At 41.9% G+C, this 57671-nt stretch carries 53 protein-coding genes, 1 tRNA gene and 3 pseudogenes (1 of these 57 running past the window's edge); 36 read left to right on the top strand and 21 right to left on the bottom strand.

Going from position 1 to position 57671, the window contains the following annotated elements:
• The 3 genes and pseudogenes from FTU17_RS08325 to FTU17_RS08315 form a co-directional block, all read right to left on the bottom strand.
• Positions 1-193: pseudogene (locus tag FTU17_RS08325) on the bottom strand (FAD-dependent oxidoreductase) (its annotated part extends 533 nt beyond the left edge of the window); the annotation flags it as partial.
• A gap of 102 nt (positions 194-295) precedes the next feature.
• Positions 296-1183 (bottom strand): SDR family NAD(P)-dependent oxidoreductase, encoded by an 888-nt coding sequence (locus FTU17_RS08320; protein WP_078189400.1) that lies wholly within the window; start codon positions 1181-1183, stop codon positions 296-298.
• 401 nt (positions 1184-1584) lie between these two features.
• Positions 1585-2862 carry an O-acetylhomoserine aminocarboxypropyltransferase/cysteine synthase family protein gene (locus tag FTU17_RS08315; protein WP_180135090.1) on the bottom strand — a complete coding sequence of 426 codons (1278 nt, stop codon included), beginning with the start codon at positions 2860-2862 and terminating at the stop codon, positions 1585-1587.
• Between the two features lie 319 nt (positions 2863-3181).
• Here FTU17_RS08315 and ettA point away from each other — a divergent pair, with 319 nt between their 5' ends.
• Complete coding sequence (ettA, locus tag FTU17_RS08310; RefSeq protein ID WP_180042172.1) at positions 3182-4843, top strand: energy-dependent translational throttle protein EttA; 1662 nt, start codon at positions 3182-3184, stop codon at positions 4841-4843.
• Positions 4844-4907: 64 nt separating this feature from the next.
• Here the strand turns inward: ettA and FTU17_RS08305 are convergent, their stop codons facing one another.
• Positions 4908-5318, bottom strand: coding sequence for an SEL1-like repeat protein (locus FTU17_RS08305; RefSeq protein ID WP_180135089.1), 411 nt, complete (start codon positions 5316-5318; stop codon positions 4908-4910).
• 353 nt (positions 5319-5671) lie between these two features.
• Between FTU17_RS08305 and FTU17_RS08300 the strand changes: the two genes are divergently transcribed.
• Positions 5672-6643: a cation diffusion facilitator family transporter gene (locus tag FTU17_RS08300; protein WP_180012416.1), complete on the top strand. Its 972-nt coding sequence runs from the start codon at positions 5672-5674 to the stop codon at positions 6641-6643.
• A 25-nt stretch (positions 6644-6668) separates the two neighbouring features.
• Here the strand turns inward: FTU17_RS08300 and FTU17_RS08295 are convergent, their stop codons facing one another.
• The 4 genes from FTU17_RS08295 to FTU17_RS08280 all read right to left on the bottom strand — a co-directional run bounded on the left by FTU17_RS08295 (position 6669) and on the right by FTU17_RS08280 (position 9302).
• On the bottom strand, positions 6669-7010 hold the full coding sequence (locus tag FTU17_RS08295) for a hypothetical protein (RefSeq protein WP_180129591.1): 342 nt from the start codon (positions 7008-7010) through the stop codon (positions 6669-6671).
• Positions 7011-7164: 154 nt separating this feature from the next.
• Positions 7165-7240 (bottom strand) — tRNA-Glu (locus FTU17_RS08290).
• Positions 7241-7331: 91 nt separating this feature from the next.
• A complete protein-coding gene (gltX, locus tag FTU17_RS08285; RefSeq protein WP_168378189.1) occupies positions 7332-8840 on the bottom strand; it encodes a glutamate--tRNA ligase in 1509 nt (502 codons plus the stop codon).
• Positions 8841-9008: 168 nt separating this feature from the next.
• On the bottom strand, positions 9009-9302 hold the full coding sequence (locus tag FTU17_RS08280; RefSeq protein ID WP_180135088.1) for a hypothetical protein: 294 nt from the start codon (positions 9300-9302) through the stop codon (positions 9009-9011).
• Positions 9303-9683: 381 nt separating this feature from the next.
• On the opposite strand from FTU17_RS08280, the gene FTU17_RS08275 reads away from it, so the two are divergent.
• From FTU17_RS08275 to FTU17_RS08235, 9 genes are all read left to right on the top strand, one after another.
• The gene (locus FTU17_RS08275; protein WP_180008671.1) at positions 9684-10691 is read left to right on the top strand and encodes a sulfate ABC transporter substrate-binding protein; all 1008 of its coding nucleotides are present in this window, start codon (positions 9684-9686) and stop codon (positions 10689-10691) included.
• A 248-nt stretch (positions 10692-10939) separates the two neighbouring features.
• Positions 10940-11956, top strand: coding sequence for a sulfate ABC transporter substrate-binding protein (locus tag FTU17_RS08270; protein ID WP_078189545.1), 1017 nt, complete (start codon positions 10940-10942; stop codon positions 11954-11956).
• Positions 11957-12141: 185 nt separating this feature from the next.
• Entirely contained in the window at positions 12142-13053 is a 912-nt protein-coding gene (rsmH, locus tag FTU17_RS08265) for a 16S rRNA (cytosine(1402)-N(4))-methyltransferase RsmH (protein WP_180008673.1), read from the top strand.
• 10 nt (positions 13054-13063) lie between these two features.
• Entirely contained in the window at positions 13064-13396 is a 333-nt protein-coding gene (ftsL, locus tag FTU17_RS08260) for a cell division protein FtsL (protein ID WP_078189390.1), read from the top strand.
• 12 nt (positions 13397-13408) lie between these two features.
• Positions 13409-15235 carry a penicillin-binding protein PBP3 gene (ftsI, locus tag FTU17_RS08255; protein WP_180124608.1) on the top strand — a complete coding sequence of 609 codons (1827 nt, stop codon included), beginning with the start codon at positions 13409-13411 and terminating at the stop codon, positions 15233-15235.
• 10 nt (positions 15236-15245) lie between these two features.
• Entirely contained in the window at positions 15246-16742 is a 1497-nt protein-coding gene (locus FTU17_RS08250; protein ID WP_180135087.1) for a UDP-N-acetylmuramoyl-L-alanyl-D-glutamate--2,6-diaminopimelate ligase, read from the top strand.
• Positions 16743-16751: 9 nt separating this feature from the next.
• Entirely contained in the window at positions 16752-18161 is a 1410-nt protein-coding gene (murF, locus tag FTU17_RS08245; RefSeq protein WP_180135086.1) for a UDP-N-acetylmuramoyl-tripeptide--D-alanyl-D-alanine ligase, read from the top strand.
• Positions 18161-19279 carry a phospho-N-acetylmuramoyl-pentapeptide-transferase gene (mraY, locus tag FTU17_RS08240; protein WP_078189386.1) on the top strand — a complete coding sequence of 373 codons (1119 nt, stop codon included), beginning with the start codon at positions 18161-18163 and terminating at the stop codon, positions 19277-19279. Before murF ends, mraY begins: the two co-directional genes overlap by 1 nt.
• A 76-nt stretch (positions 19280-19355) precedes the next feature.
• Complete coding sequence (locus FTU17_RS08235; RefSeq protein WP_180135094.1) at positions 19356-20159, top strand: putative RNA methyltransferase; 804 nt, start codon at positions 19356-19358, stop codon at positions 20157-20159.
• 56 nt (positions 20160-20215) lie between these two features.
• Here FTU17_RS08235 and ponA read toward each other — a convergent pair whose 3' ends face one another.
• On the bottom strand, positions 20216-22756 hold the full coding sequence (ponA, locus tag FTU17_RS08230) for a penicillin-binding protein PBP1a (protein ID WP_180135085.1): 2541 nt from the start codon (positions 22754-22756) through the stop codon (positions 20216-20218).
• A 165-nt stretch (positions 22757-22921) separates the two neighbouring features.
• Between ponA and FTU17_RS08225 the strand changes: the two genes are divergently transcribed.
• Genes FTU17_RS08225 through FTU17_RS08215 form a run of 3 tightly spaced genes read left to right on the top strand, consistent with a single transcriptional unit; the run spans position 22922 to position 25313 of the window.
• Positions 22922-23980: a pilus assembly protein PilM gene (locus FTU17_RS08225; protein WP_078189383.1), complete on the top strand. Its 1059-nt coding sequence runs from the start codon at positions 22922-22924 to the stop codon at positions 23978-23980.
• The gene (locus tag FTU17_RS08220) at positions 23980-24666 is read left to right on the top strand and encodes a PilN domain-containing protein (protein WP_078189382.1); all 687 of its coding nucleotides are present in this window, start codon (positions 23980-23982) and stop codon (positions 24664-24666) included. The genes FTU17_RS08225 and FTU17_RS08220 overlap by 1 nt, the downstream gene beginning before the upstream one ends.
• Positions 24663-25313 carry a type 4a pilus biogenesis protein PilO gene (locus FTU17_RS08215; protein WP_180135084.1) on the top strand — a complete coding sequence of 217 codons (651 nt, stop codon included), beginning with the start codon at positions 24663-24665 and terminating at the stop codon, positions 25311-25313. Before FTU17_RS08220 ends, FTU17_RS08215 begins: the two co-directional genes overlap by 4 nt.
• A 7-nt stretch (positions 25314-25320) precedes the next feature.
• On the opposite strand, the gene FTU17_RS08210 is transcribed toward FTU17_RS08215, so the two are convergent.
• The gene (locus FTU17_RS08210) at positions 25321-25860 is read right to left on the bottom strand and encodes an IS630 family transposase (protein WP_180135093.1); all 540 of its coding nucleotides are present in this window, start codon (positions 25858-25860) and stop codon (positions 25321-25323) included.
• Positions 25856-26332, bottom strand: a complete 477-nt coding sequence (locus FTU17_RS08205; protein WP_005262470.1) for a helix-turn-helix domain-containing protein — start codon at positions 26330-26332, stop codon at positions 25856-25858. The genes FTU17_RS08210 and FTU17_RS08205 overlap by 5 nt, the downstream gene beginning before the upstream one ends.
• Positions 26333-26461: 129 nt before the next feature.
• Between FTU17_RS08205 and FTU17_RS08200 the strand changes: the two genes are divergently transcribed.
• The 11 genes from FTU17_RS08200 to FTU17_RS08150 all read left to right on the top strand — a co-directional run bounded on the left by FTU17_RS08200 (position 26462) and on the right by FTU17_RS08150 (position 41634).
• Complete coding sequence (locus FTU17_RS08200) at positions 26462-26989, top strand: pilus assembly protein PilP (RefSeq protein WP_078192530.1); 528 nt, start codon at positions 26462-26464, stop codon at positions 26987-26989.
• 61 nt (positions 26990-27050) lie between these two features.
• Positions 27051-29165 carry a type IV pilus secretin PilQ gene (gene pilQ, locus FTU17_RS08195; RefSeq protein WP_180135092.1) on the top strand — a complete coding sequence of 705 codons (2115 nt, stop codon included), beginning with the start codon at positions 27051-27053 and terminating at the stop codon, positions 29163-29165.
• A 36-nt stretch (positions 29166-29201) separates the two neighbouring features.
• Entirely contained in the window at positions 29202-29747 is a 546-nt protein-coding gene (gene aroK / locus FTU17_RS17500) for a shikimate kinase AroK (protein ID WP_180135083.1), read from the top strand.
• A gap of 15 nt (positions 29748-29762) precedes the next feature.
• Complete coding sequence (gene aroB / locus FTU17_RS08185; protein WP_180135082.1) at positions 29763-30845, top strand: 3-dehydroquinate synthase; 1083 nt, start codon at positions 29763-29765, stop codon at positions 30843-30845.
• Positions 30846-30852: 7 nt separating this feature from the next.
• Positions 30853-31692, top strand: coding sequence for a hypothetical protein (locus tag FTU17_RS08180; protein ID WP_180039376.1), 840 nt, complete (start codon positions 30853-30855; stop codon positions 31690-31692).
• Positions 31693-32139: 447 nt separating this feature from the next.
• Positions 32140-36615 carry a glutamate synthase large subunit gene (gltB, locus tag FTU17_RS08175; protein ID WP_180135091.1) on the top strand — a complete coding sequence of 1492 codons (4476 nt, stop codon included), beginning with the start codon at positions 32140-32142 and terminating at the stop codon, positions 36613-36615.
• A 69-nt stretch (positions 36616-36684) separates the two neighbouring features.
• Positions 36685-38106, top strand: coding sequence for an FAD-dependent oxidoreductase (locus FTU17_RS08170; RefSeq protein ID WP_078189374.1), 1422 nt, complete (start codon positions 36685-36687; stop codon positions 38104-38106).
• A gap of 240 nt (positions 38107-38346) precedes the next feature.
• On the top strand, positions 38347-39231 hold the full coding sequence (locus FTU17_RS08165; protein ID WP_180135081.1) for a metal-dependent hydrolase: 885 nt from the start codon (positions 38347-38349) through the stop codon (positions 39229-39231).
• Between the two features lie 161 nt (positions 39232-39392).
• Positions 39393-39983, top strand: a complete 591-nt coding sequence (locus tag FTU17_RS08160; protein ID WP_180135080.1) for a LemA family protein — start codon at positions 39393-39395, stop codon at positions 39981-39983.
• 29 nt (positions 39984-40012) lie between these two features.
• Positions 40013-41080 (top strand): TPM domain-containing protein, encoded by a 1068-nt coding sequence (locus FTU17_RS08155; RefSeq protein ID WP_180135079.1) that lies wholly within the window; start codon positions 40013-40015, stop codon positions 41078-41080.
• Positions 41074-41634, top strand: coding sequence for a TPM domain-containing protein (locus FTU17_RS08150; RefSeq protein WP_180135078.1), 561 nt, complete (start codon positions 41074-41076; stop codon positions 41632-41634). The genes FTU17_RS08155 and FTU17_RS08150 overlap by 7 nt, the downstream gene beginning before the upstream one ends.
• 90 nt (positions 41635-41724) lie before the next feature.
• Here FTU17_RS08150 and FTU17_RS08145 read toward each other — a convergent pair.
• Positions 41725-42656 (bottom strand): annotated as a pseudogene (locus FTU17_RS08145) (IS5 family transposase).
• Positions 42657-42706: 50 nt separating this feature from the next.
• Here FTU17_RS08145 and FTU17_RS08140 point away from each other — a divergent pair.
• From FTU17_RS08140 to FTU17_RS17730, 3 genes and pseudogenes are all read left to right on the top strand, one after another.
• Positions 42707-43516 (top strand): annotated as a pseudogene (locus FTU17_RS08140) (IS30-like element ISAba125 family transposase); the annotation flags it as partial.
• A gap of 105 nt (positions 43517-43621) precedes the next feature.
• Positions 43622-43846: a hypothetical protein gene (locus tag FTU17_RS17660; RefSeq protein ID WP_306670314.1), complete on the top strand. Its 225-nt coding sequence runs from the start codon at positions 43622-43624 to the stop codon at positions 43844-43846.
• The gene (locus FTU17_RS17730; RefSeq protein ID WP_373684064.1) at positions 43816-43998 is read left to right on the top strand and encodes a pilin; all 183 of its coding nucleotides are present in this window, start codon (positions 43816-43818) and stop codon (positions 43996-43998) included. Before FTU17_RS17660 ends, FTU17_RS17730 begins: the two co-directional genes overlap by 31 nt.
• A gap of 57 nt (positions 43999-44055) precedes the next feature.
• On the opposite strand, the gene bfr is transcribed toward FTU17_RS17730, so the two are convergent.
• Positions 44056-44520, bottom strand: coding sequence for a bacterioferritin (gene bfr, locus FTU17_RS08130; RefSeq protein ID WP_180135077.1), 465 nt, complete (start codon positions 44518-44520; stop codon positions 44056-44058).
• Between the two features lie 108 nt (positions 44521-44628).
• Between bfr and FTU17_RS17495 the strand changes: the two genes are divergently transcribed.
• The gene (locus FTU17_RS17495; protein ID WP_257227378.1) at positions 44629-44751 is read left to right on the top strand and encodes a hypothetical protein; all 123 of its coding nucleotides are present in this window, start codon (positions 44629-44631) and stop codon (positions 44749-44751) included.
• A gap of 9 nt (positions 44752-44760) precedes the next feature.
• On the opposite strand, the gene FTU17_RS08125 is transcribed toward FTU17_RS17495, so the two are convergent.
• The 5 genes from FTU17_RS08125 to gmk form a co-directional block, all read right to left on the bottom strand.
• Positions 44761-44955 (bottom strand): bacterioferritin-associated ferredoxin, encoded by a 195-nt coding sequence (locus FTU17_RS08125; protein ID WP_078192519.1) that lies wholly within the window; start codon positions 44953-44955, stop codon positions 44761-44763.
• Positions 44956-45172: 217 nt separating this feature from the next.
• Positions 45173-45556, bottom strand: coding sequence for a RidA family protein (locus tag FTU17_RS08120; RefSeq protein WP_078189365.1), 384 nt, complete (start codon positions 45554-45556; stop codon positions 45173-45175).
• Positions 45557-45610: 54 nt separating this feature from the next.
• The gene (locus tag FTU17_RS08115) at positions 45611-47716 is read right to left on the bottom strand and encodes a bifunctional (p)ppGpp synthetase/guanosine-3',5'-bis(diphosphate) 3'-pyrophosphohydrolase (protein WP_180135076.1); all 2106 of its coding nucleotides are present in this window, start codon (positions 47714-47716) and stop codon (positions 45611-45613) included.
• 218 nt (positions 47717-47934) lie between these two features.
• Complete coding sequence (gene rpoZ / locus FTU17_RS08110; protein ID WP_067762989.1) at positions 47935-48216, bottom strand: DNA-directed RNA polymerase subunit omega; 282 nt, start codon at positions 48214-48216, stop codon at positions 47935-47937.
• A gap of 76 nt (positions 48217-48292) precedes the next feature.
• A complete protein-coding gene (gene gmk, locus FTU17_RS08105) occupies positions 48293-48916 on the bottom strand; it encodes a guanylate kinase (protein WP_078189363.1) in 624 nt (207 codons plus the stop codon).
• A 133-nt stretch (positions 48917-49049) separates the two neighbouring features.
• Here gmk and ispH point away from each other — a divergent pair, with 133 nt between their 5' ends.
• The 7 genes from ispH to rplS all read left to right on the top strand — a co-directional run bounded on the left by ispH (position 49050) and on the right by rplS (position 54035).
• Positions 49050-50000, top strand: a complete 951-nt coding sequence (gene ispH, locus FTU17_RS08100) for a 4-hydroxy-3-methylbut-2-enyl diphosphate reductase (protein ID WP_180135075.1) — start codon at positions 49050-49052, stop codon at positions 49998-50000.
• 163 nt (positions 50001-50163) lie between these two features.
• The gene (locus FTU17_RS08095; protein ID WP_180135074.1) at positions 50164-50682 is read left to right on the top strand and encodes a Tfp pilus assembly protein FimT/FimU; all 519 of its coding nucleotides are present in this window, start codon (positions 50164-50166) and stop codon (positions 50680-50682) included.
• The gene (locus FTU17_RS08090; RefSeq protein WP_053579251.1) at positions 50679-51611 is read left to right on the top strand and encodes an IS5-like element ISAba12 family transposase; all 933 of its coding nucleotides are present in this window, start codon (positions 50679-50681) and stop codon (positions 51609-51611) included. Before FTU17_RS08095 ends, FTU17_RS08090 begins: the two co-directional genes overlap by 4 nt.
• 306 nt (positions 51612-51917) lie before the next feature.
• Complete coding sequence (gene rpsP, locus FTU17_RS08085) at positions 51918-52175, top strand: 30S ribosomal protein S16 (protein WP_078189354.1); 258 nt, start codon at positions 51918-51920, stop codon at positions 52173-52175.
• 17 nt (positions 52176-52192) lie between these two features.
• Complete coding sequence (rimM, locus tag FTU17_RS08080; protein ID WP_078189353.1) at positions 52193-52741, top strand: ribosome maturation factor RimM; 549 nt, start codon at positions 52193-52195, stop codon at positions 52739-52741.
• A 42-nt stretch (positions 52742-52783) separates the two neighbouring features.
• Entirely contained in the window at positions 52784-53524 is a 741-nt protein-coding gene (gene trmD, locus FTU17_RS08075; protein ID WP_180135073.1) for a tRNA (guanosine(37)-N1)-methyltransferase TrmD, read from the top strand.
• Between the two features lie 139 nt (positions 53525-53663).
• Positions 53664-54035: a 50S ribosomal protein L19 gene (gene rplS, locus FTU17_RS08070; protein ID WP_078189351.1), complete on the top strand. Its 372-nt coding sequence runs from the start codon at positions 53664-53666 to the stop codon at positions 54033-54035.
• A 63-nt stretch (positions 54036-54098) separates the two neighbouring features.
• Here rplS and FTU17_RS08065 read toward each other — a convergent pair whose 3' ends face one another.
• The 3 genes from FTU17_RS08065 to FTU17_RS08055 all read right to left on the bottom strand — a co-directional run bounded on the left by FTU17_RS08065 (position 54099) and on the right by FTU17_RS08055 (position 57461).
• On the bottom strand, positions 54099-55058 hold the full coding sequence (locus FTU17_RS08065) for a triacylglycerol lipase (RefSeq protein ID WP_180135072.1): 960 nt from the start codon (positions 55056-55058) through the stop codon (positions 54099-54101).
• 224 nt (positions 55059-55282) lie between these two features.
• Positions 55283-56248, bottom strand: a complete 966-nt coding sequence (locus tag FTU17_RS08060) for a triacylglycerol lipase (protein ID WP_180135071.1) — start codon at positions 56246-56248, stop codon at positions 55283-55285.
• A gap of 202 nt (positions 56249-56450) precedes the next feature.
• A complete protein-coding gene (locus FTU17_RS08055) occupies positions 56451-57461 on the bottom strand; it encodes a triacylglycerol lipase (RefSeq protein WP_180135070.1) in 1011 nt (336 codons plus the stop codon).
• Between the last annotated feature and the right edge of the window lie 210 nt (positions 57462-57671).

Raw genomic sequence — 57671 nt, 5'->3', positions numbered from 1 at the left:
AGGCTTGTTCCAAAATGCCTAAATGTTCGAAAACTGCCAGTCCGGCAGGTTGTAATAATAATCCTGCGCCCACAGGTTCAAGTTGTGAGACTTTTTCATATAAGCAGATCTGATGGCCTTGAGCAGCAAGCATTGCTGCAGCAGCTAATCCTGCCGTACCTGCACCGATGATGGCAATATTTTGAGTTTTCATTGTTTTAAAAGTTGATTTTATCTCAGCCCAATGTATCAAAGATGCTGCATAAAACCCAATAAAAAAGCCCTCAAAAGGGCTTTTTTAGGGGTGAGTCAAGTCTTACCAGTGTTCACCTGGGAATAGGCGAGCATATGCCTTTTGTACCCAATTGAGTTTTTCTTGCTTACCAATAGACGCTGAAGAGCTTGGGAACAAGTTATAACCAATCGACATGAGTTTATTGTTAATGTCTGGAGCAATTGAGTAGGTAATAGAAGCCAGACGGCCCAAATTGGTCGCCACTTTCTTTGGACGTTTCACGATGGCATAGGCAATCAGGTCAGTCGCTTGTTCTGGAGAAAGCGTTGGAACGTATTTATAAATTTTGGTTGGAGCGATCATTGGCGTGCGCACCAATGGCATGTAGACCGACGTGATGGCAATATTATGCGAGTGAACTTCAGCGCTCAGGCAACGGCTAAAAGCATCTAATGCGGCTTTAGACGCAACATAGGCAGAGAAGCGTGTTGCATTGGCCAATACACCAATCGAACTGATGTTGATGATATGACCTTCACGACGAATCATCATTTTCGGCAGTAAATTCATCACCAAACGTACCGCGCCAAAATAGTTCAACTGCATAGTACGTTCAAAATCATGGAAACGATCGGTTGATTCATGTACGGCACGACGAATAGAACGGCCAGCGTTATTAATTAAGATATCAATATGATCGACGGAAGCGAGGATTTGTTGTGCCACAGCATCAATGGAGTCCATATCATTGAGGTCACATGGGAAAACATCGGCTTTACCGCCAGTGGCTTCAATTTCAGCTTTTACGGCATCAAGAGTTTCTTTGGTACGTGCAACCAGTAGAACATGTGCGCCTGCGTTGGCAAGGCGATGCGCTGTGGTTAAACCGATACCACTTGATGCACCGGTGATTAAAATGGTCTTACCGTTGACACGGTCAACGAAACGTTTCTCAAGTCTTGAATTCACGATGAGGTTCCCTGTTAAATCAGTTTTATTGTATTCATTTATCGGCCCGACAACGCTATGTGCAGGGCTGTTTTAAGTCAGCGGTATGATAGCGTTTTATTCAAAAAAAGCCATATGATAAGTAATTGATAATAAAATAATATTTAGAGTTTTTACTCTAAATTAAAATCCCTATTTACTCAATTTTTAACACATAAATATGTGAAAGAGAAGTGCTTTTATCAACATCGTTGCAACCTAAAAAAGTCGATTTTCAAGATAAATAAAATTGTAAATAAATATAGAAGCAGGGCCATAGATGCCCAAAGTTGGAAGGCGGATTATGTGAGAGTGGTTATTTAAATGAAATGGAAATAAAAACAGGCCTTAAAAATAAGACCTGTGGATTGTGCAATTATGGTTTAAACAGCAGCTAAGGCTTGCTCTAAGTCTGCAATCAAGTCATCCGCATGTTCGATCCCAATCGATAAACGAACCATATCAATGCTGACCCCCGCTGCGTTGAGTTCATCTTCATTGAGCTGACGATGTGTCGTGGTCGCAGGATGGCAGGCTAAACTTTTGGCATCACCAATATTCACAAGGCGAGTAAACAACTGCAAGGCATCGATGAAACGTGTGCCACCTGCAAGGCCATCTTGAACGCCGAATGAAAGAATCGCAGATGGTTTGCCTTTGACATATTTTTGCGCCAAAGCATGTTGTGGGTGGTCTTTTAGGCCAGCGTAGTTAACCCATTTTACTTTTGGATGCGCTTGTAAATATTCAGCCACTTTTTGCGCATTTTCTGTATGACGTTCCATGCGCAGGCTTAAGGTTTCCAAACCTTGTAAGATCAAAAACACATTGTGCGGGCTGATCGCAGCGCCCGTATTACGCAGTGGTACCACGCGCGCACGGGCAATGTAGGCTGCGTCACCTAAAGCTTCGACATAATTGACCCCGTGGTAGCTTGGATCAGGGGTGTTGAGTGATTTAAAGCGTTCAGGGTATTTGCCCCAAGGGAACTTGCCGCTATCGACAATAATGCCGCCGATCGAATTACCATGACCACCAATATATTTGGTGAGAGAGTGCACCACGATGTCGGCACCAAATTCAAATGATTTTTGCAGAACAGGTGTGGCCACAGTATTGTCTACGACTACAGGTATGCCAAATTCATGCGCAATTTTCGAAATTGCTTCGAGGTCAATAATATTGCCCAATGGGTTACCAATCGATTCGACAAAGACCAACTTGGTTTTGTCATCGATGAGGCTGCGCAGCGCTTCGGGGTTTTGATAATCAAAGAAGCGAACTTCTATGCCTTGTTTCGGCAGGGTGTGGGCAAACAGATTATATGTGCCGCCATATAGGGTCGAAACGGAAGCGATATTGTCGCCTGCTTCAGCAATGGTTTGAATCGCATATGTAATGGCAGCCATACCAGAGGCTAAGGCCAAAGCGCCAATACCGCCTTCGAGCGCTGCAACACGCTGTTCAAGGACTGCCGTGGTTGGATTCATAATGCGGGTATAAATATTCCCCTGAACTTTTAAGTCAAATAAATCAGCACCATGCTGCGTGTTATCAAAGGAATATGAGGTGGTTTGATAAATTGGAACGGCAACCGCTTTGGTGGTTGGCTCCGGTGTATACCCCGCGTGAATTGCTAAAGTTTCGTCTTTATAGGTCATGATTACTTCATCTAAGTGAGCTAGTTTTTTAAACAGTCTATCATTTATACATATGAATAAAAGTGCTTTATTTCTAAAATTAATATCATAATTATTCATATTGTTGAAAAAATTTCAGCTAAAGATGAGCGAAATCATGCCTAAAACCGCATGTTTAAATTTTGTTCGCCATTAAACTTGTAACAATGCATTGAAGCCGTGTGCGAAACCTTATTTTTTCACGACTTTATGCGTATAATAGCCGATTATTTTTTCGCTCAATTGAGCAGGGGCAACTTTGTGTTGTTCCGTATATGTTTTGACTATTGAGGAGTCCTAAGTGGCCCAATATATTTACACGATGAACCGTGTGTCGAAGATGGTTCCGCCTAAGCGCGAAATCCTGAAAGACATCTCTTTATCATTTTTCCCAGGCGCAAAAATTGGTGTGCTTGGTCTAAACGGTGCAGGTAAATCTACCTTGCTTCGTATTATGGCGGGCGTAGATAAAGATTTCTCAGGTGAAGCACGTGCTCAACCGGGTATCAAAATTGGTTACCTTGAACAAGAGCCGCCATTGGATGAAAGCAAAGACGTTCGTGGTAACGTTGAAGACGGTTTACGTGAACCGTTGGATGCTTTGGCGCGTCTTGATGAAGTGTTTGCAGAATATGCAGCAGAAGATGCTGACTTTGATGCACTTGCAAAAGAACAAGAGAAGTTAGAAGCGATTATCCATTCATGGGATGCACATAACATTGTCAACCAAATGGATCAGGCTGCTGCAGCGTTGAATCTTCCAGCTTGGGATGCAGATGTATCTAAGTTGTCTGGTGGTGAGCGCCGTCGTGTTGCACTTTGCCGTTTGTTATTGTCTAAACCAGACATGTTGCTTCTAGATGAACCAACGAACCATTTGGATGCTTCATCAGTATCATGGTTGGAACGTTTCTTGAAAGACTTCCCAGGTACGATCGTTGCGATTACCCATGACCGTTACTTCTTGGATAACGTGGCAGAGTGGATTCTAGAGCTTGACCGCGGCATGGGTATTCCATACCAAGGCAACTATTCTTCTTGGTTAGAGCAGAAAAATGCCCGTTTAGAGCAAGAACAGAAGCAAGAAGAATCTTTTGCTAAAGCATTGAAAAAAGAACTTGAATGGGTTCGTTCAAATGCTAAAGGTCAGCAAAAGAAAAACAAAGCGCGTATGGAGCGTTTTGAAGAGCTTAACTCACGCGAATTCCAACAGCGTAACGAAACGTCTGAAATCTATATTCCACCTGGTCCACGTCTAGGTAATAAAGTTGTAGAAGTTGAAGGTATTAGTAAATCCTTTGGTGACCGTACACTTTATAAAGATTTATCGTTCGTTGTACCACCTGCTGCAATTGTAGGTATCGTGGGCGAAAACGGTGCGGGTAAAACCACACTATTCCGTATGATGACAGGCGAACAACAACCAGATACAGGTACAGTTACACTGGGTGAGTCTGTTAAAGTGGCTTATGTTGGTCAGATTCGTGACACCTTAGATGACAACAAAACTGTTTGGGAAGAAGTTTCTGGCGGTTTAGATATCTTGAAAATTGGTGAATACGAAATCGCATCTCGTGCGTATATCGGTCGCTTTAACTTCAAAGGTCAAGATCAGCAAAAACGTGTAGGTCAATTGTCAGGTGGTGAACGTAACCGTTTACAACTTGCAAAAATCTTGCAAATGGGTGCCAACGTTATCCTGCTAGATGAACCATCAAACGACTTGGATATCGAAACTTTACGTGCGCTTGAGGATGCAATTCTGGTATTCCCGGGTACAGTCATGGTGATCTCGCATGACCGTTGGTTCCTCGACCGTATTGCAACGCACATCTTGTCATTTGAAGGTGAAACCCCTGAATTCTTCACGGGTAACTACCATGAATTTGAAGAATACCGTCGTAAACGTGATGGTGATGACCTTGTTGCAAAGCGTCAAAAATACCGCAAAATTGGCAACTAAGTTCCAGTTTTAAAATAAAAAAACCAGCCTGCGGGCTGGTTTTTTATTGCTTGAGATGCAATGACTATACAACTATGTCTTCATAGGCATGATGTAAGACGTAGTCTGCATGTTCATGGCCTTGTGCAGCAGCTTTACTGAGCCAAAGCTCTGCAAGTTCATAATTACGGTCTAAGCCGAGTTCTCCACGTAAATAACCGAGACCTAAGCGATATTGGGCATCTTTATGACCTTTTAATGCGGCACTTAAAAAATTCCACATGGCATTACGATAGTCGGTAGGGGATTGGTCTGCTGAATCCAGAGTCTGGTGACTGAGAAAGTCTTGATGGTGTTGAGCCGCAAGAATTTCAAAATAAGTCCCTTGAGCGTAATCGCCCTCGGCTTCTGGAACCGAAAGATGCATTCCTTGCAACTTTGGATTCATCTGTTGTGACAACAGTGCATAGATTTTTTTCAGAGCTTGTATCATCATTGTTAAACTCCTTGTTGCTAAATATAACCACTTGATTAATAAGAATATTAATTGCAGTCATTCGTGCGCTGTGTTGAATGATTTAATTGTTTTAAACAGATCACACTTAAGATGAAAATTAGCATGCTTGTCATGATATGTGAATAGGTATTGAAAAATATTTATAAGTAATTTCAGTCATCTAGATCGCGAAAAATTATTTTTAATAAATTGAAAGTAGATGCTGAAAAAAGTAGTTTTAAAGTTTGAAGGTAAAACGTAGTACTGAAGGTTGAATGATGTAATTTTATTACGTTTACTGCACCTGTTAAGCTCAAGACTGAAGAACATATAATTTATAAGGTCAGAAAATAATGAGTGAGCATCATGGGCATGACCACAGCCATGCCGTTGTCACAGAAGGGAATGTCAAAAAATTAAGTTTTGCCTTAGCACTGACCACGACGTTTTTGATTATTGAAGTCATTGCTGGATTTATGACGCAAAGTTTGGCGCTATTGTCAGATGCGGCACATATGTTCACCGATGCTGCAGCCCTTGCCATAGCATTGGTCGCGATCAAAATTGGCAAGCTTCCTGCTGATAACAAACGTACCTTTGGCTATCAGCGTTTTGAAATTTTGGCAGCCTTGTTTAATGCCTTGATGCTATTTGTGGTTGCGATTTATATTTTGTATGAGGCTTATCAGCGCTTTTCAACGCCGCCGGAAATTCAAAGTATGGGCATGATGATTGTGGCCGTCATCGGTCTAATCATTAACTTAATCTCGATGCGTATTTTATTTTCCAGTTCACAAGAAAGCTTGAATGTGAAAGGGGCGTATCTAGAGGTGTTAAGTGATGCCTTAGGTTCGGTCGGTGTGATTATTGGCGCAGCGATTATTTATTTTACCGGCTGGATGTGGGTCGATACGCTTATTGCGGTGCTCATTGGCTTTTGGGTCTTACCAAGGACTTGGATTTTACTCAAACAAAGTATCAATATTTTATTGGAAGGTGTGCCTGAAGAAATCGACATAGAAAAATTACGCAATGATTTATTGGCACTCAAAGGGGTGGAGAGTATTCACCAGTTAAAGGTCTGGGCAATTACGTCAAAGAATGTGCATTTGACGGTTCATCTCTTTGCACCTGAAGCCGATCGTAATGCCTTGTATTTTGAGGCGATTGAAATGTTGCAACATGAACATGGAATCACGGAGATGACATTGCAAATCGAAGAAGATGAATGTGTAGTACACCAACACACTCAAAAGTCTGATCATGCACATGAGCATCATCAAGATGATCACGCGCATTCTCATGATGAATCACATCAGCACTAATGCTAATGTGATTTAAATGGCCTGTTTAGATTTCCCACTCATGATTACATTCGCGGCATTTCCATTTTTTCTGTGATTGCATAAAACCTTGCATTGAAATTTTGAAATCTGGCAGGTCGCGATAGAACAAGAAGCCAGCAATCAAGCAAGCAATAAATACAACAACAGTCGCAGTTTGTAATGTAGTACCTGCACCGTCACCAAAAATCCACATTGCGATGCTGATAATCACCAACAGTAAAAGAATAAATACCGCAGGGATGAGGATAATCAGGCTTTTAGGCACGACAGGACGAGCAACAGGCTGGCCTGCTTGCGCAAGAGGCATAATTTTAGGGCTTTGACATTTAGGGCAACGGTATTGCATTGCAACTCCATAATTTTAATCTATGGTTTATTTTAATCAGAATGACGCAGAAAGCAAAAATACCGTAAATTTAAATCAGATAAAATTTAGGCAATAAAAAACCCAAGTCATAATGCTTGGGTTTTTTATAAGATGATTTGCATCACCTTGAATATGGCGTCCCTACGGGGATTCGAACCCCGGTTACCGCCGTGAAAGGGCGATGTCCTAGGCCTCTAGACGATAGGGACAATTTGAGGCAACTTAGAGTTGGTTGACACCATCTCTCGGTATGGGCGCTATATTAGGGGGATAACGCCCATCCGTCAACTAAAAAATCAATTAAGCTTCATCAACTGCATCATTTTTCGGCAGTTTTAAGCTTTCATTGAGTTTTTCCCATGCTTTTGTTTCTTTTTTACTCGGGCCGCCCACAATTTCAAGTGCATGACGTAAGCGAGCAAAGGTTAAATCAGGACCAATGGTTACCATTGATTGCATAACAGGTGTCGAAGATGTTGAACCTGCAATAGCAATAAAGAAGGTTGGCATGAAGTCACGAAGTTTAATGTCCATTTGGTTCGCCAAATCCATAAGCGTTTGGCTGACGGTGTCATTGTTCCAAGTGAACATGCTTTCTAGACGCCAAATGGCAAATTGAAGGCTTTGACGAACTTGTTCTTCAGTCAATTTTTTGCTTTCAAACTGTTCTTTGCTGAGTGTTGGGAATTGGTTGAAATAAAAACCTGCCCAATTCACTGCTTCAGACAATAAATTAATACGTGGTTGAATCGCAGCAGCAATTTCTTCCAAGGTATTACGATCTGATTTCCAAGCCAGTAGGGTATCGAGCAATTGACCCGGTGTTAAACCTTTAATCCATTGACCATTTAACCAGTTTAGCTTTTCAACATCAAAGATTGGACCGCCTAGTGATACACGTTGAATGTCAAAGTGTTCAATCATTTCAGCCAAAGTGAATTTTTCACTTTCATCCGGCATTGACCAGCCCATACGGCCTAAGTAGTTCAATAATGCTTCAGGTAAAACGCCGATGTCTTTGTAGTAGTTAATTGACGTTGGGTTTTTGCGTTTAGACAGTTTTGATTTATCTGGGTTACGTAACAGCGGCATGTGGCAAAGTACAGGCATGTCCCAACCAAAATATTTGTACAATAATTGGTGTTTAGGCGCAGATGGAATCCATTCTTCACCACGAATTACGTGAGTGATTTCCATTAAATGGTCATCAACCACGTTTGCCAAGTGATACGTCGGTAAACCATCGGTTTTCAGTAGAATTTGCATGTCAACTTGCGCCCAAGGAATTTCGACTTCACCACGCAGTAAGTCATTAAATTTACAAATCCCTTCTTCAGGTACTTTCATACGAATGACATGCGGTTCACCAGCAGCCAAACGCTGTGCCACTTCTTCTGCAGTGTGTTTTAAGCCACGACCGTCATAACGCGGTGATTCACCACGCGCTTGTTGTTCCGCACGCATTTGATCGAGTTCTTCTGCTGTTGCGAAGCAGTAGAATGCATGGCCTTTTTCAACCAGTTCCAAAGCATATTGTTTATAAATGTCCATACGTTCAGATTGACGGTATGGCGCATGAGGGCCACCTACATCTGGACCTTCTGACCAGTTCAAACCTAACCAACGCAATGAATCTAAAATCATTTTTTCAGATTCTGGGGTAGAGCGCAGCTGGTCTGTATCTTCAATACGAAGAATAAATTCACCGCCATGTTGCTTCGCAAAACATAAGTTAAACAATGCAATATAAGCAGTCCCAACGTGCGGGAAACCAGTAGGAGAAGGTGCGATACGAGTACGAACAGTCATAATCAGCTTTTAATCAGAATGTAAATTGGGATCTATTATAACGAAAAAGCCTGATCACTTAATGCTTAATTCAACATTGAATGATCAGGCGTTTTTAGTGTTTTTTAGACGGCAGTGGGGGAACTCGTCTAAAACAATAGCTTGGGCAGCATCAATATGCTGATGTCGTTATGAGTTGCTACCAGAGAAAATGGCTTGAACAAAACGAGAAAAACTTTGGTTTTGTGATGCAAAGAAACTTTGAGTTGGTGCTGCTTTAATAGACGTAAGTACTTTTAAATTATCGTCTGTACGGCCTTTGCCTTCAGATTTTTGTTGATTAATCGCTTTTTCGATCAATGAGGTACGTTCAGCAGGCATCGTAAGTTTGTTATTCGATGCGGTGTTGGTTGCAGCACAAAAAGCAGTCTGTGCAGTCACGCTTAAACTTAAGCCTAGGCATAGTGCGTATGAAAATTTCATGTCCAAATCTCCCCCTAGTTTTGGTGATGGAACTTTTTATTTGCAAAATAGTTTTAATATTTAGACTACGATTTAACCATCTTTCGTAATTAAAAAGTAGAACTACGTCACAATTTTTACAAAAAAACTAAAAAAGTCTGTACTAGGATTACCTAAATAGACTGTTTTCTCCAGATTTTCGGATGTTTTAGCAAACAACTATGAAGATAGCATGGAGATCGCTTCTGATTGTTGCTGTATTAGCAGAATTAAAGCTTTAAATACGTTATTTTTAGATATCTTTAAAACAGAAATAGATTTGAATTTATATTATAGATAGCTGATTGTTAAAGTTATTTTTGATTTATATAGTGCTCTCAAGATCAATTTGAGTTTGAGCAGATGAAAAAAATAATAGCATCGGGCATTTTCGCTTTGTTGGGTGGGGTGGCGGTACAGGTGTATGCCGCAAAAGATTTCTTAAATGTTTCTTATGACCCAACACGTGAGTTTTATCAGGAATATAACCAAGAATTTGGACAATATTGGAAAAAGCGTACAGGACAAGAGATTAACTTTAAACAATCTCACGGTGGCTCTGGCAAACAAGCTCGTGCAGTGGCAACAGGTTTACAAGCAGACGTTGTCACTTTGGCATTGGCCAATGATATTGATGAAATTGTGGCGACAGGACAAATCAATAAGAACTGGCAAAAGCAATTTCCACATAATTCTGCACCGTATACCTCAACCATCGTATTTTTGGTGCGCAAAGGTAACCCGAAAAAAATTAAAGATTGGAATGACCTGACCAAACCGGGCGTTGAAATTATTACACCAAATCCAAAAACAGGCGGCGCACCGCGTTGGATCTATTTATCAGCATGGGGATATGCTTTAAAACAGCCGGGTGGCAATGACGCCAAAGCCAAAGAATTGGTGAAAAAACTCTATAGCAATGTCAAAGTATTGGATTCTGGCGCACGTGGTTCACTCACGACCTTTGCTGAGCGTGGCATTGGAGATGTCTTACTGTCTTGGGAAAATGAGGCACTGTTAGCGACTCAGGGCCTAGGCAAAGATAAATATGACATTATTTATCCGTCTATTTCGATTTTAGCCGAACCTTCAGTGGCAGTAGTGGATAAAACCGTCGATAAAAATGGTAATCGAAATTTGGCGAAGGGTTATTTGAATTATCTATATTCACCTAAAGGCCAAGAGCTGGCAGGTAAATATTTCTTCCGCCCTCGCGATGCAAAAGCCACAGCAAAATACGCTGCTCAATTTCCGAAAGTTCAAACCTTTACCATTGATAAAGTGTTTGGCGGTTGGGCTAAAGCGCAAAAAACACATTTTGTGAATGGTGCGATTTTTGATCAAATTTATAGTGAAAAGAATAAAGAGTAAAACGATCCACCATAATGGGCGTTGTAAAAACGGATCATCTGGATTATCCGTTTTTCGCATATGTAATGCATAAAAATCTATACATAGGGAATAAGTAGATTGTTTTTGTGTATTTTAATATGAAAAACAAACAATTAAATTCGCTGCGTTAGTTGTATCCAGCAAAGGGTCTAAACTTGCTGCAATTGCGATTTATGACTTTATTTCATATATTTAGCAGTATTGAATATAAATTTATGCTGGCTGTTATGAAAACTCAATTTAAGGCGTGGCTCAGTGCTGCGTTGCTTGCCACTGGTGTTGCTTTCTCAGCGTCTGCTCAGGCCGCTGATCGCGAATTTTTAAACGTTTCTTATGATGCAACGCGTGAATTTTATGACGAATTTAATAAGTCATTTGGTGCATATTGGAAAGAGCGTACCGGTAAAACGGTTGCATTTAAACAATCACATGGTGGTTCAGGCAAACAAGCCCGTTCCGTGGTTGATGGCTTAAAAGGTGATGTTGTGACTTTGGCGTTGGCCAATGACATCGAAGAAATTGTGAAGTCTGGTCAGATTCAACCAGGTTGGCAAAAAGAGTTTCCACATAACTCAGCGCCATATACGTCAACGATTGTCTTCATGGTGCGTAAGGGCAACCCGAAACATATTAAAGATTGGTCTGATTTAACCAAGCCGGGCGTACAAATTATTACCCCGAACCCGAAAACTGGCGGTCTCCCACGTTGGGTTTACTTGTCAGCTTGGGGTTATGCTTTGAAACAACCGGGTGGTAATGAAGCGAAAGCCAAAGATTTCGTGGGTAAAATGTACCATAACGTAAAAGTAATGGACTCTGCGGCACGTGCATCGATGACTACATTTGCAGAACGTGGTATTGGTGATGTGTTATTGACTTGGGAAAACGAAGCTTTAGTTACGCAAAAAACTTTGGGTAAAAACAAATTTGATATCGTGTATCCATCGATGTCGATTTTGACTGAGCCTTCAGTGGCGATCGTGGATAAAACTGTCGATAAAAATGGTAATAAATGGTTAGCTCAAGGCTATATCAATTATCTTTATTCTCCATTAGGTCAAGAAATGGCGGCTCGTCATTTCTATCGCCCACGTAATGCAGCAGTTTTAGCAAAATATAAATCACAGTTCCCGCCATTAAAAACATTTACTATTGATGAAGTGTTTGGTGGTTGGGCAAAAGCTCAACAAACACATTTTGTGAATGGTGCGATCTTCGATCAGATCTACAATAACAAGCGCTAATACATCGAAATCTATGATTTGAGATGTTCAAAGACCTCCTTCGGGAGGTTTTTTAATGGATGGCAAAAAATAAAAACGGTTTTCTCTATGGAAAGTAATATTTCTGTACAAAAAGACGTTTGGAGCTTTGCTAAAACAAGGTAATAATGTGCAGTTACATTTTTAGCTGTGTTGAACGAACCCTTATGTCGCATATTTCTGTATTACTTCATGAAACTGTTGATGCTTTACTGGCAGATCGCAATACAGGAATTTTCGTAGATGGCACATTTGGGCGTGGCGGTCATACACGTTTATTACTGTCTAAATTAGATGAAAATGCACGTGTTTATGCCTTTGATAAAGACCCACAAGCATTGGCCGTTGCAGCAGAATTAGAACAAGAAGATGCGCGTTTTAAAATTATTCACGCCAGTTTTGCCGATTTAAAAGAGGAACTGCGTAGTCGTGGTATCGATTTGGTCGACGGTATAATGGCGGATTTAGGGGTGTCATCTCCGCAGCTAGACCAAGCAGAACGTGGCTTTAGTTTTATGAAAGATGGCCCACTTGATATGCGTATGGACAACTCACAAGGCCCAACAGCCGCAGAGTGGTTGGTTGATATTGAAGAAGAAGATTTGGCCAATATTATTTTTAAATATGGTGAAGAACGTTATAGCCGCCGTATTGCCAAAGCGATTAAAGCGGCAGGGTATATTGAAACCACAGCTCAATTGGCTGAAATCGTGAAAGTTGCCCACCCGAAATGGGAAAAAAATAAACATGCAGCGACACGAACTTTCCAAGCAATTCGTATTGCTATTAACAAAGAACTCGACGATATTGATATCTTCTTACCTCAAGCGGTGGATATGCTGAAACCTGAAGGCACTCTTGCAGTGATCAGTTTCCACTCTTTAGAGGATCGTTTAATTAAACAATTTATTCAAAAAGAATCTACACTTGCAGAAGACACAGGCTGGGGTTTACCACAAAAACGCGAAGATACCCGCCGCTTAAAAAAAGTGTCACGAATTAAAGCAAGTGAAGAAGAAGTTAAAGCCAATCCGCGATCTCGTAGTGCTTGGCTTCGTGTGGCAGAGCGTTTAGCTTAAAAGGCAAAGAATGAAAACCGAAGCAATCGAAAAAAACTCTGATCAATCGCAGTCGAAGAAAATCATTACATATGGCATTTTATTGCTCTTGGTTTTTGTGAGTGCGATTATGGTGGTCTTTCAAGTCTTTGAATATCGCCAAGATTATCGTCAATTGAGTACCTATATGCGTGAAAGGGATGACCTCAATGCAGAATGGGGACGTTTGCTGATCGAACAACAAACTTTCGGTGCAACAGCCCAAATTGGGACACGTGCAGTTACCCAATTACGCATGTATTCGCCTCCTATTGCACAAACCGTTGTTATTTCATTGCCACAAACTCCAGAACAGAAAAAATAGGCTGCCGGTCACATGGTTGAAAAGAGAAACAAACAAACTCCGCGTAAGAAACAGCAGTCTGTTACTGGTCGTACAGCCATTTCGGTGGAGATGTGGCGCTATCACTTGATGTGGGCAGTGGTTTTGCTGTGCTTCATTGCATTGGTGGGGCGGGCTTTTTATGTACAAATCATTAATAAAGACTTTTTACAAAATAAAGCCAATGCTAAAATTTTAAGAACTGAAACCTTAAAAGCCATGCGCGGTGTCATCTATGACCGTCACGGTGTGCCTTTAGCGATTAGTACCCCGATCATGAAAATCGTGATCGATCCACGTGATTATTTTGACAATAAAAAACTCTTTGAAGAAACCACGGCTGAATTGGCTAAAGATCCAAACAATCGTAAATTAAAACGTCAATTACCTGATAAAAATCTAAGCTTAGATGAACTTGCCGATGCTGTCGGTATGGATCGTGCTGAACTGAAACGCAAAATGAATGAGCGTCCACGTTCACGTTATTTGGTTTTAAAGAAAGAAGTACCGCCGCAACAAGCTGAATTGATCATGAAACGTGACTTTCAGGGCGTATATACTGAGAAAAACTATAAGCGCTACTATCCACAGCCTCAGCCAAACTCACAAATTATTGGCTTAACCAATAGTGAGGGCATGGGTATTGAAGGCTTAGAAATGCAACTGAATGAACGTCTTTCAGGTGTTGATGGTGCGCAGCAAATTGTCCGTGATAAAAAGGGCAACCGTGTTAAAGACCCTGAGATTGTGAAAGAAGTCGAGTCGGGCGAAAATATCACGCTCAGTATCGATTCACGTTTGCAATACATCATGTACCGTGAGTTGACCGCCGCAGGGGTGGCCAATAATGCACGTTCTGCAACCGCGATTGCCGTGGATGTCAAAACAGGTGAAATTTTGGCGATGACCTCTTGGCCGTCGTACAACCCGAACGATAAAAAAGGCGTTTTAAATAAAGATGCCATGCGTAACCGTGGTGCGATTGACTCTTTTGAGCCAGGTTCAACCATGAAGCCAATGACCGTGGCAATGGCGTTGGAAAGCGGCAAATACACGGCAAATACAGTTGTAAATACCACACCGGGTTCAATGCGCGTTGGGAATCATACTATTCGAGATACGCATAACTATGGTCCTTTGACTTTGGGCGGCATTATTCAAAAATCGTCTAACGTTGGTGTGGCAAAAATCGCTTTATCTCTCCCTTATGAAACATTACCGACCTTCTATCAACGTCTTGGCTTTGGTCAACGTTCAGCGGTGAAATTCCCCGGTGAAAGTGCTGGTCTGATTTTACCAAAGAGCAAATGGAATGTGTCTGAAGTAGCGACTATGGCTTATGGTTATGGTTTGAACGCTACAGTACTCCAACTGGCGGATGCTTATGCCATGATTGCCAATAAGGGCGTCAAAATGCCACTGAGCTTGTATAAGCTTGAGGAACAGCCGAAAGGTGAGCAGATTATTGACGCTAAAATTGCCGATCAAGTGCTTTTAATGATGGAAGCGGTGACTTTGCCAGGTGGTACGGCACGTCAAGCCAATATCCCGGGTTATCGCGTGGCGGGTAAAACTGGTACAGCACATAAATTACGTGCAGACCGTAAAGGCTATTCGACTTCAGAATATCGAGCACTCTTTGCCGGTGTTGCACCAGTGAGTGATCCACGTTTGGCCATGATTGTTGTAGTGGAAAACCCGACAGGTCAGTATTACGGTGGTCTGGTGGCTGCACCCGTTTTTGCTCGTGTAATGCAAGAATCTTTACGTTTAATGAACGTACCTTTAGATAAACCTTTAGACACTCCTAAGATCCAGTAATAGGTGATGAATGAAAATTACGTTTCAAGATCTATACACCGTTGAACAGCCCGCTGAATGGATGTCGCAATCCTTTCAGGGCTTCAATCTGGATAGTCGCAAAGTTACAGCAGGGCAAATATTTATTGCCCTGACTTCGTTTTCGCAACCTGAAAAAACAGCACAATTTGCACGTACAGCGTTAGAAAATGGTGCGTTGGCAGTTATTTCCGAAACTGATTTGGGCTTGGATCAAAGTGTCGTGATCGCGGATGTGCGTCAATTGATGGGGCTGTGGCAAAAGCAATATTTACAGGCGACTCAACCGGTTCAAGCTGCACGAATTTTGGCAGTGACGGGTACCAATGGTAAAACCACGATCTCACGCTTAATCGCTGAATTACTCATGCTGCAAGGCAAAAAATGTGCAGTGATGGGAACCACTGGAAACGGAATTTTACCGAATTTAGAAGCCTCTTCTCACACCACTTTAGATGCGTTGCATATGCAAAATGCGTTGCATGCATATGCACTTGAGGGAGCAGAGTTTGCTGCCATTGAGGCAAGTTCGCATGGCTTAGAACAAGGCCGATTAAATGGCTGTGCAATTGAAATTGCCGCTTATAGCAATTTAAGTCGTGACCATTTGGATTATCATAAAACCCTTGAAGCCTATGCTGAAGCGAAATCACGTTTATTTCAGTTTCCATCGCTCAAAGTTGTAGTCATCAATCTCGATGATGAACATGCCGAAGTGATGCTGAATGCTGCACGTCAAAATCCGGCACAGCCAAAAAATTTGACCTATTCAACGCGACAGGCTGCGGATTATCAAGTGACGGATATTCAATACAGCTTAACAGGCGCGCAATTTAAATTGCGTACCGCTCAGGCTGAATTTGTGGTGCAAAGTCCATTATTGGGACACTTCAATATTGAAAACATCGTGGCAAGCTTAATTTCAGCGGAACAAGCAGGTTTTGATTTATCTGCCTTGATCGCAACTGCGCCAGAGTTAAAAGGTGCACCGGGTCGTATGCAAGTGATCCGTGATGATGAACGCTTGTTTGTGGTGGATTATGCACATACACCAGATGCCTTGATTCAAGTGTTACAGACCTTAAAACGTCATGTATCGCAACAGCTATGGGCGGTGTTTGGCTGTGGTGGTGATCGTGACCGTGGTAAACGTCCATTGATGACTCAAGCGGCATTAAACCATGCAGATGTTGCGTTGATTACCTCAGATAATCCACGTACTGAAAACCCGGAACAAATTTTTGCAGATATGAAGGCTGGTATTGATTTCACTGGAAAAACTGTCCATGAAATCCATGACCGCCGTGAAGCGATTAAATTCGCAGTCAACCATGCGCAAGCGGGTGATATTGTGGTGATTGCTGGTAAAGGCCATGAAAACTATCAAGAAATTGATGGTGTTCGACATTGGTTTGATGATGTGGTGGAAGTGAAATCAGCGATTGATTCACAGCATCACAACACTGACTCGGCTTATCCAGCGCAATAGGAAACAGATATGCATACTTCAACGACCAGTACGGTTCCGTTAGAACCTTGGACTGCCGAACAGTTGGTTCAAGCGACACAAGGGCACTGGCATAATAATCAAGCGCCGACAGGTCCTGTGAAACGAATTTTGACCGATTCACGTCATGCAGAGCAAGGCGATGCTTTTCTTGCCCTGAAAGGTGAACGCTTTGATGCGCATGATTTCCTTGCTCAAGTGGCTGAAAAGGGTTGTGAAATTGCCATTGTCAGTCATCCGGTCGATGTGGATATTTGTCAGTTGGTGGTTGCAGATACACGTTTAGCACTTGGATATTTAGGTGCATTTCGTCGTGCCCAAAACCCAGCCTTAAAAGTGATTGCCTTGACAGGAAGTAGTGGTAAAACCACAACCAAAGAGATGCTCGGGAGTATCCTTTCTCGTCTTGCACCAACGTTAATTACGCGCGGTAATTTAAATAATGACCTTGGCGTACCGATGATGTTACTTGAGTTACGTCCAGAACATCAGTATGCCGTGATGGAGCTTGGTGCCAGTCATAAAGGTGAAATTGATTACACCTCAAATTTGGTACAGCCTCAGGTTGCCGGTATTTTAAATATTGGCACCGCTCATATGGGGGAGTTTGGTGGGCGTGATGGTATTTGTCGTGCCAAGTCTGAAATTTATGCACATATAGCGAAAACAGGAACTTCGATTGTCCCTGCGGCAGATGATTTTACAGATGCCATTCGTCAAGCGGTGCAAACTGAGCAAGTAATGAGTTTTGGTCAGGGCGGGGATGTTTTTGCGACTGAGACTGAACTTCAGGCTCAATCTTCACGATTTATCTTAAATACGCCACAAGGTTCGCGTCCTGTTCAACTGCCATTTGCGGGTGAGCATAATGTGCAAAATGCAACTGCTGCCGCAGCTTTTGCGTTGTCGATTGGCGTGAGTTTAGATGACATCGTTGTGGGTCTTGAACATGCAACAGGTGCCAAAGGTCGTCTAAATTTTATTCAACATAAAGATTATTTGTTTATTGATGATACTTACAATGCAAATCCAACCTCAATGCGTGCTGCTGCTGATGTACTTGCACAGCAAGATGGCATCAAAGTCATGGTCATTGGGGATATTGGTGAGTTAGGTTCATCTGCTGCACAGCAGCACTACATGTTGGGACGTGACCTTGTTTCACACGCCGGTCTTCAATTTGTCGTTGCTGTCGGTGAGTTTTCACCTGCCGTGCAAGAAGGCGCGCGCAGTACCCAATATGGTAAAAAATTACAGGCCTTTCTATCTCAAGAACAGGCCTTACCGTTATTAATTAGTCTAGTCAAAACACATCAGCCTCAGTCCATGAGTTTCCTGTTTAAAGGTTCTCGTTATACCCACATGGAAACTTTGATGGCTGAATTGATGGAGAAACTTTAATGCTGTTATGGTTATTTGAGCAGCTTGCGGGTTATCACAGCTCGTTTCAGGTTGTTCGTTATTTAACGCTTCGTTCGCTACTCAGTGTCTTAACGGCATTGGCCATTGGTCTGTTGCTTGGACCTGTGATGATTCGCAAATTGCAAGCTCTCAAATATGGTCAGGCAGTCAGTTCATTTGCACCTGAAAATCATGCCAAAAAAATGGGCACACCAACTATGGGTGGTGTGTTGATTTTACTTTCTATTGGTATTTCAACCTTACTTTGGGCTGATCTTTCAAACCCTTATGTATGGATTGTACTTGGGGTGATGGTGATTTTTGGTGCTGTGGGTTGGGCAGATGACTGGATTAAAATCCGTTATAAAGACAATGCAGGTCTGCCTGCGAAGAAGAAATTCTTTTGGACTTCTGTGGCATCTTTAGGTGCTGGTATTGCACTCTATGTGATTGCGACACAGCAAGCAAACCCAGTACATACTTCAAATATGTTGGATCTGCTGATTCCATTCTTTAAAGAAATTAGCATTCCGTTGTCTATTATTCCACTTGGTATCGGCTTTATTGTCTTTACTTATTTGGTGATTAACGGCGCATCCAATGCTGTGAACTTAACCGATGGTTTGGATGGTTTGGCGATTATGCCAATCGTTTTGGTTGCCGCAGGTTTAGGTGTATTTGCTTATCTGGCTGGTGATGTCCGTTTTGCTGATTATTTACATATCCCTTATGTGAAATATGCATCTGAACTTGTCGTGATCTGTGCGGCAATGATCGGTGCTGGCTTGGCATTCTTATGGTTTAATGCGCATCCTGCTCAAGTCTTTATGGGTGATGTCGGTGCCTTATCTCTAGGTGCGATGCTCGGTACGATTGCAGTCATGGTTCGTCAAGAAATCGTTTTTGCCATTATGGGCGGTGTTTTCGTGGTTGAAGCTATTTCTGTCTTCTTGCAAATTGGCTCGCTGCGTATGCGGAATAAGCGCGTATTCTTAATGGCACCGCTGCACCATCATTATGAGAAAAAGGGATGGCGTGAAACGCAGGTGGTGATTCGTTTCTGGATTATTACAATTATGCTGGTAGTTTTAGGTCTAATGACTTTAAAATTACGTTAAGCAAATAAATAAACGAAACCGGCATTTGCTCCCACAGATGCCGGTTTTTTTATTTCAAAATATAGTGGAGTAAATGATGAACCTGTTGATGTGTCCTGTATGCCGTGAAGCATTAAAACTCACAGAGCGGACATGGCGCTGTGAAAATAATCATAGCTATGATGTTGCAAAACAAGGCTATGTCAATTTACATGTGGTTCAACATAAACACAGTAAAAATCCGGGTGATACGCCTGAATCTATACAGGCGCGTCGTGCGTTTTTGAGTGCAGGTCACTATGCACCTTTGCAACAGGCAGTGGTGGCTTTGATTCAAAAATTACGGGTTGAAAACTTGTTGGATATTGGCTGTGGTGAAGGCTATTACACTGATGCGATGCAAGCTGAAGTACTACAGTGTGTGGGTGTCGATATTGCTAAAAACGCAGTACAAGTGGCTGCTAAGTTGAATAAAGAGGTGACTTGGGTGGTTGGTACAGGTGTGACCTTACCTGTGTTAGATCATTCGATTGACTTGTGTACGAGTTTATTTAGTCCAATTCCTAAAGAAGAAATCCTTCGTGTGTTAAAGCCTGAGGGTCACTTGATGGTGGTTACACCTGCACCAGAGCATCTTTATGCAATGCGTGAAGCCCTGTTTGAGGAAGTAAAACCACATGAACCGCATAAATTTGTGGAACAACTGGCGAATGATTTTGAATTGGAAAGTGAGCAAGTGGTACAAGCGAAAATGTCACTTTCTCAGCAGGATCTCAAAAACTTAATTGCAATGACGCCTTATGCCTATAAAGTGAAAGCTGAGCGTCGAGAAGCTCTCGAAAAAAATGAACAATTTGAGTTGCAAGCGCAGTATCAAATTTATCTCTTTAAAAAGAAATAATACATTGGAAGTGATAAAAAAAGCCCTCGTTTGAGGGCTTTTTTTATGCAGCTTATTTACTGAACTTGATCGATGAGATGATCAAGAGCATCAGTTTTATGCTCTGCACCTTGTGGTTTAGGCTGCATTGGCGGTGGCGCAGCTCGAGTCGGTGCAAGATTAGTTTCAGCAGACCCTGGAAGGTCGTCAAAATCATTTTGCGAAGCCTGCGGCTTAGGTGCAACAGGTGCAGGACGATACAGCGGTTGAGCCATCGGCGGCGTTGCTGCACGATCTTGTTCAGGTTGACCTTGAGTCGCTTTAGCTGAATTGCGATTGATTGGATTCTTGGCATGGGTGTCTAAACGCACCCAAGCTTCAGGTGTACCTTTGAGGGATTTTGCCATAAAGTCTGACCAAATCGGCAGTGCTGCAACACCACCATATTCACGTCGACCTAAGGTAGAAGGTTGGTCAAAACCGACCCAAGCTACAGTGACTAATTTTCCATTAAATCCAGCAAACCACGCGTCTTTTGCATCATTGGTTGTACCGGTTTTACCGCCTAAATCACCGCGACCAATTTTTAAAGCCGCTCGACCTGTACCGTGTTGGATTACGTCACGCAAAATGTTCGCCATATCAAAGGCCGAACTTGACTTCAAAATCCGCTGAGCTTGTTTATAGTTTGCTGCTTCAGTATCGGAAATTTTCGATTCAGCAGATTTGTTGTCCTGATTGGTGACTTCAATCACTTCATCATCCGGCGTGGTTGGATCTGCAGATTCAACTTCGTCCTTTTGATTGATACATTGAATACATGCATATTCAGGATTGGCTTGATAAATCACTTTGCCATAAGCATCTTCAATACGGCTAATAAAGTGCGGTTGAATACGATATCCACCGTTGGCAAAAGTCGCATAACCTGTCGCCATTTGAATCGGTAACACCTGTGGGGTACCTAGAGCAATGGTGTAGTTACGTGGAATTTGGTTTTCTTGCAAGCCAAAATCCATAAATAATTGGCGAGTACGTTCAATTCCGACGACTTGTAATAAGCGAACTGAAACTGTGTTACGTGATAAATAGAGGGCACGGCGTAGAGGTATCATCCCTAAATAGCGACCGTCAGAGTTTTTAGGCGTCCACTTACCAATCGTAATTGGATTGTCATTGACCATGGAATACGGAGTCATACCGCGTTCAAGTGCTAAAGCATAAACAAAAGGTTTAATGGTTGAACCCGGCTGACGCCAGCCTTGTAGAGCACGGTTAAATTTAGATTGATAAAAATTATAACCACCAACAATGGCTTCAATACCACCATTGTTGGGATTAAGTGCAATTAATTGACCTTGCGCTTTTGGAATTTGTACCAAAGCCCATGAGCTTTTATCCGCATTCGGACGTAGGCGAATAATATCTTTAACTTTTACAATTTGTGAGGCTTTGCTAGGCGCATTGCCTACACTATTGGCATTGCGATAGGGGCGTGCCCAAGACAGACCTGACCATGGAACTGTCACACTACTGCCGTCTTGCATCAACACTTCGATACTGGTGTTGTTGACTTTAGTGACTTCGGCAGGATAGGTGTTGGCATATGGAATAAAGTTTTTTAAGGGTTCATCATGTGCTTCTGCACCACGCCAACCATGTCGTCTATCGTAAGCTTCGAGACCTTCTTGTACAGCCTGCTCAGCATAGGCTTGGCGTTGGCTGTTGATGGTGGTGTAGACTTTATAGCCAGAATCAGTCGCTTGTTCGCCAAACTTTTCTACCAGTTCTGAGCGAACCATTTCCCCGACGTAAGGGAATTTGTTGCTGACTCCGCGGTCAGGCATATCGAGATTAATCGGTTCAGCAATCGCTTTTTGATATTCGGCTTGATTGATATAACCCAATTGCAACATACGGCCTAAAATCCAATTACGACGCTCTAAAGCACGTTTTGGGTTGGCTACAGGATTATATTTTGATGGTGCTTTAGGTAGACCTGAAATCATTGCCATTTGAGCCAAACTCAAATCTTGCAAGCTCTTGTTATAATAAATTTTTGCTGCTGCTGCGATACCGTAGGCATTTTTGCCCAAAAAGATTTTGTTGACATACAGCGTTAAAATTTCTTCTTTACTTAGATTTTGTTCAATTTTTCGAGCAAGGAAAACTTCGGTCAATTTACGTTTTAAAGTACGTTCTGGAGTTAGATAATAGTTTTTTGCAACCTGCATGGTAATGGTTGAACCACCGGTTTGCACATCTGAACCCGTAATACTTTCACTGACAGCACGCCCCAATCCTTTGAAACTAATACCGCTGTGTTCAAAAAACGAGGAATCTTCCGCAGCTAAAAAGCCATGAATGAAATGAGACGGGATTTGGTCGTACTCTACAGGGACCGAAAGTTTGCCACCATATTCTGCAATCAGCTCATTATCAGCACTATAAACCTGCAATGGTTTTAATAATGGAGCCTTTTTTAAGATGGACATTTCAGGCAAAGACGGGGCAATATAGAGATACATGCCATAGAAACCCATTGGAATTGCGACCAAAATAATAATAATGGCCAAAAAAAATGGATGAACAAGGCCTGAACAAGATAGCTTTTTCATAACAAGTAAGTTTTAATAAGAGCTAATGGCAAACTAATTGGTGGTCAGTATATCCTTTCGATATACGGATTGTTAGATGAGTTATTGTATCTGTATAAAATTATAGACCAATGCTAATTAGTGGGTTAATTTTTTTGGGGATAAAAAAATAATAGGAATTATATTGTGCTCAGGTTATATCGTAAGCCAAATAAGGGGTTAATAGGAGTAGATATTAGTTCGACTTCTGTTAAGGTTTTGGAACTTTCTGTAAAGAGTGGGCGGTATTGGGTAGAAAGCTATGCTTTGGTCCCATTACCAGAAGGAAGTGTTGTTGAAAAGAACATATTGAATCCGGAAGCTGTCGGTGACTGTTTAGAGCGCGCAATTAATTTGGCCAATACACAGACGACCAATGCAGCTTTGGCAGTTCCAACGTCGATGGTGATTACAAAAATCATCGAAATGGACGCAGATATGAACGATGATGAACGTGAAATTCAGATTCGTGATGATGCTGAGCAATATATTCCGTTCCCACTTGATGAAGCGAGCCTTGATTTTGAGGTCTTGCCGGATCGTCTATCCAATCCAAATCGTGTCAATGTTCTACTTGTCGCTACGCGTATTGAAAATGTCGAAGCGCGTGCGGAAGTTATTCAGCTTGCTGGTCTTACACCAAAAATTGGCGATGTAGAAAGCTTTGCAATTGAAAATGCATTTAAAGTTTTCTCAGATACTTTGCCAATGGGTGTAAATACCGTGGGTATTTTAGATATTGGTCATAGTATGACGACCTTATCTGTTATGCAGAATAACAAAGTGATTTATACCCGTGAGCAAGTGTTTGGTGGCAAACAATTGACGCAGGAAATTCAAAATCGCTATGCATTGTCTTTCGAAGAAGCGGGTCGTGCGAAAAAAACTCGTGCTTTGCCAGATGATTATGATGTTGAAGTCTTAGAACCTTTCTTAGAAGCTGTCGTTCAACAAGCAGCGCGTTCTTTACAGTTCTTCTTTTCATCTTCACAGTTCAACGAAATTGACCATATTTTATTGGCAGGGGGGAATGCCAATATTCCGGGGCTTGCAAAACTACTTCAACAAAAATTGGGTTACCGCGTCACGATTGCCAATCCATTCTTACAAATGGGTTTTTCACCTCAAATTGATATTAAAAAAATTGAAAATGATGCCTCATCACTCATGGTGGCATGCGGTCTAGCATTGAGGAGTTTTGATTAATGGCAAAAATTAACTTGCTCCCTTGGCGTGATGAGCTAAGAGAGAAACGAAAAAAAGAATTTATTGCACTTTGTATTGGGGCTTTCTTAATTGGGGTAATTGGAGTTGGTTTAACATGGTTGTACTTTGATCACAAATTAAAAGATCAAGAACAAGCGAACCAATTGATTATCAGTCATAACCAAAATTTAGATGTTCAATTAAAGTCTTTGGATGGTTTGCAAGAACAGCGTAATGCCATTATTGAGCGCATGAAGTTGATTCAAGGCTTACAAGGTCAACGTCCAATCGCGGTACATCTTGTAGATGAATTGGTTCGTGTGACACCTGCCAATATGTACATCACAAAATTTGAGCGTAATGGCGACAAATTTATGATCGAAGGGCGTGCGGAAAGTCCAAATACTGTTGCAGATTTATTGCGTAATTTGGAAGCATCACCTTGGTATCGTAATGCCTTCATGAGTTCATTCCTTGTGGCTGAAGAGAAAAAAGACAAAGCGCCGACGTCAGTGGTTCCTCGCGTAGAAGAATCTTATGGTGCATTTACTGTGACTGCTGATTTGGAGCAAATTGCGCAGCCGACCATTAATGATCCAGCAGCAAATGCAGGACAGTCAGCTTCATCGGCGCAAACATCTGACGCACAAACTGCAGCAACACCAACTCCGGAGGCTGCAAAATGAGTCGTGATGAATTTGAACAATTGAATCAAGATGCTGTTGTCATTCCGAAAAAGAAAATGACTTTTGATAAGTTTGTACAGCAGTTCAATACCTTAGATCCGAATAACTATGGTAGTTGGCCAATTTCAGTCAAAATTACCTGCTGGATTTTTATCATTATCCTTGTGGCAATTTTGGGTTATTTCTTGGCGATTAAAGGCAAGATTGAAGCCATTTCAAGTGCCAATGCGCAAGAACAAAATTTGTTGAATGAGTTTCGTGAAAAAGATTCAAAACTACGTAATTTGCAACAATATCAATTGCAGTTGCAGGATATGGAAGCACGTTTTAATCAACAGTTAGAGCAATTGCCGAAAGAAACTGAAATTCCAGGTTTGGTTGAAGATATCAACTTAACAGGCGTGAATTCTGGATTGAAATTTAAAATGATTCGTCTTGAGCCTGAAGTGAAGCAAGAGTTCTTTACGGAACAGCCAATTCATATCGAAGCAACAGGTGATTACCATGCCTTTGGTTCATTTGTTAGTGGTATTGCGGGGCTTTCACGAATTGTGACTTTGCATAATTTAACGATTACAGCAACTGAAAATAAAGAAAAAAATTCAGATATTCCAAAAATTGATTATGTTATTTCTGCGAAAACATAAGTATCAACTAAAAAGTAAACATGTATTCATTACCAAAACCCTTTGAAATCTGCCCAACCCAACGCTCTATTTGATCTGCCTTCATTACCTTAAAATCCCGCCAGTTATACTTCATCTGCTTCCAAACCATCTCAATTCTATTCAGCTCAGGACTATACGCAGGTAGAAAATACAAAGTCGTTGAATACTCTTGTACAAGAAGCTTGCGCCAATCTACCATCTGTTTGCTGCGATGAATCGAGGCATTGTCAACAATCAACACCAAAGGAACTTGATAGCTGCGTTTCACCTGTGCTGCTACACCCATCAAATAGGCATAAAACCAGCGACTGTTAACGGACTCCTGTAGGCAACTGGTGATCAGATGACCCGTTGACAGGAGACAACCCATCACATTAACTCGCTTTAGTCTTACAGCATCAACCGCATGAACATCGCCTATCTTTGTCCATGCATAACGGTTATCTGGCGTAGCCGAAAATCCTATTTCGTCGACATAGCCCAATACAATTTCACCACGTGCCGCTTGCTCACGTAATGCTTCAATTTGCTGTTGCGCTTGTCCAAATGCGGTCGGGTCTCTTTTTTTTCAAGCTGTGGCGGGTGCGTTTGAAGACCATGCCTGAATCTCGCAAAAATTTGCGAATAGTTTCAACAGACACGGACACACCGTGTTTTTCATGCAGTTTGACTCGGATTTGTTCTGCATTGAGTGGGCTTGTGTTGACCCACTCTAAGATTTGAGCCTGATAGTTTGATGTCAGTGTATTGGGACGGCCTGAGCGATGACCTTCTTGAATCGATTCAAACTGATGTAGCTCCCAATGTCGGCGTTGTAGCCTTATGGTTTCTGGGATACGCTCTTGTAACGCAGCAACTTCGGCAACAGTTTTACCTTCGGAAAGCCAGAGAATGGTTTGGGCACGTTGTCTTTCACGCCAATGTGCTGCATGCTTGGTCAGGAGAATTAGTTGTGCACGCTGTTCTAAGCTGAGTGGGACGGTAACAATCCGTGGCATGTGCAAACATCGTTTAACCAAAAATGTCTTTTCGCATGTTTAGTTATTTTTGTCAACTTATCGTTACGAAGGAAATACTGAAAGTGCTGCGAAAGCTGCAGATTCAGCAAGTACACAGGAGGCTCCAAAATGAAAATGAATAAATTGGCACTTTCTGTGATGGTTGGATTTGTATTGGCTGGTTGTGAATCACGTATTGATGTGGTCAATCAAGAGATGGCAAATATACGCAATCAAGCGCCACTAGCGATTGAGCCTGCGCCAGATTTTGTGCCTGTCGAGACTTTTAATTATGCAGCGCATTCATTAAAAAGTCCGTTCTTGCCAAGTTCATTGGCAGCAGAACTTAAAATCATGGCGGGTAAGCGTGTTTATCCAAACTTGAGTCGTCAGCCTCAACCTTTGGAAAGTTATGCACTCGAAACCCTGAATATGAAGGGTAGTATGCGTAACCAATCTGGGCAAATTTTAGCCTTGATTCAGACGCCTGATGGTGAAGTTGAACGTATTCAACGTGGAAGTTATATGGGGCTCAATCATGGTCGAGTGGTAAATATTACCCCGACTCAAATTGATTTGATTGAGATTATTCCGGATGGGCGAGAAGGATATGTAGAGCGTCCTAGAAGTCTCATATTAATTGGACCAGCACCTTAAGATTAAAGGAATAAAAATGAAGAATAGTGTACAAGATTTTATTTTTGGGGATGGCAATACAATGAATCATGTGTTTCGTCAGTTTTCGATGGGGGCTGTTGCAATGGCGATGATGCAAGTTGCCAATGCTCAGGTGAGTGTAACCAATGTGGTACCAATGCAAATTCCAGGTCAAGGGACTGAAATTCGCGTGATGTTTAATGGCTTGCCGCCGCAACCACAAGCTTATCAACTCGATCAACCATCACGACTGGTTTTAGACTTTGATAAAGCACAGCAAAATTTAAAACAAAGTTCAATTCCTGTGGCAACGGCTGAAGCGAGCACTGTGGATGTGAGTTCGGATGCACAACGTGCGCGCTTAACTGTGAATTTGGCTAATGCGGGTGCTTTTACCACGCGTGTTGAAGGTAATACCTTTATTTTAAAAATTAATTCTGCACAAGCTACTAGTTATGTACAGCCTGTAGCACAACGTCAGCAACAAGGTATTTCAAATATTGGTTTCCACCGAGGTTCTAATGGTGAAGGTCAAGTTGTTGTGGATTTACTGGGTGGAAATACCCCTGTTGATGTTCAACAACAAGGCAGTAAAGTGGTGATCCGTACTTTAGGGAATAAAGTACCTTCACATTTGACGCGCCGTTTAAATGTCAATGATTTTGCAACACCTGTTGCTACGGTTGATGCACATAATGATGGCGGTAATGGGGTGATTACCATTCAGTCGACGGGCAGCTATGAATATATGGCTTACCAAACGGATAATAAATTAACGGTAAGTTTGAAACGTCCTGAAGATAAGAATCCATTACGTCCTAAAGCTGCCAATCATTATACCGGTAAGAAGATTTCTTTAGACTTCCAAGATATTGAAGTACGCCGTGTGCTACAACTTTTGGCTGATTTCACTGAAATCAATATGGTTGCTGCTGATACAGTACAAGGGAATATTACACTTCGTTTGAAAGATGTGCCTTGGGATCAGGCTTTAGACATCGTACTGAAAACCAAGAACTTGGATAAACGTCGTAATGGTAATGTGATTTGGATTGCGCCTGTTTCTGAGTTGATTAAAGCGGAAGAAGAAGAAGCGAAAGCCTTACGTCAAAGTATGAAGTTGGCACCCATTCAAACAGAATATCTTACTTTAAGTTATGCTAAGGCAGCTGATATTGAGAAACTGATTACGCAGTCTAAAACAGCAGGCAACACTGGTTCATCAAATAGTAGTAATAATACTGATGAGGACCGTGGTAATTTGTTAAGCCCACGTGGCACAATTTCTGCAGATACGCGTACAAATACACTGATTATCAATGATACCGCGCAAAACATTGATCAAATTCGAAAAATGGTGGATTTGCTGGATGTATCCGTCAAGCAAGTCATGGTTGAAGCACGGATTGTAAAAGCTTCTACCGACTTTACCAAAGAAATGGGGGTGAAATGGGGTCTCTTGTCTCAAGGGATTAACCAAAATGACCATTTATTGGTGGGTGGTAGTGATACCACGCTGTGGGACTTAAAAACACCGGATGATGATGGGAAATATACGATTCAGCGTCCAAGTAACTTAAATGTGGATTTAGGTGTGACTACTGCAGGTGCCAGTCGAATTGCTTTTGGCTTGATTAGTCTTTCTGATTTTATGTTGGATTTAGAGCTTTCTGCTTTACAAGCGGATGGTTATGGTGAAGTCATTTCAACACCAAAAGTACTGACAGCGGATAAACAACAAGCCAAAGTTGCATCAGGTCAAGAAATTCCGTATCAAACCACAACGGGTACGGGTTCAAATGCGACTTCTTCTACCGAGTTTAAAGAAGCTTTATTAAGTCTGGATGTCACGCCTAGTATTACTCCGGATGGTAAAGTGCAAATGAAGCTGAATATCAAGAGTGACTCACCAGCAGGTTATGCACAAAATGGTGAAATTATCCTGAATAAAAATGAAATTAATACCGATGTCTTAGTCAACAATGGTGAAACTGTTGTGCTCGGTGGTATTTTTAATCAGGAAACACAAAGTAAGCAAACTAAAGTACCATTCTTAGGGGATATTCCTTATGTGGGTCGCTTATTCCGTAAAGATATGAAAAGCGATGCAAAAAATGAGTTGCTGATTTTTGTTACTCCGCGAATTGTTAATGACAGTGTTACCAGAAATCATTAATATATTTTCAATTTAACAAAAGAAATAGGTGACTCCTTGCCAAGCAAAGAGTTTGAAACCCTACCAAATATCTATTTGGTAGGGCCAATGGGGGCAGGAAAAACAACCGTAGGGCGACATTTAGCAGAATTGCTAGGACGTGAATTTCTAGACAGTGATCATGAAATTGAACGTAAAACAGGTGCGACGATTCCTTGGATTTTTGAAAAAGAAGGGGAAAAAGGGTTTAGAAGTCGTGAAACGAATGTCATTGATGAGTTAACTGCAAAAAAACAACTGGTCTTGGCGACTGGTGGTGGAGCAGTGACTCGGCCCCCAAATCGTGAATTTTTAAAACAACGTGGTATTGTTGTTTATCTATATACTCCGGTGGAAATTCAGTTACAACGAACCTACCGCGACAAAAATCGTCCACTTCTTCAAGTGGAAAATCCAGAGCAAAAGCTACGAGATTTATTGGCTGCCCGTGATCCTCTTTATCGCGAAGTCGCGCACTATATTATTGAAACCAATCAAGGTGCTGCGCGAGATCTTGCACAAAAAATTTTTAATTTAATTGTTTCACAAAATATATCTCGTTAGAAAAAGGTTAAATTCATGCAAACCTTACATGTTGAACTTGGTGATCGTCGCTACCCTATTTTTATTGGGAGTGACCTCAATCCACAAACTTTACTTGAGCCTTATATTCAGGGTAAACAAGTGATGATTGTCTCTAATACCACAGTTGCACCGCTCTATTTAAAACATTATGTGGATGCAATTGAGGCATTAGGGAAAACCGTTGCAACATGTATTTTGCCTGATGGTGAAAAGTATAAAAATTTAGACCATTTGAATTTAATTTTTGATGCCTTGCTCGAAGCAGGCTTTAACCGCGATTGTACGGTTTTGGCATTAGGTGGGGGTGTCATTGGGGATATGAGCGGTTTTGCCTCTGCATGCTATCAACGTGGTGTGTATTTTATTCAAGTGCCGACGACTTTGCTTTCTCAAGTGGATTCAAGTGTCGGTGGCAAAACTGGGATAAACCATCCACTGGGTAAAAACATGATTGGTGCTTTCCAGCAACCCCAAGTGGTCCTTGCTGATATGGCGCAATTAAAAACTTTGCCGGCACGTGAACTTTCTGCAGGTTTGGCTGAAGTGATCAAATATGCATTGTTGGGTGATGTTGAATTCTTGGCTTGGCTTGAGCAACATATGGATGCTTTGGTTGCAGGTGATGCAACCTTGTTGGCTGAAGCAGTATATCGTTCATGTGCCCATAAAGCGCGTATTGTGGCCAATGACGAAAAAGAACAAGGCGAACGTGCGTTATTAAACCTGGGTCATACCTTTGGTCATGCGATTGAATCGTACTTAGGATATGGTGAATGGTTGCATGGTGAAGCTGTTGCAACAGGAATGGTAATGGCTGCAGATTTGTCCCATCGTATGGGCTGGATCACTGCTGAAGATTTAGAACGTACAAAAAAAATCATTTTACGTGCACAATTACCGATAGTTTGCCCTAAAATTCCGCTAGAGGAATTTTTGTCGTATATGTCCCATGATAAAAAAGTATTGAATGGGCAATTACGACTTATTTTACTGAAATCATTAGGTCAGGCCATCATCACCAAAGAGTTTGATGTTGAGTTAATGAAACAGGCAATTTTGGCAAATCAGGCAGAGTAGGTACATCATGGCAGCGCGGCAGTCTCAATGGCAAAAAGTTCATCACTACGCATGGTTGGTGGGTGGAGCTGTGTGTCTGTTCGCTGCATTGGTTTTCTGGGCGATTACAGATACCAAAGAATTGGTTGAAGTTGAAAAGCAAGCTGAAACCGAAGTGGATTTGCAAATTCAGCCAGAGAAAGTGGCAGCAATGTCCCATCTTGGTGCATTAAATGAAGAAGTACGTCCACTTGATATGACGACCCGTGTGGTTGCTACAGCTCAACATGAGCCAGAATTTCGCGGCACTAAATTTATCAATGATTCTGCCAAACTTTATGGTGTTGAATTATTTCGGGTTTCTGAGGAAGATATTTTAAAAAGTTTCTTACGCAAGCAGCCTGAGCGTCATAAATTTATTTATCTACGTCTTTCAGGTGAAGACCATCCTGAGCAATACGTCATTTTAACTGGACCATATTCGTCGCAAAATGATGCCAAAGCTGCAATGTCGAGCCTCAACATTGCTTTGCCTGCTTCAATTAAACCTGAAGTTGTGGAATTTAAACAATATCAAGCATATGTGAATGACTTGGGCACGGAAGAAATGTCGTCGAGTCAAAAGTTATATGCTGTTAAATTAAAACCTGTGCCTTTACCGAAAATTGATGAAGCTCAAATCGCTGCACGAAAAGCAGCCACTGCAGCGACGGTAAAAACTCCAACTAATGCAACGACAAGTACTACGGTGACTCGTCGTGATGCGGAAGGGAATGTGATTGATGTGCAAAAATCACAAAGTAGTGTAGATGCACCACGTCCAAAACCTGCACCAGTAGAGCAAGAAGTAACCGATCCATTTAATTAGTTCTAAAATAGCGCAAGACCTCTTGGGAAAAGCCTAAACTGCACAGAAAAAGTGCATAAAATAAAAAAAGAACAATTTGAATTATTTGTTATAACTAAAAAGTGCTTGTAATCAGCCATCTTAGGGTAAAGTGCATCAAGTTGGCATACAAATTGCTTAATTGGTGCGTAAATTGAACTTTTCTCCCTGTTTTGGCGCGAAAATGATTCGATAAAAGTGCGAAGTCATTAATCCAGTCGTTATCCCTGATCTGAACTGCAAAAAGCAGAAAATTTGACTTTTTATTCATGCATCAAAGATGAATTCGGTTTATCTTAAGGGTGTGAATAAGAAATAATTTTGCTCGACAGAACAATTCATGTGAGTAAGTTAAGACGAATCGCAACAAGAAATTAGTTTGTTAAGTGCTCGAAAGAGCTGTAAAGAAAAGAAGGGTACGCTATGCACATGCCATCGCCTAATACTGTAGCTCCCGCTCAAGGTTTATACCAACCGGATGAGTTTAAAGATAACTGTGGTTTCGGTTTAATTGCCCATATGCAGGGTGATGCAAGCCATGATCTCGTCAAAACCGCAATGCATAGTTTAAGTTGTATGACCCACCGTGGTGGTATTGCCGCAGATGGCAAAACCGGTGACGGCTGTGGTCTACTCCTTGCTATGCCAAAAGAATTTTTCCGTGAAGAAGCGAAAAAACTCAGTGACATTACATTGAGTGAAATCTTTGCTGTGGGTACGGTATTTCTAAATCTAGACCCTGCATTAGCCGTACATGCAAAACAAATTTTAACCAAAGAAATCGAAGACGAAGGCTGTAAAGTCATCGCTTGGCGTGTTGTGCCAACCAATAACGATGCGTTGGGTTCAATCGCGATGCAGTCATTGCCTGCCTTTGAACAAATTATCGTGAATTGCCCAATGGGTGTTTCAGAGGTTGAATTCAACCGTAAGTTGGTGATGGCACGCCGCCGTGCAGAACAACAGCTGACTGCTGACCCATACTTCTATGTAACTACTTTATGCTCAACTGTGATCAGCTATAAAGGTTTGATGATGCCAGCAGCCATTGCTGACTTCTATACCGATCTTGCTGATGAGCGCTTAAAGTCACACATCGTAGTATTCCATCAGCGTTTCTCAACCAATACCTTACCGCGTTGGCCTTTGGCACAGCCGTTCCGTTACTTGGCGCACAATGGTGAAATCAATACCATTACTGCAAACCGTAACTGGGCGATGGCGCGTACACCAAAATTTGAAAACCCATTATTGCCAGGTTTAGCTGAGCTGAATCCAATCGTAAACCGTACAGGTTCGGATTCTTCAAGCTTAGATAATATGCTGGAAATCCTTGTCGGCGGCGGAATGGACTTGTTCCGTGCGCTACGCATGTTGGTTCCACCAGCTTGGCAAAACGTTGAAACTTTAGATGCGGACTTACGTGCATTCTACGAATTCAACTCGAAACATATGGAAGCTTGGGATGGTCCAGCAGGTCTGGTAATTCAAGATGGCCGTCATGCGATTTGTATGCTTGACCGTAATGGTTTACGTCCAGCACGTTGGGTGATTACCAAAAATGGTTACATTACTTTGGCATCCGAAATTGGTGTTTGGGGTTATGAACCAGAAGACGTTGTATCTAAAGGTCGTGTCGGTCCAGGTCAAATTTTGGTGATCGATACCTTTACTGGCAAAATGCTCGATACTCAAGATGTGAGTAATCACCTCAAACGTATGCGTCCGTACCGTCAGTGGTTACGTGAAAACTCAGTACGTGTACAAGGCAGTCCAGAGCTGGAAGAATATTTATGTGATCAAGGCTTAAAAGGCGATGACCTGAAAGCTTCACAAAAAATGTTCATGGTTACTTTTGAAGAACGTGACCAATTGCTTCGTCCAATCGCTGAAAGTGGTCAGGAAGCCGTGGGCTCAATGGGTGACGATACGCCAATGGCAGTATTGTCTCGTCAAGTGCGCCATGTGTCTGACTACTTCCGTCAGCAGTTCGCTCAGGTTACGAATCCGCCAATCGATCCATTACGTGAATCGATCGTAATGTCGTTAGAGACATGCCTCGGCCGTGAACAAAATGTATTTGAACAAGGTCCAGAGCATGCAGATCGTCTGATCATTTCAAGCCCAGTACTGTCAAATTCGAAAATGCATCAAATCCGTACCCTTGGTCGTAAAGGTTACGAGATTGCAGACATCGACCTGAACTATGCAGAAGATGAAGGCTTAGAAGCTGCCATCGCGCGTATTTGTGAAGAATCTGCGCAAGCGATTCGCGATGGAAAGACATTACTTGTATTGTCTGATAAGAAAATCCGTCAAGGTTTCTTACCTGCAAATGCATTGATGGCAACTGGTGCGGTTCACCATTATTTAATCAATGTGGGTCTTCGTACCGATGCCAACATTATTGTCGAAACTGGTTTAGCACGTGATGCACACCAGTTTGCGGTGATTCTTGGTTTCGGTGCGACAGCGATCTATCCTTACCTAGCTTATGACGTGATTAATGACTTGATCGCGAAAGGCGAATTGTTGGGTGACCCAATTCATGCGCAAGCTAACTTCCGTAAAGGCATTGAAAAAGGCTTATTGAAAGTCCTTTCTAAGATGGGTATTTCTACTGTTGCTTCTTACCGTGGCGGTCAGTTGTTTGAAGCGGTCGGCCTCTCTGATGAAGTGGTTGCAAAATGCTTTACTGGTGTACCGAGCCGTATTAAAGGCGCAACATTCTCTGATCTAGAAAATGACTTGAAAAAATTGGCAGATTTGGCGTGGAAATCACGTAAACCAATTGATCAAGGCGGTATGCTGAAATTTGTATTCGGTAAGGAATATCACGCATTTAACCCAGACGTGATCAATGCACTGCATAAATCTGTGCGTTCTGGTAATTATGCGGACTTTAAAGAATACGCAGAGCTAGTGAATAACCGTCCAATCGCGACGATTCGTGACTTATTCAAGCTGAAAACAGATCAATCGATTGCACTCGATCAAGTTGAATCCGTAGAAGAGATTCTGCCACGTTTTGACTCGGCTGGGATGTCTTTAGGCGCATTATCGCCTGAAGCGCACGAAGCTATTGCAATCGCTATGAATACCATTGGTGGTCGCTCGAACTCAGGTGAGGGCGGTGAAGATCCAGCGCGTTACGGCACTATCCGTAACTCGAAAATCAAACAAATTGCATCTGGCCGTTTTGGTGTGACCCCTGCATATCTAACTTCTGCAGAAGTCCTTCAAATTAAAGTGGCACAAGGTGCAAAACCAGGTGAAGGTGGTCAGTTGCCGGGCGGTAAAGTGAATGGTTTAATTGCACGTTTACGTTACTCAGTACCAGGTGTGACTTTAATTTCTCCACCTCCGCATCACGACATCTACTCAATCGAAGATTTATCACAGTTAATTTTCGATTTAAAACAGGTTAACCCACAGGCGATGGTGTCCGTTAAGCTGGTTTCTGAGCCCGGTGTTGGTACGATTGCGGCAGGTGTGGCAAAAGCATACGCAGACTTCATTACCATTTCTGGTTATGACGGTGGTACAGCGGCTTCTCCACTTTCTTCAATTCACCATGCAGGTTCGCCATGGGAGTTAGGGTTAAGCGAGGCACATCAAGCGCTTCGTGTGAATGATCTACGTGGCAAAGTGCGTGTACAAACTGATGGTGGCTTAAAAACAGGTCTAGATGTTGTAAAAGCAGCAATCTTGGGTGCGGAAAGCTTCGGTTTCGGTTCGACACCAATGATTGCCCTCGGTTGTAAATATCTTCGTATCTGTCACTTAAATAACTGCGCGACCGGTGTTGCAACTCAACAAGACCATTTACGTCAGGAACACTATATTGGTGAACCTGAAATGTTGATTAACTTCTTCCACTTTATTGCGGAAGAAACACGTGAATGGTTGGCAGCGCTTGGTGTATCAAGCCTGAAAGACCTAATTGGTCGTACAGATTTACTTGAAATGCTTCCGGGTGAAACTGAAAAACATGCACACCTTGATTTGAGTGCATTACTCCAATCGCATCCTGCAGCTGAAGGTAAAGCTCAGTACTGTGAAGTACAAGGTAATGCACCATTCGATAAAGGCTTATTGGCTGAGAAAATGGTAGCTGAAATGCTGCCAGCGATTGAAGCAGGTACAGGCGGTGAATATGGTTTCACTATTGGTAACTGTGACCGTTCAATTGGCGCGCGTATTTCGGGTGAGATTGCAAAACGTTATGGCAACCTCAGTATGGAAGCGCACCCTGTTAAAGTGATGTTAACAGGGACTGCAGGTCAGTCATTGGGTGTTTGGAACGCAGGTGGTTTACACATCAGCCTAGAGGGTGATGCGAATGACTACGTGGGTAAAGGTATGGCTGGTGGTCGTATCTCGATCTTCCCACCGAAAGGTTCACCATTCCAAACGCAAAATACTGCAATCATTGGTAACACCTGTTTATATGGTGCAACAGGCGGTAAATTGTTTGCTGCAGGTACTGCAGGCGAGCGTTTTGCAGTACGTAACTCAGGTGCGTTTGCTGTGATTGAAGGTGCAGGCGACCACTGCTGTGAATACATGACAGGTGGTATCGTGACTGTATTGGGTAAAGTGGGTCATAACTTTGGTGCGGGTATGACAGGCGGTTTCGCTTATGTGCTCGACCTTGATAATGACTTTGTTGACCATTATAACCACGAACTGATTGAATTGAACCGTATCTCTACAGAATCGATGGAAGAACACAAAGAGTTCTTGTGCCGTATCTTAGATGAACATATTAAAGAAACAGGTAGTGCTTGGGCGTATAAGATCCGCAACGAGTTTGACTTCTATAGCCGCAAATTCTGGCTTGTGAAACCAAAAGCTGCTAATTTGCAGACTTTGTTGAAAACAACTCAAGCTGATCCACAATAATTCCACTACTGCAGATTTGATAGGCAGGTGTAAGTCCAAACATGCTTACACCTACCCACGGAGAGAGACATGGCAGAGCGCCTAAATAATGACTTTCAGTTCCTGGATGTAGCACGCCAAGATCCAGAGAAAAAAGATCTAGTTGTCCGCAAAGCAGAATTTGTGGAAATCTATAAACCGTTTACAGCTGAAGTTGCAAAAAATCAAACGCACCGCTGTTTAGGTTGCGGTAACCCATATTGTGAATGGAAATGTCCAGTACATAACTACATTCCAAACTGGTTAAAACTGATTGCAGAAGGTCGTATTTTCCAAGCGGCTGAATTGTGTCATCAAACCAACACATTGCCTGAAGTTTGTGGTCGTGTGTGCCCACAAGACCGTTTATGTGAAGGCGCGTGTACGCTAAATGACGGCTTTGGTGCAGTTACCATTGGTAATGCTGAAAAATACATTAACGATACGGCATTTGCATTGGGCTGGCGTCCAGATATGTCACACGTTAAGTGGACAGACAAAAAAGTTGCAATTATTGGTGCGGGTCCTGCTGGCCTTGGCTGTGCCGATATTCTTGTACGTAATGGTGTGAAGCCAGTCGTATTTGACAAGCGTCCTGAAATTGGTGGTTTGCTGACTTTCGGTATTCCAGAATTCAAAATGGAAAAAGACGTAATGAAACGTCGCCGTGAGATTTTCTCTGGCATGGGCGTTGAATTCCGTCTAAATACTGAAATTGGTACAGATGTGACGATTGACCAGCTTTTGGCTGATTACGATGCTGTATTCATGGGTATGGGTACTTATACCTACATGAAGGGTGGTTTCGCGGGTGAAGACCTTGTTGGTGTTCATGATGCACTGGATTTCTTGATTGCCAATGTCAACCGTACACAAGGTTGGGAAAAAGATCCATCTGAATACATCAGCATGGAAGGCAAAAAAGTGATTGTTCTGGGTGGTGGTGATACTGCGATGGACTGTAACCGTACCTCGATCCGTCAAGGTGCCGAATCCGTTGTCTGTGCCTACCGTCGTGACGAAGAAAACATGCCAGGTTCACGTCGTGAAGTGAAAAATGCGCGTGAAGAAGGCGTGGATTTTCAATTTAATCGTCAGCCGATTGAAATTGTGGGTGAAAATGGCAAAGTGACGGGTGTTAAAGTTGTGACTACACAGCTTGGCGCACCTGATAGTCGCGGTCGTCGTAGCCCTGAACCAGTTCCGGGTTCAGAAGAAATTTTACCAGCAGATGCAGTATTGCTAGCCTTCGGTTTCCGTACCAGCCCTGCAGATTGGTTTACTACATCAAACATCAGTATGGATGGTTCAGGTCGCGTCATTGCTGCTGAACAGCAAGAATTTAAGTTCCAGACATCGAATCCGAAAATTTTTGCCGGCGGTGATATGGTACGTGGATCGGACCTTGTGGTAACCGCAATCTGGGAAGGTCGCCAAGCTGCGGAAGGTATTCTTGACTACTTAGATGTTTAAGTCATGACATGCCAGTGATTGCACTGGATTCATTCAAAAAACCCGCTTTGGCGGGTTTTTTATTTTTTGGAATTTACCCAAAATGACAAGTGAATGGATTTTGCAGATAAATACGCTGAAAAGTTGTCAGACAGCACATTAGAATGGTGAATTATGCAAGTGTGCTAGCACATTTTGCCATCTGTGAAAGGGCATCGGAATTACATACTGCGATCATGATCTAAATCTTAGGAAGCGACCATGACGCAAGTGACGACACAAAAAACATATCTAAATCGTCCTAAAGCCATTGGCATTACGGTACGTCGAGCACAATTCAATCCTAAAGCGATTCGCCGGCATTATTTTGCCAACTCACCGGTGATGTCGCATTTGTTGACGGCATTGTCATCGACCTTTCCCATTGGTGAGCAATTCTTTGTGCACAGTGTGCGCAATGTACGCGATAAAGTCAGTGATGAAAAATTGCAAGCTGAGATCGCAGCATTCATTGGGCAAGAAGCGATGCACTCCAAAGCCCATGCTGAATTTAATGATGCTTGGCGCAGTGAAACCTATAATTTAGATCGTTTCCAAGCATGGCTGGCGCGTAAAGACCGCTATGTAAAAAACTTACATCCAAAGATTCAACTTGCAATCACCTGTGCATTTGAACATTTTACCGCTTTGCTTGGTGGCTATATTTTAAGACATCCTGAAGTGCTCAGTACTTTAGATGATGATGCAGTGAAACTTTGGGTTTGGCATGCGATTGAAGAGATTGAGCATCGCGCAGTGGCATTTGATGTATATCAACACGTCTATGGAGATGACAAAATACGCCGCATGATTATGCGCAGTGTGACCACGGGTTTTGCAAGTCTTACGTTTTATTCTGCAACGAAGCTATTTATGCAGGATAAGAAAAAAAGTTTGCCAAAGCTGGGCGGAAATATTTTCGGCGCGTATTTATTGGCAAAAATGTTTATTCAACTAGCGCCTGAATATTTGTCATATTACAAAGCAGAATTCCATCCGAGTGAAATTGATTACAGTCAGATCGTGAAATATTGGAAAGAACGCCTTGCTGATGAATATCAAATGGAAAGTTTTCAGACTGAAATTACACCGCAATTGTATAGTTAATTCAATATGATAAAAAAGCCCGAATTGTGGGCTTTTTTTAATGCTAAATATTTTTCGAGTGGATCAGTTTAATCACAAAGAAAATACATAATTCATTCGAAAAATAGGGTTAGAATGAATTTATTTAAACAATTACAAATAAATACTTGAGGTTAAGGGTTATGAATTCAATGAAAAAAAGCATGCTCGCAATCGCATTAGTCAGTACATTGACCCTGAGTGGTTGTGGCTATAACACATTACAAGTTAAAGACGAAGCCGTTACAGCAGCATGGTCTGAAGTGCAAAACCAATATCAACGCCGTGCAGATTTGGTACCTAACCTTGTCAATGTGGTTAAAGGTTACGCGAAACATGAGGAACAAGTGTTGACCGAAGTGACTCAAGCACGTGCCAATGTTGCGGGCTTAAAAGTGGATAAGGAAGTTTTGGAAGATCCAGCACTGTTCCAAAAATATCAAGAAGCACAAGCGCAGATGACCAGCGCACTTTCACGATTAATTGCTGTTTCGGAAAATTATCCAGACTTAAAGGCCAATGAGCAATTCCGTGATTTACAAGTTCAGTTAGAAGGCACTGAAAACCGTATAGCTGTCGCACGTAATCGCTACATTACTTCGGTACAAGACTTTAACGGCTATGCACGCCAGTTCCCGCAAGTGATGACAGCTAAAGTCATCGGCATGGATACTAAGCCTAACTTTAGCGCCGAGCAAAGTGCACAAACTGCACCGAAAGTTGATTTTAATTAATTGGCATCACTGCATTGTGAGGTGGGCTGATGGTGGATTTTGAGCTAAAACATACAGGTTTGTTGTGGTTGCAGCGCATGGTTTTAGCATGCTTATTGTGTGTGGTGGGTTTCACACATGCAGAAACTGCCATCGCTACAGATGTAGATGCTGAAACAGTTGTTGTCGGTAAAATATTAAAAGATCAGCAGTCAGCTACGCAAAAAGAAACAACAGCACAGCCTGAAATCAAAATTCAGCAGCCGAATATCGCCAATGATATGGCAGATGGCGTGTCGATTCGTGGCTTGCCGACGCTAAATGAACCTGTAGTTGATCAGGCAAATTTACTGTCAGCTGCTGAAAAGCAAGCCATTAGCCAGAAAATTATACAGTTACACGAACAAGGCAAGGCACAAGTTGGTGTCGTGATTGTACCAACCACGGGTCAAGAAGATATTTTTGATTACGCCTTGCGTGTTGCAGAAAAATGGCAACTCGGTTCAGCAAAACGTGACAATGGGATATTGATGGCGATCGCTGTGAATGATCGTCGCATACAAATATTAACGGGTTATGGGTTAGAAGGAATCATGCCCGATATCATCGTTAGTCGGATTATCCGTAATCAAATCACGCCGTATTTTAAGCAAGCTCAGTATGCTCAAGGTATTGATGCTGGCTTAACGGAAATCACTCAAATTTTAAATCAAGACCCTGAAGTTGCCGCGCAAGCAGCCCAAGAGTTAAAAGAACGTCAGGAACAAGCCTTACACGAGCAACAAGCCAAAGAGAAAACTTTTACGACAGTACTCATCATTTTGGTGATTGGTATTTTTGCATCCTTTATTGTGGGTAAGCGCTTAAGTGCGTCAACTGCTGCTGTTGCAGGTACCGTTGCGGGTTTGGTCAATGGTGCAGGTCTACTCACCAGTCTGTTGATGGGTGGAGCAATTTTCTTTCTACTGATTACTGCTATTGCTCAAACCATTTTTCAAATGTTTCTTGCTGGTGGTGGGGGCGGTGGAGGCCGTAGTGGAGGTGGTGGCTTTGGTGGTGGAGGCTATAGCGGAGGCGGTGGTGGTTTTGGCGGTGGGGGAGCATCAGGTTCATGGTAACGAAAACAGAAACAACAGAAATTGTCACCTGTCCTAAAACACAGGAAATACAACAACCAAGTTTTAAACGCTGGTTCAAGCACTTCTTTTATATGCCTGCAGCAAACCGATTTTTTAATAAACAAGATCAGCAGGCCATTGCTCAGGCGGTGACAGAAGCTGAACATGGCCATGTGGGCGAAATACAAGTGGTGATCGAAGGGCATATTCCTTCGAACCAAGCCTATTATCAAAATACCCGCGCACGTGCTGAACAGCTCTTTGCGGAACTAGGTGTATGGGATACAGAGTTTAATAGTGGTGTTTTGCTTTATTTAAACTTATGTGAACGTCAGGTGGAAATTGTGATTGATCGCGGGATGAGACAGGCGACCGATGCCCAAGTATGGCAGGATATTTGCGCGCGAATTATCCAAAACATGCAAAATAAACAATACCGTATAGCTTTGACGGCAGGTGTAAAAGAGATTGGTGATGTGATGGATCACTTTTATGCAGGGAAGTCTGTAGATAAAGCTAATGAAATCGAAAATGAGCCTATTATTTTGCGCTAAAAAACGGTGATAAAGTGACACAAATCGTCACTTTTAAACGGCTTTGTTGCACAAAGATTTGAAATACAAAGCCCCCTAATTGAGCCAAATTTAAGGCGTAACTTGGGTAAGTGGTCGACCTAATTCCGTAAATCTGTTGAGGACTGCTACACGTGCATGAATTTCATTGACTTGGCTATCAAATTTTCTTGCACTGAGTTTATCCCCCAATAATTTGATGCAATGCATCTTAGTTTCGACCAAACTTCGGCAATGATAGCCGGACCATTTTTTCCATAATGTCCTGCCTAAACGTTTAACTGTTCGAATAATTCATTTCGCGCTAGCGAGCTGATCTTTGTATCTTTCCATGGTTTCGCATTTTTTCTAGGTGGAATCACCGCATGCGCTTGCCGATCTGCAATGACCTGACGGCATTGCTTGGTGTCATAAGCTCCATCGGTATAAACAGAGTCAATCTGCTCATCTTGTGGAATCTGATCGAGTAAATCACCAAGCACTTGTGAATCACTCACATTATTTGTAGTGAGTTGAATGGCGCGTATTTGAAGGGTTTCAGCATCTATACCAATATGAAGTTTACGCCATTGGCGACGATATTCAGGTCCATGTTTCTTGCGTTTCCATTCGCCCTCACCTAGAAACCTCATGCCTGTAGAGTCTATGAGTAGATGCAGCCCATCGCTACTTTTTTGGTAGCTGATTGCAATATCAATATGCTTTTGTCTTCTACAAAGCGTACTGTAATCTGGTGCGGTCCAATTTAATCCACAAAGTTTAATCAGACTTTGCACACAGCCAGTGACCATACGTAAAGATAGACGGAATAAGGATTTAATCATTAAGCAGCATTGGATAGCTGCGTCGGAGTAGGTTTGATTTCGCCCTTGTTTGCCTTTTGATGGAGCATACCATTGCGTAGCAGGATCAAACCAAATGGCAATATTTCCGCGACTCATGAGTGCTCGGTTATATGCGGGCCAATTGGTTGTGCGATAGATTTTGTGTGTAGGCTTCTTCATTTGAAAATTATATCGCTGAAAAAGCCTTTACAGATAGGTTTGTGCAACAAAGCCATAGAAAACTCAAAATCGATTCAATCCTTTGGAAATTTATTGTTGAAGCGATCCGTTGTTTATGGTCTCCTCAGCAAATAGCAAAGCGTTTAAAGACATTTCCTGATTTGGATCAAACAATGAATGTAAGCCATACAACGATTTACTCAACGATACGAGCATTACCAAAGGGTGAGTTGAAAAAAGACTTATTATCCTGTCTGCGTCATGAAAATAAAAAGCGAAAAGCTAACGGTGAACCTAAAAAAGATTCTATATTACAGGATATTAAAACTATTCATGAGCGCCCAGCCGAAGTTCAAGAAAGAAAAATACCGGGTCATTGGGAAGCCGATTTAATTAAAGGTAAAGACAATAAAAGCTCGATAGCAACACTTATTGAACGAAATACACGGCTCTGTATCTTGGCAACATTACCTGATGCAAAGGCAGAATCCGTGCGCAAGGCTTTAACTGAAGCTCTGAAATATTTACCTGCAGAACTGCGTAAAACGTTGACCTATGACCGTGGACGTGAGATGTCAGAACATAAAAAACTCAAAGAAGATTTAGGCATAGATGTATATTTCTGTGACCCACATTCACCCTGGCAAAAAGGCACATGCGAAAATATGAATGGTTTAATTAGGCAATATTTACCTAAAGGGATTGATTTAAATCAGGCAGATCAGCATTATTTAAATCAAGTTGCCATGTCACTGAATACTCGTCCTAGAAAAGCGTTAGATTGGCTTACACCATTAGAGAAGTTTGCTCAGCTTGTTGATTATCATAAGGCTTTTGAAACTGTCGCACCTCATGTTTGAATTCGCCATTTATTTGCATGGAATTTTCTTACTAATTCATATTATGTATATTAGTAAAGAAAGTAAAATATGAGTGCTTTTAGAGGTTTTACATTAATTTAGCTTATGATTGTAATTGCTATACTAGGTATTTTAACAGTGGTAGCTATACTGAAATTTCAAAATTATGTTGCTCGTTCTCAAATTACTGCAGCAATTGCCGAGCTTAATGGGGCTAAATCACAGCATGAATTGATTTTGAATAATGGTTCAGTATCTTTGAATAGTGATTTTACTGTTGAGAATATGTTTTTGGTGGTGTGCCGTCGAATATTTGTATCTATGCTGTAAATGCGTCACTTGCAAGTGGTGTAGTCGACGAAGCACTTGTATGTCAATTAAATCATGTCGCGAGTGTAATACAAGGCGAATCTGTATATTTGAACCGAGATGTGTCAGGGAGTTGGTCATGCACTACCTCTGCAGGAATTCCAGATAAATAGAAGCCGAGCAGTTGTATATAAAGATTAAAAAACCCGCATCTGCGGGTTTTTTAATCTTTAAATCTGACTCTGAATATAATTCTCAATGCCTACAGTTGTAGCTAAATCCAGCTGTGTCGTAGTCCAATCCAAATACTCTTCTTCTTTCTCTAAAATTTCTTGGACTAAATCACGGGTAACGTAGTCAAGCCGCTCTTCAGCAAGCGCTACGGCCTTTTGGATCGCTTCTATGTTTTCTTTGACTTTACGCACGTCACAATTCAACACTTCAAGCGTATGCTGACCAATATAGAGCTTGCCTAGATGCTGCAGATTAGGTAGGCCTTCTAAAAACAAAATACGTTCAATGATCTTATCTGCATGCTTCATCTGACGGATCGATTCTTTATATTCTGCAGAGCCGAGCTGTTCAATGCCCCAGTCATTAAACATGCGGGAATGCAGAAAATATTGGTTGATTGCAGTTAAATGATGATAAAGCACCTGATTTAACTGATTAATTACATCACGATTGCCTTTCATTGCATTACTCCATCAAACAAACTTGCCTAAAAATACAGGCAATAAAAAAGTATTAAAAATATCTTAAACAAGATGGCTGCGTATAGCGAGTAATTTATTGAACAGCAAATGAAAATCGCAATCAAATACACTAAAAAGCAGACAATAAAAACCCGCTTAGAGTCAGAAGCGGGGGAGGAGGAATGGTCTGAGACCATTGGTTTTATAATTATGATTGTTGATGAAACTTAAAAACTTGGTTTAAGCAGCAATTGCGATACGGGCTGCAATTTGCGCAACTTCATCACTGATGATCATACGGGCTTCAGGAGCACAGCGACCACAACAGGTGCCTAAATCGAGCATATCGCGAACTTCACGATAGCTTTCTGCGCCATTGGCAATTGCATCTTTAATGTCTTGATCAGTAATACCACGGCACAAACAAACGTACATGAAATCAAACCAAGTGAATAAATGGGATAAGTAATATTATTGATAATTATTATCGTCTGTCAATAAAAATCATTTAAAAATGCTTTTAAGGTGATTGAGTTTTTGAATAAAAAATGCCATTTAAGTGGAAATCTGAGTAATGCTCAGATTTCCATGTGAGGCTTTTGTTCTTTTGGAATGTGATATTTCGTGAAGGGCTTAAGCGATGTTTACTAACTTATTGATTAATAATCACCACGCCATCCATTTCAACTAGTGCACCTTTTGGTAGACTTGCTACGCCGAGTGCTGCACGTGCAGGGTAGGGTTGAGCAAAATATTCGCCCATAATTTGGTTGACCAATTGGAAGTTAGAAAGGTCAGTGAGGAAAATATTCAGCTTAGCGATATCTGCTAGCGTACCACCTGCAGCTTCACATACCGCTTTTAAATTGTCGAATACACGGCGAATTTGAGCTTCAATGCCTTCTACCAGCTCCATGCTATATGGATCTAAGCCAATTTGACCTGATAAATACAAAGTGTCGCCCACTAAAATGGCTTGTGAGTAAGTACCAATTGCAGCGGGTGCATTTTCAGTATGGATTACCTGGCGGGACATCTATTTCTCCTATTATCATCACAGACACAACATATATAAATAAGCGGTGTCAGGTTAGCTGGCAACTTTCGCAGTTTCGTTGATAGCAACAGGTTGTGCCAAACGACTAATGCGTGGGAAGCCAAAATGCATTCTTAAATTACGGATAATTTCGGCAATTTGTTTACGGTTATGTACAACAATATTCACATAGGTTTTTTCTTCATGTGAGCGGACAGTTTCTACACCGACTTTTTCTTTACGGCATAGATAGATCAGCTCTGAAATTTGCTCATCATTTAACAGCATGTTTAAGCATAAATAAGCTGTAAAACTAATGTCTTCACTGTCTTCTGTGGTCCAGTGTAACGGCATGATATTTTCAGGATGTAAATGCTGTTCATGCAATAAATTATGACAACGTGAACGGTGCACAATCAAACCACGACGTGATAAATGCCCTTGTATTGGATCACCTAAAACCGGGTTACAGCAGTGCGCATATTTAACGTCGACACCGTCAGTACCCAAGATTAAGCGTGCAGAATTTGAAGTCTGAATGGTATCTTGAGCATATAAATGATTGGCAACCAATTGAGGCAGTAAATCACCCACGGCAATCTGTTCAAACAATTGTTCTTTATCATTTAAATGACGCCAATTCAGCACATTTTCCCAATCGGCTAATGTTAAATCACTCACAGAACGGTTAAAGAGCTTTAATGCACGATTTAAAGCTTGCTGACCAACTAAACGTTGTTCATCTTGGTCTTGGTCGCGGAGGATATTTTGTAATGCGCGGCGGGCTTTTTGGGTATTAATAAAGCTTAGCCAGTCAGGGTTTGGTGTTGCAAGAACATCAGTGATAATTTCAATCACTTGACCACTCAGTAATGGTGTTGAAAGGGGCTTGGTTTCCCCATCAATTTTCGCACCAACGGCATGGTTGCCCAAAAATAAGCTTGCTGAATAAGCGAAATCAACCGCTGTGGCACCCTGAGGGAGTTCATGCAAATGACCGTGTGGGGTATAAACCCAAATTTTCTCTTGATGTAGATAATCGAGTAATTCACTAAATGTGGTCTTGGCACATGCGCCATCGACTAACACGTTTAAATTTTGCATGGAGGCTTGGATCGCTGAGCGACAAGCTTGTGGTGCATTTTCACCAAGAACCACACCAAAGCGCGCTGCTTTGCGCATCAGCTCCGTTTGGATGGTCAGCGATAAAATGGTTTTTTCACCTTTTAAGCGCATCATCAGTGACTGGTTGCCACCAGGGAGTGGGCGACGGATATGATCGGCGTAATTTAGAACTTTAAAGCTTTCTTTGAGGATATCAGCAAGTCGGTCACAGTCTGCAATGCTTTGTAAAATAATTTCAAAGGCATGACTATGGGTGAGCTCTTGCAGATCGATATCGTTTTTTACAAAGTGACGAAGTAATTCAATATTATTATTCTTCTTTTTAATTCGACCTGAAATATGGTGTTGTTCTAGTAAGGCGGTGAGGTTGTTTTCCCACTTGGTTTGGTATTCGCAGCGTTTCGGTTTGGTTTGTAATAAAGCTTCTTGAACATTGTTATACATATCTAAATCTAGATTTTGATAACACAAATGTTCAAGGTTGTCGGCCATTTCATTCATACCGACAAGGCGTGCCATAGGCACAAAAATTTCAAAGGTTTCTTGGGCAATACGAGCACGCTTATCGGGGCGTAAAGCACCTAGTGTGGTCATATTGTGATAACGATCCGCCAGTTTAATAATAATGACACGTGGGTCTTGTAGTGTTGCTTGCAAAATTTTACGGAAAGATGCTGCTTTATTATATTCTTTATCACTAGAGTGGCTGAGTTTAGTGACGCCGTCGACTAGTTCAGCAACCGTCAGACCAAATTTTTCAGTAATATCTTGTTTGGTAAATTCGGTATCTTCGATGACATCATGCAGTAAAGCGGCCATTAAAGTTTCCGCATCAAGACGCATATGCGCCAAAATACAGCTCACCGCAATTGGGTGAAGGATGTAGGGTTCGCCACTTTTACGGGTAATACCATCATGGGCAATATCCGCATAGTCGCAAGCTTCAAGCACGCGTTCGACATCACTTACTGAAAGGTAAGCGTCGATAATCACATTTAACTGTTGCTTGGCTTGACTGACCATTGGGCCTGGCATAGAACACCCTTTTACTACTGATTTACAAATGAAACGGTTAATACTTTAATGAAATGCATATTGCATGACTTGTCAATTTTTTAGTTTAAAAAAATGAAAATCTTTTTCGCTTGCTTTGCACTTCTTAAGCTTATGTTATAACTGTTCTGAGTAAAATATTAAAGAGAATCCATAAAAAAAGCCTAGTTAAAAACTAGGCTTTTAAGGTCAGGTTTATCTTATTGGAAAGAAAAACCGTCTAAGTTTAGGTTATTTGCAGAAAGTGCAAGGTCTAAACTTGAAGTTTGGTAGTCTTGTTCACGTTGTTTCAAAATGTCTTTAGAAACGTGACCCGCTGCGATTTCACGAAGAGCAACAACGGTTGGTTTGTCATTGTCCCACTCAACAGTAGGTTCGATACCTTGACGTGCCAATTGACGCGCGCGTTTGCTTGCCACTAGTACAAGCTCAAAGCGGTTGTCTACATGGTCTAAACAATCTTCAACGGTTACGCGTGCCATAAGAATTCTCGTTTGAATATAAATTTTTAACAGACTGTGCAGTATAAGGTGCTTTGTCTATAGACTCAAGTTTTAATCACTGTTCCGTAGGGGTGATTAATTTCTCAATCAGTTTTTCATGGCGCATGGCTTGTTGTTTTAAAACAAGACGATTGGCAATAATCACAGACTCTAAGTCATGCAGTGCTTTATTAAAGTCATCATTAATAATGACATAGTCAAAATTAACATATTGCTGCATATCTTCTACGGCACAGCTGAGACGATGTTCAATCACTTCAACAGAGTCTGTACCACGATTGGATAAACGTTGACGTAAATCGAATTGACTCGGAGGAAGAATAAAAATTTGTCTAGATTCAGGAAAAAGTTTACGAACCTGTTCAGCACCTTGCCAGTCAATTTCAAGTAAAACGTCATGACCTTTGGCCAATTGTTCTTTTACTGTGCGCTGCGCAGTACCGTAATAATTACCAAAAACTTCTGCATATTCAATGAAGCCGCCTTCATTCACCAAAGATAGAAAATCTTCTTTTTTAGCAAAATGGTAATGTACGCCGTCTAATTCGCCAGGACGCTGACCACGAGTGGTATGAGAAACAGAGACATGTAAATTGTTTACACGTTCAAGCAGGGCTTTAACGAGGGATGTTTTGCCTGTTCCCGAAGCAGCAGAAACGACAAACAAGAGACCCGACATGATATTTTTCCTGATATGATAAAATATCTTCTCTATTTTAGAGTAGACGCGCGCCAAACAAAATAGTCAGACGTCTATTGTTTACATTTATTTCAAGTGATACCCGTAAAATTGAGTGGGCATTGAGGATTCTATGGAAATTGTTTTAGCTAATCCACGCGGTTTCTGTGCAGGTGTTGATCGCGCCATCGCGATTGTGAACCGTGCATTGGAATGCTTTAACCCCCCAATATATGTGCGTCATGAGGTAGTACATAATAAATTTGTGGTGGACGACTTGCGTCAACGCGGTGCGATATTTGTGGATGAACTGGATGAAGTGCCTGATGACAATATCGTGATTTTCAGTGCGCATGGTGTATCTAAAGCGGTACAACAAGAAGCTGAACGCCGTGGGCTAAAAGTTTTTGATGCGACGTGCCCTTTGGTGACCAAGGTACATATAGAAGTGACCAAGTATGCACGTGAAGGTGTGGAAGCGATTTTGATTGGTCATGAAGGTCATCCAGAAGTTGAAGGGACAATGGGCCAATATGACACCAAAAATGGTGGTTCGATTTATTTGGTTGAAGATGAACAAGATGTTGCTGAACTAAAAGTGGTGCATCCTGAAAAAGTAGCGTTTGTAACTCAGACAACGCTTTCTATAGATGACACAGCAAAAGTTATTGATGCCCTACGTCAGAAGTTCCCAGAAATTCAGGGGCCGCGCAAAGATGATATTTGTTATGCCACTCAAAACCGCCAAGATGCCGTACGTGATCTGGCTGAGCAATGTGATGTTGTATTGGTCGTTGGTTCACCGAACTCTTCGAATTCGAACCGGTTGCGTGAGTTGGCTGAACGGATGGGGAAACGCGCCTATTTGGTGGATAATGCAGACGAGTTGGAACAAGCATGGTTTCAACCGAATACAAAAATTGGTGTGACTGCGGGCGCATCTGCACCAGAAATTTTAATCAAACAAGTGATTCAGCGTTTGCAGGACTGGGGTGCAACCGCCCCTGAAGAGCTGGCAGGCCGCGAAGAAAATATTACCTTTAGTTTGCCCAAAGAGTTACGTATTCCTGTAACTCAGGCTTAAACTGCGAAGTACATAACACTTTAAAAAATTGATGAAAAATAGGCAGATAACCCTGGTATGACGGTTATCTGCTTTTTTATGCCTTTTATCCTGAAGTGTGAGGGTTTTGTAAAGTTGTTGGTTATTATTTTTAATAGGGCGAAGTCTGTGTATTGGGGGGAGTATGCAAAGAAAAGAAAACGGGTTCACCTTAATTGAGTTGATGGTGACCATTGCGGTGTTGGCGATTATCGCGATGATGGCGGCTCCGAATCTTATGTCTTTGGTGTACAAGAAACAGTTGGAGACGGAGGCAAGAGATTTGGCGATGACATTGTCAAATGTTCGAGGAACAGCCGTTTCACTTCGCAAAGATATTTCTTTAGAATTTAAGAATCAAGAAAATACTGGTGATAAGTTCTATTGGGATACGACAAGGTCAACTGTACATGTGCTTGCTAAAGGATTACCAGAAGGGATTACTTTTACACCAATAGGTTTGGCGAAAAAACGCACAACATCGATTCGTAAATTAGAAAAACCAAACCCGGATTTTAACGAGGAAATTCCTGAAGATCCATTGACTAACCCAAAAACAATTATCGAATGGGATAATACTGAAGAACTGGTATTCGAGATTTGTCAGGCTTTGTTGCACAAACCTATCTGTAAAGGGTTTTTCAGCGATATAATTTTCAAATGAAGAAGCCTACACACAAAATCTACCGCACAACCAATTGGCCCGCATATAACCGAGCACTCATGAGTCGCGGAAATATTGCCATTTGGTTTGATCCTGCTACGCAATGGTATGCGCCATCAAAAGGCAAACAAGGGCGAAATCAAACCTACTCCGACGCAGCCATCCAATGCTGCTTAATGATTAAATCCTTATTCCGTCTGTCTTTACGTATGGTCACTGGCTTTGTACAAAGTCTGATTAAACTTTGCGGATTAAATTGGATAGCTCCAGATTACACCACGCTTTGTAGAAGACAAAAGCATATTGATATTGTAATCAGCTACCAAAAAAGTAGCGATGGGCTGCATCTACTCATGGACTCTACAGGCATGAAGTTTCTAGGTGAGGGCGAATGGAAACGCAAGAAACATGGACCTGAATATCGTCGCCAATGGCGTAAACTTCATATTGGTATAGATGCTAAAACCCTGCAAATACGAGCAGTTCAGCTTACAACCAATAATGTCAGTGATTCACAGGTGCTTGGTGATTTACTTAATCAGATTCCACAAGATGAGCGGATTGACTCTGTTTATACCGATGGAGCTTATGACACCAAGCAATGCCGTCAGGTCATTGCAGATCGGCAAGCGCATGCGGTGATTCCACCTAGAAAAAATGCGAAACCATGGAAAGATACAAAGAGTAGCTCGCTAGAGCGAAATGAATTACTTCGAACAATTAAACGTTTAGGCAGGACACTATGGAAAAAATGGTCAGGCTATCATCGGCGAAGTTTGGTTGAAACTAAGATGCATTGCATCAAATTATTAGGAGATAAACTCAGTGCAAGGAGTTTTGATAGCCAAGTGAATGAGATCCATGCACGTGTAGCAGTCCTTAACAGATTTACGGAATTAGGTCGACCACTTACCCAAGTTACGCCTTAAATTTGGCTCAATTAGGGGCGCTTTGCATTTCAAATCTTTGTGCAACAAAGCCGTTCCCAAGCTAAGACTGGCGCTATGACGATAGATTCTACAGGGCGCCAATGCTGGTTTAAAGGTAAGGATTCACCAGTAACAACAGATACTTGTTCCGCTTGGTCCGATAAATAAATTCTAACTGCTGATAACCTAAAATTTGATCTTTCATTCAGGGCAAACTTCGCGTAAAATATTGCCCTCTATGAAAGGGGTTTGAAGTGTTCCGGTGGTCGGTACATGAATAATCCGTAAAAACTATAAGGTTCTATCATGGTTGTTATTCGTCTTGCACGCGGTGGTGCTAAAAAACGTCCGTTCTATCAAATCATTGTGACTGATAGCCGTAATGCACGTGACGGTCGTTTCATCGAACGTATTGGTTTCTTCAACCCTACAGCTCAAGGTAAAGCAGAAAAACTTCGTTTAGATGCTGACCGTTTTGCTCACTGGGTTTCACAAGGTGCTCAACCTTCAGAACGTGTTGCTTCTTTAGCTGCTGAAGCTAAGAAAGCTGCAGCTACTGCTTAATTAGTAGTAGGTTACCCATGACACCAACACAGAATGTTCCCGAAGATCGTATTCAGATTGGACAGCTACGTTCAGCATATGGATTAAATGGGTGGCTCTGGGTCTATTCCAATACAGAACCTATGAGCAATATTTTTGACTACCTTCCTTGGTACATTGAAACCAAAGCAGGTTGGCAAACAGTAGATGTAAAACGTTGGAAACCACATGGCAAAGGCTTGGTTGTTTCGCTAAAAGGTGTGAGTGATCGTACCGCGGCAGATAACTTGGTTGGCGCAAATATCTGGATCTCTAAATCGCAACTGCCTCAAGCAGGCGTGGACGAGTATTACTGGTCAGATTTGAAGGGCTTAACAGTGTTAGGTCTTGGAGAAGATGAGCAAGAAGTCAACCTCGGTCAAATCCACGAATTGTTTGAAACAGGTGCTAACGACGTGATGGTAGTTCGCGCTACTGCTGACAGCGTTGATAGCGAAGAGCGAATGATTCCATGGCATAAAGATGTGGTACAGCGTGTTGATCTCGAAGCTGGTCGTATCTACGTAAATTGGGGCGTAGATTATTAATCCTTTAAGGATTGACGCAGCAGGAAAATAGAGGAGTCTGCGATGTTTTTTGCAGTCATTACGCTTTTTCCTGAAATGTTTGAAGCGATTACAGCCTACGGTATTAGCGGGCGCGCAGCAAAATGTGACATTGTGCAAGTTCATTGTATCAATCCACGCGAATTTGCTGAGGGCAATTACAAAAGAGTGGATGAACGTCCATTTGGTGGTGGTCCAGGTATGGTGATGATGGCTGAGCCATTAGCGAAAGCAATTCATCGTGCCAAAGAGCTTGCCAAGCAAGCGGGTGCTGTTCATGTCCCTGTGGTGTATATGTCGCCGCAAGGAAAAACCTTAAATGAACCTGCGGTACAAGATTTCGTCAAATATGATGGTTTGATTGTATTGTGTGGTCGTTATGAAGGTGTAGATGAGCGTTTGATCCAACAATATGTTGATCAGGAATGGTCAATAGGCGATTACGTTTTGTCTGGTGGTGAACTCCCTGCGATGGTTTTATTGGATAGTGTGATTCGGAGACTTCCGGGTGCAATGTCTGATGAGCAATCACATGTGCAAGACTCATTTGTGGATGGTCTTTTAGATTGCCCACAATATACCAAGCCAGACCATTTTGAAGGTTTAGATGTTCCTGAAGTATTAAAATCGGGACATCATGCCAATATTGAGAAATGGCGGTTTTTGCAGCGATATCAACGCACTTTAGAACGCCGACCTGAGTTGGTTGAAAAAGTTGAATTGACCAAGCAGCAAAAGAAATGGCTAAAAGATTCCAAGGTTTAAATTTTTTAAATCTTATATTAGGCTCTTTATGCATTGAAGCGGTCAAGCATAAAGGGAAAGTCAATCGGGTCTATGCGCTTTAGCCTCTAGCCCCAGCGATGATTAGACCTCTTCTAACTCGCATAATCGGAGATACCCCATGAGCGGTAAACATCCTTTAGTACAAGCTGTTGAAAATGCACAGTTGAAACAAGACATCCCTGCTTTTGCTCCTGGTGACACAGTAGTTGTTCAAGTAAAAGTAAAAGAAGGTGAGCGTGAGCGTCTTCAGGCATTTGAAGGTGTTGTAATTGCTAAGAAAAACCGTGGTTTGAACTCTGCGTTCACAGTACGTAAAATTTCTAGTGGTTTCGGTGTTGAGCGTGTATTCCAAACTCACTCACCAATCGTTGCTGGTATCGAAGTGAAACGTCGTGGTGACGTTCGTCGTGCTAAACTTTACTACCTACGTGAATTGTCTGGTAAAGCTGCACGTATTCGTGAAAAATTACCAGCTCGTAAAGCAAAATAATTTGTTTTACAACGCTGTAAAAAAATGCGCCTTTTGGCGCATTTTTTTATACGAGAAAGAAAGTTATAACCCTTGAAGTTTCAAACGATTGGCATGTTGACGGTAGACTGAAACAGGGTCTGGTGCAAATAGTCCCTTCAAGCCCAATACTTGATTGACTTCATCGAAATGGTTCCATTTGTAATTATCACGGACGGTTTTACCTAATTTACTGCTGCATTGGCTCACTAAGCCGTCGTTCGGTTGTCCGCTAAATGCAATTGGCCCCATTGCGGTAAAGATCGTATCCGGATCAAGTAAGTTGGTGGTGTTGGAAATACCTGTCCATGAATAGAAGCTAATGCCATTGGCAACATTCGGACCATCAGCACATTTGGTTGCAGGCATACCGAGTGGAAATTTTGCGTTAAAGGCTTTCACACCCGGTTGAGACATACTGTAGATCGAAGCTTTAAAATTTGAAGGGAGATTAGACTGCTGGGCGAAGTTAATCACTGGGGTCATTAAGGCATCCATGACAGTCGCTAATACGCCATTTAAAATCGGCACACTCTGTACTAAATCTGCCACAGGTGAACCGTCATTGGTTCCTGCGACTGTACTGACAGAGGCAACCAAATCAGGTCGTACACCCGCAATATATCGAGCCGTAGGGCCACCATGTGAGTGTCCAATTAAATTCACTTTAGGTTTGCCAGTAATGGCAACTACTTGTTCAACTTGGTCTAACAGTTGTTCTCCACGAACTTCAATGGACTCCAACGGGGAGATTTGTGTAGCAAAGGCCGTAGCCTTATGGCTTGCCAAATCGGGGAGAACTTGATACCAATAATCTAGACCAAAAACGGCACCGCCTAAGCGATTAAAACCAAACATCCCGTGTACAAATACTAGGGGGTATTTGGTTTCAGCATAATTGTCGATGACTTTTTTAGTGGTCGCTTGCTGTATACCTAATGCAGCATGCGTTTGGGTCACTGCCATACTTGCAAGGAGCGTGGCGCAGAGCAATTTTCCTTTCATTTTTCATTCCTTTCTTTTTGTTTTGGTATTCAAACTGTCATTCAGTTCAGTTTGGAAATAGACAAGCTCGTCTATTTGACAATTTTTATTGTCATTAAGGATTATAAGAAAAGGAAAGTAAAATGTGCGAACTAATCGACGGAATGAAGATGATTTTGTAAATTGATTAATGAAAATATCATTAAACCCTGAATTTACAGGGTTTAATGTGTAGCTTGGCTAAATTATAAACCTTGTGATTTTAGGCGGTTTGCATGTTGACGATAGACATCGACAGGATCTGGTGCGAACAACGCTTTGAGACCAAGCACTTGGTTGACTTCATCTAAATGGTTCCAGTTGTAGTTATCACGAATGGTTTTACCAAACTTGGCACTACAGAGTGATACGAGGCCATCATTGTCTTTTCCGCCATCGATCAGTAATGCGGTCACTTTTAGGGCTGAGTCTAAATCTAAAATATTGGTGATTTGGCCCACACCTGTAAATGAATAGTTATAAATGCCTTTTTCCACGCTATTACCGTCTGCACAATTGGATTTAGGTAAGCCCAGAGGGAATGCGGCATTGTACTTTGCAGAACCCGCTAGCGTTAAACTTGAACCACCTGCCAATGCGTCATGAGGGTAAGTCTTTGGATCTAGACCTTGCGCCCAAACGATGGCTTTAGAGACAAAATTCACAGCTCCAACCAAGGGTGCTTCGACAGCGGTGCCTTCAGCTTTTAAAATTAAGTCTGCAACAGGGGAGCCTTGATGAGGTCCTGCAACACTGGTTAATGAAGCAACTACATCTGGGCGAACACCGGCAACATAACGAATTGTTGGCCCACCATGGCTATGTCCAATCAAATTCACTTTATCTGCACCGGTGAGTGCTCGGATTTCAAGGACTTGTTGTAAAAGTTGTTCGCCACGCACTTCGGTAGAGTTAAACGGCGATACTCGCGTTGCCCAAACATTTGCACCATTGCGGGCAAGATCAGGCAGGATTTGATACCAATAGTCGAGTCCAAATGAGTCTGTACCGACGGTAATGAAACCACCCATACCATGGTTAAATACGATTGGATATTTGGTCTTTGCATAGCTAGAACTAGCTTTGGCGGTGACTTGGGTTGCTTGCGATGCAGATACATTACCGATGCACGTAGCTGCAATTAAACCTGCTAAAAATGGTCCGTATTTCATGAGCGATCCTCAATGTATTATTGTTTTATGACAATATCTATTGTCACTTCTAATAAAGCAATAAAGACCACCTGTTGCAAATTGAAAAAGATTAACTGTGACGCTAAATGTAACAAAATAAAAGATCACGAATTTTCAGATTGATAAAAGTAAATAAGAGGGCCGAAGCCCTCTTATTGCATTTAAAAGTCAACGATAAGAATTAAAGTCCTTGCAGTTTTAAACGGTTAGCATGTTGACGGTAGAGTGCTAAAGGATCTTGTGCAAATAGCCCCGTTAAGCCGAACATCATATTGGCTAAATCAGTATGGTTAAGTTTGTAGCTGTCATTAATGACTTTACCGATATAAGCACTACAACGTGCAACCATACCGTCATTGTCTTTATTGCCATAAGACAATGGCCCGAGTTGCATTAGGATTGTGTCGATATCAAGTAGATTCGTGGTTTGCGCAACACCGGTCCATGAATAGTATTGAATGCCTTTGCTGTCGACTTGCTTTAAGTTCTTACTGCAATTTTCTGAAGATGCCAAAACACCGTCAGCTACAGCAGATTTTGCAACCGTACTGTTAAATGTAGCAGAACCTTTTTGTGATAATGATTTCATAGACGCATCGAAATCAATTTCAAGCTCTGGTTTTGCCTGACCTAAAGCAATCAGTGGGCCGACAATATAATCACCTAAAATATTGAAGGCAGTACGAGAAAGTGAGTTGCCTTGAATATCATCCGCTACTTTAGAGCAGTGATAGGTCCCTGCAACACCTGTAATAGACGCAATGTACTGTGGTTTTGTTTGAGCCACATACAATACAGTTGGACCACCATGAGAGTGATCGATTAAGTTAAGTTTTGGCTTCCCTGTAATAGCCAAAACATCTTCAACTTGTGCAATTAACTGCTCGCCACGATGTGCTGTGGTGTTTGCAGGAGATAATTGCGCTGCGAATACGGTTGAGCCATTTCGTGCTATATCTGGCAAGATTTGGTACCAATAATCCAGTCCAATGGTGTCGGTACCGATACGTGACCAACCGAGCCAACCATGCACCATTAAAATTGGATATTTGGTTTTTGCGTAGTCAGATTTTGCCGTTTCCTTCACCTGGAGGACGCTAGGCGCAGCTTGAGTGCTTGCCGATATACTCATCGCTAAGCTTGCAACTGCAGCTACAGAGGCCATCTTGGCCGTGTTTACTAAAGATCGCATAAATGTTCCTTGATCTGATGTTGTTTTTATCAAATGGAGCGTAAAACTCTGTCCTTCAGGTCAGAGATATAAGCGACACGACCTGAAGTGTCGTTTGATTTAACTAAGGACTATTTTCCTTGAGTTTTGATTGTTAATATAAGTACATGAAAACCCTTAAATTACGTATAAAAGACAAACATCGCAAGGTGTTAGACCAACTAGCATCAG

The sequence above is a fragment of the Acinetobacter sp. YH12070 genome (assembly GCF_013419625.1).
Classification (GTDB): domain Bacteria; phylum Pseudomonadota; class Gammaproteobacteria; order Pseudomonadales; family Moraxellaceae; genus Acinetobacter; species Acinetobacter amyesii.
Note: the sequence above shows the minus strand (reverse complement) of the source record. Positions and strands in the feature narration are given on the sequence as shown.

Bases quoted from the DNA above. Each gene is read 5' to 3' on its own strand.
- FTU17_RS08315 (WP_180135090.1), bottom strand. From the start codon at position 2,862: ATGACCTATAAAGACGAAACTTTAGCAATTCACGCGGGGTATACACCG.
- FTU17_RS08305 (WP_180135089.1), bottom strand. From the start codon at position 5,318: ATGATGATACAAGCTCTGAAAAAAATCTATGCACTGTTGTCACAACAG.
- FTU17_RS08300 (WP_180012416.1), top strand. From the start codon at position 5,672: ATGAGTGAGCATCATGGGCATGACCACAGCCATGCCGTTGTCACAGAA.
- FTU17_RS08295 (WP_180129591.1), bottom strand. From the start codon at position 7,010: ATGCAATACCGTTGCCCTAAATGTCAAAGCCCTAAAATTATGCCTCTT.
- gltX (WP_168378189.1), bottom strand. From the start codon at position 8,840: ATGACTGTTCGTACTCGTATCGCACCTTCTCCTACTGGTTTCCCGCAC.
- FTU17_RS08280 (WP_180135088.1), bottom strand. From the start codon at position 9,302: ATGAAATTTTCATACGCACTATGCCTAGGCTTAAGTTTAAGCGTGACT.
- FTU17_RS08275 (WP_180008671.1), top strand. From the start codon at position 9,684: ATGAAAAAAATAATAGCATCGGGCATTTTCGCTTTGTTGGGTGGGGTG.
- FTU17_RS08270 (WP_078189545.1), top strand. From the start codon at position 10,940: ATGAAAACTCAATTTAAGGCGTGGCTCAGTGCTGCGTTGCTTGCCACT.
- rsmH (WP_180008673.1), top strand. From the start codon at position 12,142: ATGTCGCATATTTCTGTATTACTTCATGAAACTGTTGATGCTTTACTG.
- ftsL (WP_078189390.1), top strand. From the start codon at position 13,064: ATGAAAACCGAAGCAATCGAAAAAAACTCTGATCAATCGCAGTCGAAG.
- ftsI (WP_180124608.1), top strand. From the start codon at position 13,409: ATGGTTGAAAAGAGAAACAAACAAACTCCGCGTAAGAAACAGCAGTCT.
- FTU17_RS08250 (WP_180135087.1), top strand. From the start codon at position 15,246: ATGAAAATTACGTTTCAAGATCTATACACCGTTGAACAGCCCGCTGAA.
- murF (WP_180135086.1), top strand. From the start codon at position 16,752: ATGCATACTTCAACGACCAGTACGGTTCCGTTAGAACCTTGGACTGCC.
- mraY (WP_078189386.1), top strand. From the start codon at position 18,161: ATGCTGTTATGGTTATTTGAGCAGCTTGCGGGTTATCACAGCTCGTTT.
- FTU17_RS08235 (WP_180135094.1), top strand. From the start codon at position 19,356: ATGAACCTGTTGATGTGTCCTGTATGCCGTGAAGCATTAAAACTCACA.
- ponA (WP_180135085.1), bottom strand. From the start codon at position 22,756: ATGAAAAAGCTATCTTGTTCAGGCCTTGTTCATCCATTTTTTTTGGCC.
- FTU17_RS08220 (WP_078189382.1), top strand. From the start codon at position 23,980: ATGGCAAAAATTAACTTGCTCCCTTGGCGTGATGAGCTAAGAGAGAAA.
- FTU17_RS08215 (WP_180135084.1), top strand. From the start codon at position 24,663: ATGAGTCGTGATGAATTTGAACAATTGAATCAAGATGCTGTTGTCATT.
- FTU17_RS08205 (WP_005262470.1), bottom strand. From the start codon at position 26,332: ATGCCACGGATTGTTACCGTCCCACTCAGCTTAGAACAGCGTGCACAA.
- FTU17_RS08200 (WP_078192530.1), top strand. From the start codon at position 26,462: ATGAAAATGAATAAATTGGCACTTTCTGTGATGGTTGGATTTGTATTG.
- pilQ (WP_180135092.1), top strand. From the start codon at position 27,051: ATGAATCATGTGTTTCGTCAGTTTTCGATGGGGGCTGTTGCAATGGCG.
- aroB (WP_180135082.1), top strand. From the start codon at position 29,763: ATGCAAACCTTACATGTTGAACTTGGTGATCGTCGCTACCCTATTTTT.
- FTU17_RS08180 (WP_180039376.1), top strand. From the start codon at position 30,853: ATGGCAGCGCGGCAGTCTCAATGGCAAAAAGTTCATCACTACGCATGG.
- gltB (WP_180135091.1), top strand. From the start codon at position 32,140: ATGCCATCGCCTAATACTGTAGCTCCCGCTCAAGGTTTATACCAACCG.
- FTU17_RS08170 (WP_078189374.1), top strand. From the start codon at position 36,685: ATGGCAGAGCGCCTAAATAATGACTTTCAGTTCCTGGATGTAGCACGC.
- FTU17_RS08165 (WP_180135081.1), top strand. From the start codon at position 38,347: ATGACGCAAGTGACGACACAAAAAACATATCTAAATCGTCCTAAAGCC.
- FTU17_RS08160 (WP_180135080.1), top strand. From the start codon at position 39,393: ATGAATTCAATGAAAAAAAGCATGCTCGCAATCGCATTAGTCAGTACA.
- FTU17_RS08155 (WP_180135079.1), top strand. From the start codon at position 40,013: ATGGTGGATTTTGAGCTAAAACATACAGGTTTGTTGTGGTTGCAGCGC.
- FTU17_RS08150 (WP_180135078.1), top strand. From the start codon at position 41,074: ATGGTAACGAAAACAGAAACAACAGAAATTGTCACCTGTCCTAAAACA.
- FTU17_RS17660 (WP_306670314.1), top strand. From the start codon at position 43,622: ATGATTGTAATTGCTATACTAGGTATTTTAACAGTGGTAGCTATACTG.
- bfr (WP_180135077.1), bottom strand. From the start codon at position 44,520: ATGAAAGGCAATCGTGATGTAATTAATCAGTTAAATCAGGTGCTTTAT.
- FTU17_RS17495 (WP_257227378.1), top strand. From the start codon at position 44,629: ATGAAAATCGCAATCAAATACACTAAAAAGCAGACAATAAAAACCCGC.
- FTU17_RS08125 (WP_078192519.1), bottom strand. From the start codon at position 44,955: ATGTACGTTTGTTTGTGCCGTGGTATTACTGATCAAGACATTAAAGAT.
- FTU17_RS08120 (WP_078189365.1), bottom strand. From the start codon at position 45,556: ATGTCCCGCCAGGTAATCCATACTGAAAATGCACCCGCTGCAATTGGT.
- FTU17_RS08115 (WP_180135076.1), bottom strand. From the start codon at position 47,716: ATGCCAGGCCCAATGGTCAGTCAAGCCAAGCAACAGTTAAATGTGATT.
- rpoZ (WP_067762989.1), bottom strand. From the start codon at position 48,216: ATGGCACGCGTAACCGTTGAAGATTGTTTAGACCATGTAGACAACCGC.
- gmk (WP_078189363.1), bottom strand. From the start codon at position 48,916: ATGTCGGGTCTCTTGTTTGTCGTTTCTGCTGCTTCGGGAACAGGCAAA.
- ispH (WP_180135075.1), top strand. From the start codon at position 49,050: ATGGAAATTGTTTTAGCTAATCCACGCGGTTTCTGTGCAGGTGTTGAT.
- FTU17_RS08095 (WP_180135074.1), top strand. From the start codon at position 50,164: ATGCAAAGAAAAGAAAACGGGTTCACCTTAATTGAGTTGATGGTGACC.
- FTU17_RS08090 (WP_053579251.1), top strand. From the start codon at position 50,679: ATGAAGAAGCCTACACACAAAATCTACCGCACAACCAATTGGCCCGCA.
- rpsP (WP_078189354.1), top strand. From the start codon at position 51,918: ATGGTTGTTATTCGTCTTGCACGCGGTGGTGCTAAAAAACGTCCGTTC.
- rimM (WP_078189353.1), top strand. From the start codon at position 52,193: ATGACACCAACACAGAATGTTCCCGAAGATCGTATTCAGATTGGACAG.
- trmD (WP_180135073.1), top strand. From the start codon at position 52,784: ATGTTTTTTGCAGTCATTACGCTTTTTCCTGAAATGTTTGAAGCGATT.
- rplS (WP_078189351.1), top strand. From the start codon at position 53,664: ATGAGCGGTAAACATCCTTTAGTACAAGCTGTTGAAAATGCACAGTTG.
- FTU17_RS08065 (WP_180135072.1), bottom strand. From the start codon at position 55,058: ATGAAAGGAAAATTGCTCTGCGCCACGCTCCTTGCAAGTATGGCAGTG.
- FTU17_RS08060 (WP_180135071.1), bottom strand. From the start codon at position 56,248: ATGAAATACGGACCATTTTTAGCAGGTTTAATTGCAGCTACGTGCATC.
- FTU17_RS08055 (WP_180135070.1), bottom strand. From the start codon at position 57,461: ATGCGATCTTTAGTAAACACGGCCAAGATGGCCTCTGTAGCTGCAGTT.